Genomic DNA, 56,059 nt, shown 5'->3' on the forward strand with positions numbered 1-56,059 from the left:
AGATTTTGAGATAATTGATACGATGATTGAGTTGTGCAACAGGCACGTATGCTGACACCCGGGTGTCAGATATCTTATCTTTAAATAGAAGTAGTGGCTTTCTGTAACCAAGTTTTTTCTTCTTCGTTAAGATCTGGAGAGAGCTTTTCGTAAACAGTCTGATGATAATTATTCAGCCATTCGATTTCCTCCTTTGTCAACATCTCCTTGATGATCCCCTTTTTGCAGATAGGACATAAAGTGATAGTCTCAAATTTAAGATATTCTCCAAACATTCCCTCTCCATCTTTGCAGACTAACGTCAGATTTTCCGTACGTATCCCGTGACTGCCTGCCTTATAAACACCGGGTTCGTTGGATGTAACCATGCCGGGTTGAAGAATTACAGGGTTCTCATTCATACGAATGCTTTGTGGGCCTTCGTGTACACTCAAGAAATGCCCGACGCCGTGCCCTGTGCCATGGAGAAAGTTCATTCTGTGATTCCAGATAGGCATACGCGCCAGTACATCGAGTTGCGCGCCACGGGTTCCGGCTGGGAATTTGGCCATAGCCAATGCTATGTGTCCCTTTAATATTAAGGTATAATCCGTCTTTTCCTCTTCTGTCAGTTCGCCTAATGCGATGGTACGAGTGATGTCAGTGGTTCCGTCCAAATATTGTGCCCCTGAATCTAAGAGTAGGAATCCTTTAGGCTGAAGAGTTACATCGCTTTCCGGCGTTGCCGAATAATGCACGATTGCTCCGTGCTCTTTATATCCTGCAATGGTGTCGAAACTTTCTCCCATGTAGAGAGGCTGTGCTGCTCTGAATTCATGCAGCTTTTTATCTATACTTAATTCAGTTTCTTTTCCGGTGGAAACAGATTCTTCCAGCCACTTGAGAAATCTGACAAGTGCCACTCCATCCCGTTGCATGGCAGCATGGATGCCGGCTATTTCCTGTTCATTACGAATGGCTTTCAATAATGTGACGGGAGACTCGTCACGAATAATGGAACATTTCGGATTAATGGCCGAGTAAATCGCATAATTCGTTTTCCGTGGATCAATAAGAATATTTTCTCCGGGGAAAGAATTCAGGAATGCCTCTACCTCATCATATTTCTGTATTCCTATTTGTTGTTTCTTCAGATAAGCCTTGACCTCCGGCGTCACTTTTTCCGGTGAAATAAAGTAAGTTACCTCATCCTGTGTAATTAAAAGGTAGCTCACTATGACTGGATTGCAATGTACATCGTTTCCTCGTAGATTGAGAGTCCATGCTATTTCGTCCAGTGCAGATATGAATAAAGCATAGACGCCTTTCTTCTTCAACTCCGCACGGATGGCGGATATTTTTTCTTCGCAGCTTTTTCCTGCATATTTGATATCATAAATAAAGGCTGGAGAGTCAGGTATGGAGGGACGGTCTTTCCAGATGTTTTTTAATGGATCTCCAAATATATCTACCTGTAACTGATGTGCCGCTAGTTCTTCTTTCATTTGTTCTACCTGTTGCACGGAGAACATTTTCCCGTCGATGCTTACAGATTCTCCGGGTTTTAAGTGCTGGCAGAGAAACTCTGTTATGCTTGGAGTTTCCGGCAGCATTTCTTTGTAGAGTGTGATGCCGCTGCCTTCCAGTTCTTTCGCTGCCTGAAGGAAGTAACGTGAGTCGGTCCATAATCCCGCTTTGTCCTTCAGGATGACCGCTGTTCCTGCAGAACCTGTAAAACCGGAAATCCATTCGCGTGACATCCAGTGGGGAGCCACATACTCACTAAGATGAGGGTCGGTGCTGGGGATAATGAATGCTTTGATGTAGTTGGGATGGAATGTCATGCGCAGAGCATGTACTCGTTCTTTTATGTTCTGTTTCATACCTTATTATATTATTATAGACATGTAAGTGTTTCAAAGGTACTAACTTTCTGCATTTAATGACTTGTTTATGAATAGTTTTTGAGAAATATTTGCCGAAAGTTTTGTGAATAAAGAAAGTATGTGTAATTTTGCGGCGCAATTTGACTGCGGAATTTTTTTAATCATAACATATTAATAGTAACAAAATGATTGTAGTACCTGTAAAAGAAGGCGAAAACATTGAAAAAGCGCTGAAGAAGTTCAAAAGAAAATTTGAGAAAACTGGCATCGTAAAAGAATTGAGAAGCAGACAGCAGTTTGATAAACCGTCTGTAACTAAAAGACTTAAGAAAGAACGCGCAGTTTACGTACAACAACTTCAGCAAGTAGAAGATTAATAATTCGTAATTTCCTTTGAATTATTGAATTCTTTTCATACATTCGTTGCACGATTTTAGATGTAGCGATATTATGTTGATAGAATCTTTTCTTGATTATCTCCAGTATGAGCGGAACTATTCTGAAAAAACCGTTCTTGCGTACGGTGAAGATATAAAGCAACTGCAGGAGTTTGCTCAGGAAGAGTATGGAAAGTTTAATCCGTTAGAGGTCGAGGCGGAACTGATTCGTGAATGGATTGTTTCATTGATGGATAAAGGGTATACCTCAACTTCTGTAAATCGTAAGCTAAGTTCGCTCCGAACGTTTTACAAGTATCTCATAAGACAGGGAGAAACGACTATAGATCCTTTGCGTAAAATAAAAGGACCTAAAAACAAAAAGCCGTTGCCTGTGTTCTTAAAAGAGAACGAAATGAATCGGTTATTGGATGATACGGATTTTGGCGAAGGATTTAAAGGTTGTCGGGACCAGTTGGTGATTGAAGTGTTTTATGCTACTGGCATGAGACTTTCAGAATTAATAGGTTTGGATGATAGGGATGTGGATTTTTCGGCTTCTCTTCTGAAAGTGACCGGGAAAAGAAATAAGCAACGACTGATACCGTTTGGTGATGAACTGCGGGAGTTAATGCTTGAATATATTAATGTAAGAAACGAAACGATTCCGGAAAGGTCGGAGGCTTTCTTTATTAGAGAGAATGGCGAACGGCTTTATAAGAATCTGGTCTATAATTTAGTGAAACGGAACCTGTCAAAGGTGGCAACGCTGAAGAAAAGGAGTCCTCACGTGTTGAGGCATACTTTTGCTACCACAATGCTGAATAATGAAGCAGAGTTGGGCGCGGTAAAAGAACTTTTGGGTCACGAGAGCATTACGACTACCGAGATCTATACGCATGCCACATTTGAAGAACTTAAAAAAGTGTATAAACAAGCTCATCCAAGAGCTTAAAAAAAGGAGGTAAGTATGGATGTTAGAATTCAATCAATTCACTTTGATGCGTCAGAGCAATTGCAGGCATTTATTCAGAAGAAAGTGTCCAAGTTGGAAAAATATTACGAAGATATAAAGAAAGTAGAGGTGTCATTAAAGGTAGTAAAACCAGAAGTTGCTGAAAATAAAGAAGCAGGCATTAAAATATTAATCCCCAATGGAGAGTTTTATGCAAGCAAAGTATGCGATACATTTGAAGAGGCAATTGATTTAGATGTGGAAGCGCTCGTAAAACAGCTGGTTAAATACAAGGAAAAGCAACGTAGCAAATAAAAAAATCCCAAATATTTTGCGGGAAAGAAATAAATAACTAAATTTGCAGCCGTTTCGCTCGCGTTAGAACGTGACGGTTGCATTTTTTAGTAAGTTTGCCTCTTTAGCTCAGTTGGCCAGAGCACGTGATTTGTAATCTCGGGGTCGTTGGTTCGAATCCGACAAGAGGCTCAAAAAGAAACCGAAGAACAAAGATAGAACATCTGTCTTTATCATATTGTTTGAAAATAGTTCTTTTATTTCTTGATTTTGAAAAGGGCAAATACCAGAGTGGCCAAATGGGGCAGACTGTAAATCTGCTGGCTTACGCCTTCGGTGGTTCGAATCCATCTTTGCCCACAATCAGAGTGACAACTTTGGCAAGAATGCGGAAGTAGCTCAGTTGATAGAGCATTAGCCTTCCAAGCTGAGGGTCGCGGGTTTGAGCCCCGTCTTCCGCTCTCTTTTCTTGCTGTTATAGCTCAGTGGTAGAGCACTTCCTTGGTAAGGAAGAGGTCCCGGGTTCAAGTCCCGGTAACAGCTCATAAAGGATGTAAATGCTGATTATTAATCAAATAAATAACAAGTAAAGCTATGGCTAAAGAGAAATTTGAACGTACCAAACCGCATGTAAACATTGGTACAATCGGTCACGTAGACCACGGTAAGACAACGTTGACAGCTGCTATCACTACAGTGTTGGCAAAAAAAGGTCTTTCAGAATTGCGTTCTTTCGATTCTATCGACAACGCTCCTGAAGAAAAAGAAAGAGGTATTACTATCAATACTTCTCACGTTGAATATCAAACAGCTAACCGCCACTATGCACACGTAGACTGCCCGGGTCACGCCGACTACGTAAAGAACATGGTAACTGGTGCTGCTCAGATGGACGGTGCTATCATCGTTTGTGCTGCAACTGATGGTCCGATGCCTCAAACTCGCGAACACATTCTGTTGGCTCGTCAGGTAAACGTACCTCGTCTGGTTGTATTCTTGAACAAATGCGATATGGTAGACGACGAAGAAATGTTGGAACTCGTTGAAATGGAAATGAGAGAACTTCTTTCATTCTATGATTTCGACGGTGACAATACTCCTATCATCCGTGGTTCTGCTCTTGGCGCATTGAACGGTGTTGAAAAATGGGAAGATAAAGTTATGGAACTGATGGAAGCAGTTGATACTTGGATTCCACTTCCTCCGCGCGATGTTGATAAACCTTTCTTGATGCCGGTTGAAGACGTGTTCTCTATCACAGGTCGTGGTACTGTAGCAACAGGTCGTATCGAAACAGGTATCATCCACGTTGGTGATGAAATCGAAATCCTTGGTTTAGGTGAAGATAAGAAATCAGTTGTAACTGGTGTTGAAATGTTCCGTAAACTGTTGGATCAAGGTGAAGCTGGTGACAACGTAGGTCTTTTGCTTCGTGGTGTTGACAAGAACGAAATCAAACGTGGTATGGTTCTTTGTAAACCAGGTCAGATTAAACCGCACTCTAGATTCAAAGCTGAGGTTTATATCTTGAAGAAAGAAGAAGGTGGTCGTCACACTCCGTTCCACAACAAATACCGTCCTCAGTTCTACTTGCGTACTATGGACTGTACAGGTGAAATCACTTTGCCGGAAGGAACAGAAATGGTAATGCCGGGTGATAACGTAACTATTACAGTTGAGTTGATCTACCCAGTAGCATTGAACCCGGGTCTTCGTTTCGCTATCCGCGAAGGTGGACGTACGGTAGGTGCTGGTCAGATTACTGAAATTATCGACTAATACACAATAATTAATCAGTTCCCGGTTTTTCATCGGGAACTGATTATGTACACACGGGAGTAGCTCAGTTGGTAGAGCACCGGTCTCCAAAACCGGGTGTCGGGAGTTCGAGCCTCTCCTCCCGTGCTAATATTATTGAAATGAAAAAGGTAATAGCTTATATTAAAGAATCTTACGACGAACTTGTACATAAAGTATCGTGGCCTACGTATTCTGAACTTGCTAACAGTGCAGTAGTTGTTTTATATGCTTCCCTGCTTATTGCATTGGTAGTATGGGGTATGGATGTCTGTTTCCAGAACTTCATGGAAAAAATCGTTTATCCACATTAAAAAATTAGGAATTGAAAATGGCTGAGATTGAAAAGAAATGGTACGTTCTGCGTGCTATTAGTGGAAAAGAAGCTAAGGTAAAGGAATATCTTGAAGCTGATCTTAAGAACAGCGACCTTGGTGAATATGTATCTCAGGTATTGATTCCTACTGAAAAAGTTTACCAGGTTCGCAATGGCAAAAAAATTGTGAAGGAAAGAAGCTATCTTCCTGGTTACGTTTTGGTGGAGGCTGCTTTGGTTGGTGAGGTCGCTCATCACTTGCGCAACACTCCGAATGTGATAGGCTTTTTAGGTGGTTCCGAAAAACCGGTGCCTCTCAGACAATCAGAAGTGAATCGTATACTTGGTACAGTGGACGAACTGCAGGAAACGGGTGAAGAACTCAATATTCCGTACGTGGTGGGTGAAACTGTAAAAGTTACTTTTGGACCTTTTAGCGGATTCAGTGGCATCATTGAAGAAGTGAATAGCGAAAAAAAGAAACTAAAGGTCATGGTAAAGATATTCGGGCGCAAAACGCCGCTTGAATTGGGCTTTATGCAAGTGGAAAAGGAATAACACGGAATTGTTACGCTGTTGTTGTTCTTCGTTTAATGTTTATATATAAATCAATAAAAAAATGGCTAAAGAAGTTGCTGGACTAATCAAGTTACAGATTAAAGGAGGCGCTGCAAATCCATCACCTCCCGTTGGACCTGCTTTGGGTTCTAAGGGTATCAATATCATGGAATTTTGCAAGCAATTCAATGCCAGAACCCAAGACAAAGCAGGTAAAATTTTACCTGTTATCATTACTTACTACGCAGATAAGTCTTTCGATTTTGTAATCAAGACTCCTCCCGTTGCTATTCAATTACTTGAAGTAGCTAAGGTAAAGAGTGGTTCTGCTGAGCCTAACCGTAAGAAAGTTGCCGAGCTTACTTGGGAACAAGTTCGTACGATCGCTCAGGACAAAATGGTTGACTTGAACTGTTTTACTGTGGAAGCTGCCATGAGAATGGTTGCAGGTACAGCTAGAAGTATGGGTATCGCTGTAAAAGGGGAGTTCCCGGTTAATAACTAATAAACTTCAATTGTAATGGGTAAACTGACAAAAAATCAAAAGTTAGCTGCAGAAAAGATTGAAGCAGGGAAAGCATACTCACTGAAAGAAGCTGCATCTTTGGTAAAAGAAATCACTTTTTCCAAATTCGATGCTTCACTGGATATTGATGTACGTTTAGGGGTTGACCCGCGTAAAGCTAACCAGATGGTGAGAGGTGTTGTTTCACTTCCTCATGGTACTGGTAAAGAAGTGCGTGTGTTGGTACTTTGTACACCGGATGCTGAAGCTGCTGCAAAAGAAGCTGGTGCTGACTATGTTGGTCTTGACGAATATATTGAAAAGATCAAAGGTGGATGGACTGATATTGATGTAATCATCACTATGCCATCTATCATGGGTAAAATTGGTGCACTCGGTCGTGTACTCGGTCCTCGTGGATTGATGCCGAACCCTAAGAGTGGTACTGTAACTATGGATGTTGCTAAGGCTGTAAAAGAAGTAAAACAAGGTAAGATTGACTTTAAAGTTGATAAGAGCGGTATCGTTCACACTTCTATCGGTAAGGTATCATTCAGTCCTGATCAGATTCGCGACAACGCGAAAGAGTTCATCTCTACTCTGAACAAGCTGAAACCGACCGCAGCAAAGGGTACATATATTAAGAGTATTTATCTTTCTAGTACAATGAGTGCGGGTATTAAAATCGACCCGAAATCAGTGGATGAAATCTAATAAAACAGAGAAATAATGAGAAAGGAAGATAAAAGTACGATTATAGAGCAAATTGCTGCTACAGTAAAGGAATATGGTCACTTCTACTTGGTAGACGTTACAGCGATGAACGCTGCTGCTACCAGCGCATTGAGAAGAGATTGCTTTAAATCAGACATCAAATTGATGGTGGTTAAAAACACTCTGCTTCACAAAGCACTTGAAAGCCTGGAAGAAGACTTCTCACCTCTTTACGGTTCTTTGAAAGGTACTACTGCTGTTATGTTTACTAACACTGCAAACGTACCTGCTAAGTTAATCAAAGACAAAGCTAAAGATGGTATTCCCGGACTGAAAGCTGCATATGCAGAAGAAAGCTTCTATGTTGGTGCAGACCAATTGGATGCTCTCGTTGCAATCAAGAGTAAGAATGAAGTTATCGCCGATATCGTTGCACTGTTGCAATCTCCGGCCAAGAATGTTATTTCTGCTCTTCAATCAGGTGGTAACACCATTCACGGAGTTCTCAAGACTCTTGGTGAACGTACCGAAGCGTAAAAATGGAAAAAGGCGTCACAGCCTTGGGAATAACATCCCGAATAATTTTCAAAAATCAACAAGTATTTAAACATTAAAATCATACAAAAAATGGCAGATTTGAAAGCTTTTGCAGAACAATTAGTTAACTTGACAGTAAAAGAAGTTAATGAACTTGCAACTATCCTTAAAGAAGAATACGGTATTGAACCTGCTGCTGCAGCTGTAGCTGTTGCTGCTGGTCCTGCAGCTGGTGCTGCTGCTGTAGAAGAAAAAACTTCTTTCGACGTAGTATTGAAGAGCGCTGGTGCAGCTAAACTTCAGGTAGTTAAGGCCGTTAAGGAAGCTTGTGGTCTTGGTTTGAAAGAAGCTAAAGACTTGGTAGACGGTGCTCCTAGCACAGTAAAAGAAGGTTTGGCTAAAGACGAAGCAGAATCATTGAAGAAAACATTGGAAGAAGCTGGAGCTGAAGTTGAACTTAAATAACATTGGCCTGGTAATCAGGTAATTCGGTTAGGAATCCTTCACAAGAGGATTCTTAACCTTTTTGTGTATATATTTCAAATTAAGTTCTCCAAATTCATTGACAGATGTCTTCAAATACTGTAAATCAAAGAGTTAATTTTGCTTCGACTAAGAATCCGCTCGAATACCCGGATTTCCTGGAAGTACAATTGAAGTCATTCCAAGACTTTCTACAATTAGATACCCCACCTGAAAAGCGCAAGAATGAGGGATTGTATAAAGTATTTGCTGAAAACTTCCCTATTGCCGATACAAGAAACAATTTTGTTCTTGAGTTTCTGGACTATTATATTGATCCGCCGCGTTATACCATCGATGATTGTATAGAGCGTGGGCTTACTTATAGTGTTCCCTTAAAAGCGAAACTTAAGCTTTACTGTACGGACCCCGATCATGAGGATTTTGATACAGTGATTCAGGACGTATTCCTCGGCCCGATTCCTTATATGACTGATAAGGCTACTTTCGTCATTAACGGTGCCGAACGCGTAGTTGTGTCACAGCTTCACCGTTCTCCGGGTGTGTTCTTCGGTCAGAGTGTACATGCCAATGGTACGAAACTTTATTCGGCTCGTATTATTCCGTTTAAGGGTTCGTGGATTGAGTTTGCTACTGACATCAATAATGTGATGTACGCATACATCGACCGTAAGAAGAAATTGCCGGTAACGACTTTGTTGCGTGCAATTGGCTTCGAGAATGACAAAGATATTCTTGAGATTTTCAACCTTGCAGAAGATGTAAAGGTGAACAAGACAAATCTGAAGAAAGTGCTAGGTCGTAAATTGGCTGCACGTGTCTTGAAAACATGGATTGAAGATTTCGTTGATGAAGATACCGGTGAAGTGGTTTCTATTGAGCGTAACGAAGTTATTATCGATCGTGAAACCGTACTGGAAGAGGTGCATATTGATGAAATTTTGGAGTCGGGAGTTCAAAACATCCTTTTACATAAAGATGAACCGAACCAGTCCGATTTCTCTATTATATATAATACGCTGCAGAAGGACCCGAGTAACTCGGAAAAAGAAGCTGTGTTGTATATCTACCGTCAGTTGCGTAACGCCGATCCGGCTGATGACGCGAGTGCAAGGGAGGTTATCAACAACTTGTTCTTCTCTGAAAAACGATATGACCTTGGTGATGTAGGTCGTTACAGAATCAACAAAAAGTTGAATCTGACGACTGATATGGACGTGCGTGTCCTCACGAAGGAAGATATCATTGAAATCATCAAATATCTGATTGAGCTGATTAACTCAAAAGCAGATGTGGATGATATTGACCACTTGAGTAACCGTCGTGTACGTACAGTAGGTGAGCAGCTTTCTAATCAGTTTGCTGTTGGTCTGGCTCGTATGTCTCGTACGATTCGCGAACGTATGAACGTTCGTGACAATGAAGTGTTTACTCCGATTGATTTGATTAACGCGAAGACAATCTCTTCTGTAATCAACTCATTCTTCGGAACGAACGCATTGTCTCAGTTCATGGACCAGACAAACCCCTTGGCTGAAATCACGCACAAGCGTCGTATGTCTGCCCTTGGTCCTGGTGGTCTTTCCCGTGAACGTGCCGGATTTGAGGTTCGTGACGTTCACTACACACACTATGGTCGTCTTTGTCCGATTGAGACTCCTGAAGGTCCGAACATCGGTTTGATCTCTTCATTGTGTGTATTTGCTAAGATTAATGATCTGGGATTCATTGAAACTCCGTACCGTAAGGTGGAAAACGGAAAAGTGGATCTTTCTGATAACGGTCTGATTTATCTGACTGCTGAAGAAGAGGAAGAAAAGGTTATTGCACAGGGAAATGCTCCGTTGAATGATGACGGTACATTTGTGCGTAACAAAGTTAAATCTCGTCAGGATGCTGACTTCCCGGTTGTTGAACCGACAGAGGTTGATTTGATGGACGTTTCTCCTCAGCAGATTGCATCAATCGCGGCTTCATTGATTCCGTTCCTGGAACATGATGATGCTAACCGTGCATTGATGGGATCAAACATGATGCGCCAGGCGGTTCCTTTGTTGAGAAGTGAAGCGCCGATCGTAGGTACAGGTATCGAACGTCAGTTGGTAAGAGACTCTCGTACGCAGATTACTGCGGAAGGAGATGGTGTTGTTGACTACGTTGATGCTACTACTATCCGTATTTTGTATGACCGTACAGAAGACGAAGAATTCGTAAGTTTCGAACCTGCTTTGAAAGAATATAGAATACCTAAGTTCCGTAAGACTAACCAGAACATGACGATTGACTTGCGTCCGATTTGCGACAGAGGCCAACGTGTGAAGAAAGGTGACATCTTGACTGAAGGTTATTCTACTGAAAAGGGTGAATTGGCATTGGGTAAGAACCTGTTGGTTGCTTACATGCCTTGGAAAGGTTACAACTATGAGGATGCTATCGTATTGAACGAACGTGTGGTACGCGAAGACTTGTTGACTTCGGTTCACGTAGAGGAATATTCTCTGGAAGTTCGTGAAACAAAACGTGGTATGGAAGAGTTGACTTCTGATATCCCGAATGTAAGTGAAGAAGCTACTAAAGACCTGGATGAAAATGGTATCGTAAGAATCGGTGCTCGTATCGAGCCGGGTGATATCATGATTGGTAAGATTACACCGAAGGGTGAATCTGATCCTTCTCCGGAAGAAAAATTGCTTCGTGCCATCTTTGGTGATAAGGCAGGTGATGTGAAAGATGCTTCATTGAAAGCTTCTCCTTCTTTGAAAGGTGTTGTGATCGATAAGAAACTTTTCTCACGTGTGATTAAGAATCGTAGCTCAAAACTGGCCGATAAAGCATTGTTGCCTAAGATCGATGATGAATTTGAATCTAAGGTAGCTGATCTGAAACGTATCCTGGTTAAGAAACTGATGACTTTGACTGAAGGTAAGGTTTCTCAAGGTGTGAAGGATTATCTGGGTGCGGAAGTAATTGCGAAAGGTTCTAAGTTCAGTGCTTCTGATTTTGATTCACTTGACTTTACTTCTATTCAGTTAAGCAACTGGACCAGTGATGACCATATTAATGGTATGATTCGTGATCTGGTGATGAATTTCATTAAGAAATACAAAGAGCTGGATGCTGAATTGAAACGTAAGAAGTTTGCTATTACAATTGGTGATGAACTTCCAGCTGGTATTATCCAGATGGCAAAAGTATATATTGCTAAGAAGCGTAAGATTGGTGTGGGTGATAAGATGGCAGGTCGCCACGGTAACAAGGGTATTGTATCCCGCGTTGTTCGTCAGGAAGATATGCCGTTCTTGTCGGATGGTACTCCGGTTGACATCGTATTGAATCCGTTGGGTGTGCCTTCTCGTATGAACATTGGTCAGATTTTTGAAGCTGTATTAGGACGTGCCGGAAAAACATTGGGTGTGAAATTTGCAACTCCTATTTTCGATGGTGCTACAATGGAAGATCTGGATCAGTGGACAGACAAGGCAGGATTGCCTCGCTACTGTAAAACTTATCTTTGTGATGGTGGTACAGGTGAGCAATTTGACCAGGCAGCTACTGTGGGTGTGACTTACATGTTGAAGTTGGGCCACATGGTTGAAGACAAGATGCATGCTCGTTCTATCGGTCCGTACTCATTGATTACTCAGCAACCTCTTGGTGGTAAAGCACAGTTCGGTGGTCAGCGTTTTGGAGAAATGGAGGTTTGGGCACTCGAAGGTTTTGGTGCTGCTCATATCCTGCAGGAAATCCTTACTATCAAGTCTGACGACGTGGTAGGACGTTCGAAAGCTTATGAAGCAATTGTGAAAGGTGAACCGATGCCGCAACCTGGCATTCCGGAATCCTTGAACGTATTGTTACACGAGTTGAGAGGATTAGGTTTGAGTATCAACCTAGAATAATTAATAAATTGAGAATTGAGAATTGAAAATTGAGAATGGATTGTTTTTAGTTTTCAGTTTTCATTCTTTGGTTTCTTAATTTTTAATTTTTAATTTTCCATTTTCAATTAAATATAGAGTATGGCTTTTAGAAAAGAAAATAAGACGAAAAGTAATTTCTCGAAGATCTCAATTGGTCTGGCTTCTCCGGAAGAAATCCTTGAGAATTCGAGTGGTGAAGTTTTGAAGCCTGAAACCATTAATTACCGTACGTACAAACCCGAACGTGATGGTTTGTTCTGCGAGCGCATTTTTGGTCCTATCAAGGATTATGAATGTCATTGCGGTAAATACAAGCGTATCCGTTATAAAGGTATCGTCTGCGACCGTTGTGGTGTGGAAGTTACTGAAAAGAAAGTACGCCGTGAACGTATGGGACATATCCAGCTGGTTGTGCCGGTGGCTCACATCTGGTATTTCCGTTCGCTCCCTAATAAAATCGGTTATTTGCTCGGACTGCCGACTAAGAAACTGGATTCGATTATATACTACGAACGTTATGTTGTTATTCAGCCGGGTGTAAAAGCTGAAGACGGTGTAGCTGAATATGATTTGCTTTCGGAAGAAGAATATCTGGATATCCTGGATACGCTTCCAAAAGATAATCAATATCTTGAAGATAATGATCCGAACAAGTTTGTTGCAAAGATGGGTGCTGAAGCTATCTATGATTTGCTGGCTCGTCTGGATCTGGATGCTTTGTCTTACGAATTGCGTCACCGTGCAGGTAACGATGCTTCACAGCAACGTAAGAATGAGGCTTTGAAACGTCTTCAGGTAGTAGAATCGTTCCGTGCATCACGTGGACGCAACAAACCGGAATGGATGATTGTACGTATCGTACCGGTTATCCCGCCCGAACTTCGTCCGTTGGTTCCGTTGGATGGTGGCCGTTTTGCTACATCTGACTTGAACGATCTTTATCGTCGTGTGATTATCCGTAATAACCGTCTGAAACGACTGATTGAAATCAAGGCTCCGGAAGTGATCTTGCGTAATGAAAAACGTATGCTTCAGGAATCTGTCGATTCTTTGTTTGATAACTCACGTAAGTCAAGTGCTGTGAAGACAGACGCCAACCGCCCGTTGAAGTCATTGTCTGACAGCTTGAAAGGTAAACAAGGACGTTTCCGTCAGAACTTGCTGGGTAAACGTGTTGACTACTCTGCTCGTTCGGTAATCGTCGTAGGTCCGGAATTGAGAATGGGTGAATGCGGTATTCCTAAATTGATGGCTGCCGAATTGTACAAGCCGTTTATTATTCGTAAGCTCATCGAACGTGGTATCGTTAAGACTGTTAAGTCTGCCAAGAAGATTGTTGACCGCAAGGAACCGGTGATCTGGGATATTCTGGAACATGTAATGAAAGGACATCCGGTACTGTTGAACCGTGCTCCGACATTGCACCGTCTGGGTATTCAGGCTTTCCAGCCTAAGATGATCGAAGGTAAAGCTATTCAGTTGCACCCGTTGGCATGTACGGCATTCAATGCCGACTTTGACGGTGACCAGATGGCTGTTCACTTGCCTTTGAGTAATGAAGCAATTCTGGAAGCACAAATGTTGATGCTTCAATCACATAATATCTTGAATCCGGCAAACGGTGCGCCTATTACTGTGCCTGCACAGGATATGGTTCTTGGTTTGTATTATATTACTAAGTTGCGTGCTGGTGCGAAAGGGGAAGGTCTGACATTCTACGGACCGGAAGAGGCGTTGATCGCTTACAATGAAGGTAAGGTAGATATTCATGCTCCGGTGAAAGTTATCGTGAAAGACGTTGATGAAAATGGTAACATTGTAGACGTAATGCGCGAAACTTCGGTAGGACGTGTGATTGTTAATGAAATCGTTCCGCCTGAAGCTGGTTATATCAATACAATTATCTCTAAGAAATCTCTTCGTGATATTATTAGTGATGTAATTAAGGTATGTGGTGTGGCTAAGGCTGCCGACTTCCTGGACGGAATCAAGAACTTAGGTTATCAGATGGCGTTCAAGGGTGGTTTGTCATTCAACTTGGGTGATATTATCATTCCAAAGGAAAAAGAAACGTTGGTACAGAAAGGTTACGACGAAGTAGAACAAGTCGTAAACAACTATAACATGGGTTTCATTACCAACAATGAACGTTACAACCAGGTGATCGATATCTGGACACATGTAAACTCTGAGTTGTCTAATATCCTGATGAAGACAATTTCTTCGGATGATCAGGGATTCAACTCTGTATATATGATGCTTGACTCTGGTGCCCGTGGTTCTAAAGAACAGATTCGTCAGTTGTCAGGTATGCGTGGTTTGATGGCAAAACCGCAGAAAGCAGGTGCTGAAGGTGGTCAGATCATCGAGAACCCGATTTTGTCAAACTTTAAAGAAGGACTTTCGGTGTTGGAGTACTTTATCTCTACCCACGGTGCTCGTAAAGGTTTGGCGGATACCGCTTTGAAGACTGCCGATGCCGGTTATCTGACTCGTCGTCTGGTGGACGTATCACACGATGTGATTATTACAGAAGAAGACTGCGGTACACTTCGCGGATTGGTTTGTACAGACCTTAAGAATAACGATGAAGTTATTGCTACCCTGTACGAACGTATCTTAGGACGTGTTTCCGTACATGATATTATCCATCCTACAACAGGTGAATTGCTTGTTGCCGGTGGTGAAGAAATCACTGAAGAAGTTGGTAAGAAGATTCAGGATTCTCCGATTGAGAGTGTTGAAATCCGCTCGGTATTAACTTGTGAAGCGAAGAAAGGTGTTTGTGCTAAATGTTACGGACGTAACCTGGCAACAAGCCGTATGGTTCAGAGAGGTGAAGCTGTCGGTGTAATTGCAGCTCAGTCTATTGGTGAGCCGGGTACACAGTTGACATTGCGTACATTCCACGCCGGTGGTACTGCTGCGAATATTGCTGCTAATGCAAGTATCGTTGCTAAAAACAATGCACGTCTTGAATTTGAAGAGTTGCGTACGGTAGATATCGTTGACGAGATGGGTGAATCTGCTAAAGTGGTAGTAGGTCGTTTGGCTGAAGTGCGCTTTGTGGATGTGAACACAGGTATCGTTCTTTCTACTCATAACGTTCCTTATGGTTCAACACTGTATGTAGGTGACGGTGATTTGGTAGAGAAAGGCAAACTGATTGCTAAGTGGGACCCGTTCAACGCTGTAATTATCACAGAAGCAACTGGTAAGATCGAATTTGAGGGCGTAATTGAAAACGTTACTTATAAGGTTGAATCGGATGAAGCAACAGGTCTGCGTGAAATTATTATTATTGAATCCAAGGATAAAACCAAAGTTCCTACAGCTCATATCTTGACAGAGGACGGTGATTTGATCCGTACTTATAACTTACCGGTAGGTGGTCACGTAATCATCGAGAATGGTCAGAAGGTAAAAGCTGGTGAAGTAATCGTGAAGATTCCGCGTGCCGTTGGTAAAGCGGGTGATATCACGGGTGGTCTTCCTCGTGTTACTGAATTGTTTGAAGCTCGTAACCCGTCAAATCCGGCTGTCGTTTCTGAAATCGACGGTGAGGTAACAATGGGTAAGATCAAGCGTGGTAACCGTGAGATCATTGTAACTTCTAAGACTGGTGAGGTTAAGAAATATCTGGTTGCACTGTCTAAGCAGATTCTGGTACAGGAAAATGACTATGTACGTGCAGGTACTCCGTTGTCTGACGGTGCTACTACTCCAGCAGATATCTTGGCAATTAAAGGTCCTACAGCTGTACAAGAATATATTGTGAATGAAGTTCAGGATGTATACCGCTTGCAGGGTGTGAAGATCAATGATAAGCACTTCGAGATTATCGTTCGTCAGATGATGCGCAAGGTTCAGATTGATGAACCGGGAGATACTCGTTTCCTCGAACAGCAAGTCGTAGACAAGCTGGAATTCATGGAAGAAAATGATCGTATCTGGGGTAAGAAAGTCGTAGTGGATGCTGGTGATTCTCAAAATATGCAAGCTGGTCAGATTGTAACTGCCCGTAAGTTGCGTGATGAGAACAGTATGTTGAAACGTCGTGACTTGAAACCGGTTGAGGTTCGTGACGCTGTTGCTGCTACCTCTACTCAGATCCTTCAGGGTATCACACGTGCTGCTTTGCAGACTTCAAGCTTTATGTCGGCTGCTTCCTTCCAGGAAACAACGAAAGTCTTGAATGAGGCTGCTATCAACGGTAAGATCGATAAGTTGGAAGGTATGAAGGAAAATGTGATCTGTGGTCACTTGATTCCTGCAGGTACCGGTCAGCGCGAATTCGAAAAACTCATCGTTGGATCAAAAGAAGAGTATGACCGTATCTTGGCTAACAAGAAAACAGTACTTGACTACAATGAAGTAGAATAAATACAATTCAATTGACTATATGAGAAGGAGCGATTGCCAGATTGGGTAATTGCTCCTTTTTTTTATTTCTTTTTTACTTGTGTGTATTACCATTAGTCTCAGGAAAAATGTGTTATTTTGCAGGATAACTTTTTAATCATATAAAATATGGAAGAACAAAATAACAACGGACAATTACAGATTGAATTGAGAGAAGAGGTAGCGCAGGGAACTTATGCAAATCTAGCTATTATTACTCATTCTAGTTCTGAATTCATCCTTGACTTTGTGCGCGTAATGCCGGGTATACCGAAGGCTGGTGTGCAATCTCGCATTATTGTGGCTCCGGAACACGCAAAACGCCTGCTGCGGGCATTGGAAGACAATATAGCAAAGTATGAACGGGTATTCGGTCCGATTCGTACTTCAGATGAACCTTCTCTTCCTCCTTTGGCGGGTGTAAAAGGCGAAGCGTGAGGATGATATAAAAACATTAAAAAAGAAAAAAAAGTTGTAGCGCATTGAATATTCAAATATTATTCGTATTTTTGCAGCCCAAAATGTATAGTTACGAAATTAATATAACAATAATATAAATCAAAAAACAATTAAAATGCCTACAATTCAGCAATTAGTAAGAAAAGGACGCGAAGTGCTGGTGGAGAAAAGTAAATCTCCAGCCTTGGATTCATGTCCTCAAAGACGTGGCGTTTGCGTGAGAGTATATACTACTACTCCGAAGAAGCCGAACTCTGCAATGCGTAAAGTAGCTCGTGTACGTTTGACTAACCAAAAAGAGGTGAACTCATACATTCCGGGAGAAGGACACAACTTGCAGGAACACTCAATCGTTTTGGTACGTGGTGGTCGTGTAAAAGACCTTCCGGGTGTGCGTTATCACATCGTTCGTGGTACACTTGATACTGCAGGTGTTGCTGGCCGTACTCAAAGACGTTCTAAGTATGGTGCTAAGCGTCCGAAACCGGGACAAGCTGCTGCTCCTGCTAAAGGTAAGAAAAAATAAGGATTAAAATCTGATTAAAATTAAAGTAATAACTTACGTTTTAGTTTGTTGGAAATGCTAAAGGTTGAGTAAATTCTCCGGAGGGAGAATTGAAGAAGTCAAGAAGTAGACAACCAAGAACAAAAACATTATTTTTCAAACAAATGAGAAAAGCAAAACCAAAAAAACGCCTGATTCTTCCGGATCCCGTGTTTAATGACCAAAAGGTTTCCAAATTTGTGAATCACTTGATGTATGATGGAAAGAAAAATACATCTTATGAAATCTTTTATGCCGCTCTGGAAACTGTGAAAGCAAAACTTCCTAATGAAGAAAAATCTGCTCTCGAAATCTGGAAAAAGGCTTTGGATAATGTGACTCCGCAAGTGGAAGTAAAGTCTCGCCGTGTAGGTGGTGCTACCTTCCAAGTTCCTACTGAAATCCGTCCGGATCGTAAAGAATCGATTTCAATGAAGAATCTGATCTTGTTTGCTCGTAAAAGAGGCGGTAAATCAATGGCTGACAAGTTGGCTGCTGAAATTATGGATGCCTTCAATGAACAAGGCGGTGCATACAAACGTAAAGAAGATATGCATAGAATGGCAGAAGCTAACCGTGCATTTGCTCATTTTAGATTCTAATACTGTAAGAAACCAAATATAAACTTAAAGTAAAGGAATTAGAAGATGGCTAAACATGATTTACATTTAACTCGTAATATCGGTATCATGGCTCACATTGATGCCGGAAAAACAACTACTTCTGAACGTATCCTGTTCTACACCGGATTGACTCACAAAATTGGTGAAGTTCATGACGGTGCTGCTACTATGGACTGGATGGAACAGGAGCAAGAACGTGGTATTACTATTACATCTGCTGCTACAACAACAAGATGGCAATATGCTGGTGATACTTACAAAATTAACTTGATTGACACTCCGGGACACGTTGACTTTACCGCAGAGGTAGAACGTTCATTGCGTATCCTTGATGGAGCTGTGGCTGCTTACTGTGCAGTTGGTGGTGTTGAACCTCAATCTGAAACTGTATGGCGTCAGGCTGACAAATATAATGTTCCTCGTATTGCTTATGTAAATAAGATGGACCGTTCTGGTGCTGACTTCTTTGAAGTGGTTCGCCAGATGAAGGATGTTCTTGGTGCTAATCCATGTCCTATCGTTGTTCCTATCGGTGCGGAAGAGTCTTTTAAAGGTCTTGTTGATCTTATTAAGATGAAAGCTATCTACTGGCATGATGAAACAATGGGAGCTGACTATACTGTAGAAGAGATTCCGGCAAATCTTATCGATGAAGCTAACGAATGGAGAGATAAGATGCTTGAAAAAGTGGCTGAATTTGATGATGCTTTGATGGAGAAATATTTTGATGATCCTTCTACTATTACTGAAGAGGAAGTGTTGAGAGCTCTTCGCAATGCAACAGTTCAAATGGCTGTAGTTCCTATGCTTTGTGGGTCTTCTTTCAAGAATAAAGGTGTTCAAACTTTGCTTGACTACGTTTGCGCTTTCTTGCCTTCTCCGCTGGATACAGAAAATGTTATCGGTACCAATCCTAATACTGGAGCTGAAGAAGATCGTAAACCAAGTGATGATGAAAAAACATCAGCCTTGGCATTTAAGATTGCAACTGACCCATATGTAGGCCGTTTGACTTTCTTCCGTGTTTATTCAGGTAAAATTGAAGCAGGTTCTTATATTTACAACTCTCGCTCTGGTAAGAAAGAACGCGTTTCTCGTCTGTTCCAGATGCACTCTAACAAACAGAATCCGGTTGAAGTAATCGGTGCTGGTGATATTGGTGCAGGTGTAGGTTTCAAAGATATTCACACTGGTGATACTTTATGTGATGAAAACGCTCCGATCGTACTTGAATCTATGGATTTTCCGGAACCGGTTATCGGTATCGCTGTAGAGCCTAAGACTCAGAAGGATATGGATAAATTGTCTAACGGTTTGGCTAAATTGGCTGAAGAAGATCCGACGTTTACTGTGAAGACAGATGAACAGACTGGTCAGACGGTTATTTCTGGTATGGGTGAGCTCCACTTGGATATCATTATTGACCGTTTGAAACGTGAATTCAAAGTAGAATGTAATCAGGGTAAACCTCAGGTTAACTACAAAGAAGCTATCACGAAGACAGTTAACTTGCGTGAAGTATATAAGAAGCAGTCTGGTGGACGTGGTAAGTTTGCTGATATCATCGTGAATATTGGTCCGGCTGATGCGGATTTCACTTTGGGTGGTTTACAGTTTGTTGACGAAGTAAAAGGTGGTAATATTCCTAAGGAATTTATTCCTGCAGTTCAGAAAGGCTTTACAAATGCCATGAAGAGTGGTGTTTTGGCAGGTTATCCGCTGGATTCATTGAAAGTTACTTTGGTTGATGGTTCATTCCATCCGGTTGACTCTGACCAGTTGTCGTTCGAAATCTGTGCAATGCAAGCTTATAAGAATGCATGTGCTAAGGCAGGTCCTGTTTTGATGGAACCTATCATGAAACTGGAAGTTGTAACTCCGGAAGAAAACATGGGTGATGTTATCGGTGACTTGAACAAACGTCGTGGACAGGTTGAAGGTATGGAATCTAGTCGTTCAGGTGCTCGTATCGTGAAAGCGATGGTTCCGCTGGCGGAAATGTTTGGTTATGTAACAGCTTTACGTACTATCACTTCTGGTCGTGCAACTTCATCAATGACTTACTCTCATCACGCTCAGCTTTCTTCTTCTATTGCTAAGGCTGTATTGGAAGAAGTAAAAGGACGCGCTGATTTACTCTAAATATCTAAAGCAGCAGGCTAGCGAATGACTCTTAGCCTGCCGCTTTATCTTATTATAAATGTATTAATTAAAAAAAATAATGAGTCAGAAAATTAGAATTAAATTGAAATCTTACGACCACAACTTGGTTGACAAGTCAGCTGAGAAAATTGTAAGAACTGTAAAAGCTACAGGTGCTATTGTTAGCGGTCCGATACCTCTGCCTACGCACAAGCGTATCTTTACTGTGAACCGTTCGACTTTCGTAAACAAAAAGTCTCGTGAGCAATTTGAACTCTCTTCTTATAAGAGATTGATCGACATCTATAGCTCAACAGCTAAGACAGTAGATGCTCTGATGAAGTTGGAATTGCCAAGTGGTGTGGAAGTAGAAATTAAAGTTTGATAATTAAAAATTAGTGAAATGCCAGGATTATTAGGAAAAAAAATCGGAATGACATCCGTTTTCAGTGCCGATGGTAAAAATGTACCATGCACTGTTATCGAAGCAGGTCCTTGTGTTGTTACTCAAGTTAAAACTGTAGAAAAAGATGGCTATGCAGCTGTTCAGTTGGGTTTCCAGGATAAAAAGGAAAAACATACAACTAAACCGTTGATGGGGCACTTTAAAAGAGCAGGAGTAACACCGAAGAGACACTTGGCTGAGTTCAAAGAATTTGAGACAGAATTGAATCTGGGTGATACTGTTACCGTAGAAATGTTTAATGACGCTAGTTTTGTTGACGTTGTTGGAACTTCTAAAGGTAAAGGTTTCCAGGGTGTAGTAAAAAGACATGGTTTTGGTGGTGTAGGTCAGGCTACTCACGGACAGCATAACCGCGCTCGTAAACCGGGTTCTATTGGTGCTTGTTCTTACCCTGCAAAAGTATTCAAGGGAATGCGCATGGGTGGACAACTTGGTGGTGACAGAGTCACTGTACAAAACTTGCAGGTATTAAAAGTAATCGCGGATCATAACCTTCTTTTGGTTAAAGGTTCTATCCCGGGTTGCAAAGGTTCAATCGTATTAATTGAGAAATAATGGAAGTTAACGTATATAACATTAAAGGTGAAGACACTGGGAGAAAGGTTACGTTAAACGAATCTATCTTCGGAATTGAGCCCAACGACCACGCTATCTATTTGGACGTAAAACAATTTATGGCCAATCAGCGTCAGGGTACTCATAAGTCAAAAGAAAGAAGTGAAATCAGTGGTTCAACTCGTAAGATCGGTCGCCAGAAAGGTGGTGGCGGAGCTCGTCGTGGTGATATGAACTCACCGGTTCTTGTAGGTGGTGCCCGCGTTTTCGGTCCGAAACCAAGAGACTACTTCTTCAAGTTGAATAAAAAAGTTAAGACATTGGCTCGTAAGTCAGCTTTGTCTTATAAAGCTAAAAACGATGCAATCGTTGTCGTTGAGGATTTCACATTTGAAGCTCCTAAGACAAAAGATTTCGTTGCAATGACAAAAAATCTTAAAGTTTCCGATAAAAAGCTACTTGTGATTTTACCGGAAGCAAATAAAAACGTATATTTGTCAGCTCGTAACATTGAGGGTGCTAATGTGCAGACTATCTCGGGATTAAATACTTACAGAGTATTGAATGCTGGGGTTGTTGTGCTTACAGAAAACTCTCTGAAGGCTATTGACAATATCTTAATTTAAAAAGGAGGCTTAAATAATGGGAATTATTATTAAACCGTTGGTAACAGAGAAAATGACTGCAATCACAGATAAGCTGAATCGTTTCGGCTTTGTTGTACGTCCTGAAGCTAACAAACTGGAAATTAAGAAGGAAATTGAAGCTCTTTATAATGTTACAGTAGTTGATGTGAATACTGTGAAGTATGCTGGCAAAAATAAGAGCCGTTATACCAAAGCAGGTATCATCAATGGTCGTACGAATGCTTTCAAAAAAGCAATCGTGACATTGAAAGAAGGAGATACTATTGATTTTTATAGCAATATTTAATAAAAATGGCAGTACGTAAATTTAAGCCCACAACACCGGGGCAAAGACATAAAATTATTGGTACTTTCGAAGAAATTACTGCATCAGTACCAGAAAAGTCTCTTGTATATGGTAAGAAATCATCTGGAGGTCGTAACAACGAAGGTAAGATGACTATGCGCTACATTGGTGGCGGTCATAGAAAGGTGATTAGAATTGTTGATTTCAAGAGAAATAAGGACGGTGTTCCAGCAGTAGTTAAAACAATTGAATACGATCCGAATCGTTCGGCTCGTATCGCTCTGTTATTTTATGCTGATGGAGAAAAAAGATATATTATTGCTCCCAATGGATTGCAAGTTGGTGCGACTCTGATGTCAGGTGAAACAGCAGCGCCAGAGATTGGTAATGCTCTTCCTCTTCAAAACATTCCGGTGGGTACTGTGATTCACAATATCGAATTACGTCCGGGACAGGGTGCTGCTCTGGTTCGTTCAGCTGGTAACTTTGCACAGTTGACTTCTCGTGAGGGTAAGTATTGTGTAATTAAGTTGCCTTCAGGTGAAGTTAGACAGATTCTTAGCACTTGTAAAGCTACTGTCGGTAGTGTAGGTAACTCTGATCATGGATTGGAAAGTTCAGGTAAGGCTGGACGTTCTCGTTGGCAAGGACGTCGTCCTCGTAACCGTGGTGTTGTAATGAACCCGGTTGATCACCCGATGGGTGGTGGTGAAGGACGTGCTTCTGGAGGTCACCCAAGATCACGTAAGGGATTGTACGCTAAGGGACTTAAGACTAGAGCTCCTAAGAAACAGTCGTCTAAGTACATTATTGAGAGAAGAAAAAAGTAATCTGATTAATTGAGTAAACTATGAGTCGTTCATTAAAAAAAGGTCCATATATTAACGTTAAGCTTGAAAAGAGAATTCTTGCCATGAATGAATCAGGTAAGAAAGTCGTAGTAAAGACTTGGGCCAGAGCTTCAATGATTTCGCCTGATTTTGTAGGCCATACAGTTGCAGTTCACAATGGAAATAAATTTATTCCTGTTTATGTTACCGAGAATATGGTAGGACACAAGTTGGGCGAATTTGCTCCAACTCGTACATTCAGAGGACACGCTGGTAACAAGAAAAGATAACAGGATTTATTTGAAATAATAAAGTAATAAATAATAATGGGAGCAAGAAAAAAAATATCGGCTGAAAAGAGAAAAGAAGCCCTTAAGACCATGTATTTTGCAAAATTGCAAAATGTTCCTACTTCTCCGCGTAAGATGCGTCTGGTTGCAGACATGATCCGTGGTATGGAAGTGAACAGAGCACTTGGTGTTTTGAAATTTTCTTCAAAAGAAGCTGCTGCAAGAGTGGAAAAATTGCTTCGCTCTGCAATTGCTAACTGGGAACAGAAAAACGAACGTAAAGCGGAAAGTGGCGAGTTGTTCGTAACACAGATTTTTGTTGATGGTGGAGCTACACTCAAAAGAATGAGACCGGCACCACAGGGTAGAGGTTATAGAATTCGCAAACGTTCAAATCACGTAACATTGTTCGTTGGTGCTAAAAGTAATAACGAAGATCAAAATTAAGGTAGATGGGACAAAAAGTTAATCCAATAAGCAACCGTTTAGGAATTATCAGAGGATGGGATTCTAACTGGTATGGTGGAAATGATTACGGTGATTCTTTGCTGGAAGATAGCAAAATCCGTAAATATCTTAATGCAAGACTTGCAAAAGCAAGTGTATCAAGAATCGTAATTGAACGTACGCTGAAGCTCGTTACTATTACTGTTTGCACTGCTCGCCCGGGTATTATTATCGGTAAAGGTGGCCAAGAAGTTGATAAGTTAAAAGAGGAGTTGAAGAAGGTTACCGACAAAGATATTCAAATCAATATCTTTGAAGTGAAGAGACCGGAACTGGATGCTGTGATTGTTGCTAACAACATCGCTCGTCAGGTTGAAGGTAAAATTGCCTATCGCCGTGCCATCAAAATGGCTATCGCAAACACAATGCGTATGGGTGCTGAAGGTATCAAAATTCAGATTTCAGGACGTTTGAATGGAGCTGAAATGGCCCGTTCTGAAATGTATAAAGAAGGAAGAACTCCGTTGCACACTTTCAGAGCTGATATCGACTACTGTCATGCAGAAGCATTGACTAAAGTAGGTCTTTTAGGTATCAAAGTTTGGATTTGTAGAGGTGAAGTGTTTGGTAAGAAAGAATTGGCTCCGAACTTTACACAAAGCAAAGAAAGTGGTCGTGGAAACAATAGTGGAAACAACGGCGGAAAGAACTTCAAAAGAAAGAAAAATAATCGCTAAACGAATTTGAATTTTAGGAAACTATGTTACAACCGAAAAAGACAAAATTCAGAAGACAACAAAAAGGCCGTCAGAAAGGTAATGCCCAGAGAGGCAACCAGCTGGCCTTTGGTTCTTTTGGCATAAAGGCTTTGGAGACTAAGTGGATTACAGGCCGTCAGATCGAAGCTGCTCGTATTGCAGTAACAAGATATATGCAACGTCAAGGACAGATCTGGATCCGTATATTCCCGGATAAACCGATCACTAGAAAACCTGCCGATGTACGTATGGGTAAAGGTAAAGGTGCTCCAGAGGGATTTGTGGCTCCTGTGACTCCAGGTAGAATCATTATTGAAGCTGAAGGAGTATCTTACGAAATCGCGAAAGAAGCATTGCGCTTAGCTGCTCAAAAGCTTCCTATTACAACGAAGTTTGTCGTAAGACGTGATTATGATATTCAAAATCAAAATGCGTAAGTGTTATGAAAATTGCAGAAATAAAAGAAATGACTACTAATGATTTAGTAGAAAGAGTAGAGGCGGAAACAGCTAATTATAACCAAATGGTTATTAATCATTCTATTTCTCCTTTGGAAAATCCTGCTCAAATCAAACAATTACGCAGGACTATTGCGCGTATGAAAACAGAATTGCGCGAAAGAGAACTTAACAATAAATGATCAGCTTGATGGAAGCAAGAAATTTAAGAAAAGAAAGAACAGGGGTTGTGTTAAGCAATAAGATGGATAAGACCATCACAGTTGCTGCCAAATTTAAGGAAAAACACCCTATATATGGTAAGTTCGTTAGTAAAACGAAGAAGTACCATGCTCACGATGAAAAGAATGAATGCAATATCGGTGATACTGTAAGCATCATGGAAACTCGTCCTTTGAGCAAGACTAAAAGATGGAGATTAGTAGAAATAATTGAAAGAGCTAAGTAATTATGATACAAGTAGAATCCAGACTTACAGTATGTGATAACAGTGGAGCGAAAGAGGCGTTGTGTATCCGCGTTTTGGGTGGTACAGGTCGTCGTTATGCTTCAGTGGGGGATGTCATTGTAGTTTCAGTGAAGAGTGTTATCCCTTCTAGTGATGTTAAAAAAGGTGCAGTATCAAAGGCTTTGATTGTACGTACAAAGAAAGAAATCCGTCGTCCTGATGGTTCTTATATACGTTTTGATGATAATGCTTGCGTGTTGTTGAATAATGCAGGTGAAATTAGAGGTAGTCGTATTTTCGGTCCTGTAGCAAGAGAACTTCGTGCTACAAACATGAAAGTTGTGTCACTTGCGCCTGAGGTACTTTAATTTGTAAAAGATTTAAGTAATGAGTAAATTACATATTAAAAAAGGCGATACAGTTTACGTAAATGCTGGCGAAGATAAGGGCAAAACTGGTCGTGTATTGAAGGTTCTTGTTAAAGAAGGACGTGCATTTGTAGAAGGTATCAATATGGTATCTAAAAGCACAAAACCGAATGCTAAGAATCCGCAAGGTGGTATCGTGAAGCAGGAAGCTTCTATCCACATTTCAAACTTGAACCCGGTTGATCCAAAAACTGGTAAAGCAACGCGTATTGGGAGAAAAAAGAGTTCGGAAGGAACTTTAGTGCGTTATTCTAAAAAATCAGGAGAGGAGATTAAGTAATGAGTAATACTGCTAGTCTTAAGAAAGAATATGCAGAGCGTATAGCACCTGCATTGAAATCACAGTTCCAGTATTCTTCTACAATGCAGGTACCCGTACTTAAGAAGATTGTTATCAATCAAGGGTTAGGTATGGCTGTTGCTGATAAGAAGATTATCGAAGTTGCAATCAATGAAATGACAGCTATCACAGGTCAGAAAGCTGTAGCTACCATTTCTCGTAAAGATATCGCAAACTTTAAGTTGCGTAAAAAAATGCCGATTGGTGTTATGGTAACTTTACGTCGTGAAAGAATGTACGAATTCCTTGAAAAATTGGTTCGTGTAGCTCTTCCTCGTATTCGTGACTTCAAAGGTATCGAAAGTAAGTTTGATGGTAAAGGTAACTATACCCTTGGTATTCAGGAACAAATCATTTTCCCTGAAATAAATATCGATAGTATTACAAGAATTCTCGGAATGAATATTACCTTTGTAACCTCTGCGGAAACAGATGAAGAAGGTTATGCTTTGCTGAAGGAATTCGGTTTACCTTTTAAAAACGCTAAAAAAGACTAATAGATATGGCAAAGGAATCAATGAAAGCACGTGAAGTAAAACGTGCTAAATTAGTAGCCAAATACGCCGAAAGAAGAGCTGCTTTGAAGCAAATCGTAAGAACAGGTGATCCTGCTGATGCTTTTGAAGCTGCACAGAAGTTGCAAGAGTTGCCAAAGAATTCTAATCCGATTCGTATGCACAACCGTTGCAAACTGACTGGACGTCCTAAAGGTTATATTCGTCAATTCGGAATTTCGAGAATTCAATTCCGTGAGATGGCATCTAACGGACTGATCCCAGGCGTAAAAAAAGCAAGCTGGTAATTATTGTTTAAATATTGTCAGGGTAGTCCTGATTAATTTAATTTATTTTTATATGACTGATCCAATAGCAGATTATTTAACGAGGTTGCGGAACGCGATTGGTGCAAAGCACAGAGTTGTTGAAGTTCCCGCTTCGAACTTGAAAAAAGAAATCACTAAGATTCTTTTTGAAAAAGGCTACATTCTTAATTATAAGTTTGTAGAAGATGGTCCTCAAGGAACTATTAAGGTTGCCTTGAAGTATGATTCTGTTAACAAAGTTAACGCAATCAAAAAGTTAGAAAGAATATCTTCTCCGGGTATGCGTAAGTATACTGGTTACAAAGATATGCCGCGTGTTATTAATGGGCTGGGTATTGCTATAATATCTACTTCCAAAGGTGTAATGACTAACAAAGAGGCTGCAGAACTGAAGATCGGTGGTGAAGTCTTGTGTTATGTATATTAATTAGGAGGAATTAGAATGTCAAGAATAGGAAAATTACCCATTAGTATCCCTGCTGGAGTGACAGTCACTCTGAAGGATAATGTGGTTACCGTAAAGGGACCCAAAGGCGAAATGAGCCAATATGTGAATCCTGCTATCAATGTTGCCATTGAAGACGGACACGTAACTTTAACAGAAAACGATAAAGAAATGCTTGATAACCCAAAGCAAAAACATGCTTTCCACGGTTTGTATCGTTCTTTGGTTCACAACATGGTTGTGGGCGTATCTGAAGGATACAAGAAGGAACTGGAACTTGTTGGTGTAGGTTATCGTGCTTCTAACCAAGGTAACATCATTGAGCTTGCTTTAGGTTATACACACAATATTTTCATTCAATTACCTGCTGAGGTAAAAGTTGAAACTAAGTCTGAAAGAAATAAGAATCCTCTTATTATATTGGAATCGTGTGACAAACAATTGCTTGGTCAAGTTTGCTCTAAAATACGTTCTTTCCGTAAGCCTGAACCATACAAGGGTAAAGGTATTAAGTTTGTTGGCGAAGTAATTCGTAGAAAGTCTGGTAAATCAGCCGGCGCTAAGTAATTCATATAAAATTAGATTATTATGACAACAAAAATAGAAAGACGAGTTAAGATCAAATATAGAGTACGCAACAAAATTTCAGGTACTACTGAATGTCCGCGTATGAGTGTATTTAGAAGTAACAAGCAAATTTATGTCCAGATTATCGATGATCTTTCTGGTAAGACACTGGCTGCCGCTTCTTCTTTAGGTTTGACTGATAAAGTTGCTAAAAAAGAACAAGCTGCTAAAGTGGGTGAAATGATTGCTAAAAAGGCTCAGGAAGCAGGTATAACTACTGTTGTTTTCGACCGTAATGGTTACTTGTATCATGGGAGAGTAAAAGAAGTAGCTGATGCTGCTCGTAACGGTGGACTTAAATTTTAATCATTATGGCAGGAGTTAATAATAGAGTTAAGATTACTAACGATATAGAACTGAAAGATAGATTGGTTGCTATTAATCGTGTTACTAAAGTTACCAAAGGTGGTAGAACTTTTAGTTTCTCTGCAATCGTTGTTGTAGGTAACGAAGAAGGTGTCATTGGTTGGGGACTTGGTAAAGCAGGTGAAGTAACAGCTGCTATCGCTAAAGGTGTTGAATCAGCTAAAAAGAACCTGGTGAAAGTGCCTATTTTGAAAGGTACTGTTCCTCATGAACAATCAGCTAGATTTGGTGGTGCTGAAGTATTCATCAAACCTGCATCTCACGGAACCGGTGTTGTAGCTGGTGGTGCTATGCGTGCTGTATTGGAAAGTGTTGGTGTTACTGACGTTTTGGCTAAATCTAAAGGTTCTTCAAATCCGCACAACCTTGTTAAAGCTACAATCGAAGCTTTGAGTGAAATGCGTGATGCAAGAATGGTTGCTCAGAACAGAGGTATTAGTGTTGAAAAAGTATTTAGAGGATAAGGAGGAGATATGTCAACTATAAAGATTAAACAAGTTAAAAGTAGAATTGGTGCTCCAGCTGATCAGAAAAGAACTCTCGATGCACTGGGACTTCGTAAACTGAACCGTGTGGTTGAACACGAAAGCACTCCTTCAATTCTTGGGATGGTAGATAAAGTAAAACACTTGGTTGCCATTGTTAAGTAATTATTTGTTGAATAATAAAACGAAATTACAATATGAACTTAAGTAATTTAAAACCTGCAGAGGGATCTACTAAGACAAGAAAAAGAATTGGACGTGGAACTGGTTCTGGCTTAGGCGGTACTTCTACAAGAGGTCATAAGGGAGCTAAATCAAGATCTGGATACTCTAAGAAGATCGGTTTTGAAGGTGGTCAGATGCCTCTTCAACGTCGAGTTCCTAAATTTGGTTTCAAGAATATCAATCGTGTAGAATATAAAGCCATCAATCTGGATACTATCCAGAAACTTGCTGAAGCTAAGAGCTTGGCAAAAATTGGTGTAAACGACTTTATCGAAGCAGGATTTATATCTTCAAATCAGTTGGTAAAAGTATTGGGTAACGGAACTCTGACTAACAAGCTGGAAGTAGAAGCTCATGCATTCTCTAAGACTGCAACTGCTGCTATTGAAGCTGCTGGTGGAACTGTAGTAAAACTCTGATTCAATGAGAAAAGCTATTGAAACATTAAAGAATATATGGAAGATTGAGGATCTGAGACAGCGGATCCTCATCACCATATTGTTTGTGGCAATTTACCGTTTCGGATCATATGTCGTATTACCGGGTATCAATCCGGCAATGCTGGCAAAATTGCACGAACAAACAAGTGAAGGCCTTTTAGCCTTGTTAAATATGTTCTCTGGAGGAGCATTTTCTAATGCCTCTATTTTTGCATTAGGAATCATGCCTTATATCTCTGCATCTATCGTAATCCAGTTGTTGGGAATCGCTGTGCCGTATTTCCAGAAGTTGCAACGCGAAGGTGAGAGCGGCAGAAGAAAAATGAATCAATATACTCGTTATTTGACGATTGCTATATTGTTAGTTCAGGCCCCTTCTTATTTGCTCAATCTTAAAATGCAGGCTGGCCCTTCCTTAAATGCTTCATTAGATTGGACTCTGTTTATGGTTACCTCTACCATTATTTTGGCAGCAGGTAGTATGTTTATTTTGTGGCTTGGTGAAAGAATTACTGATAAAGGTATTGGTAACGGTATTTCATTTATTATCTTGATTGGTATTATCGCTCGTTTCCCTGATGCTTTGTTGCAAGAAGTTGTATCCAGAGTAGCAAATAAGAGTGGTGGTTTGATCATGTTTATAATTGAAATCGTATTCTTGTTATTAGTGATTGGTGCTGCTATTCTTTTGGTACAAGGTACAAGAAAGATTCCTGTACAGTATGCAAAAAGAATTGTTGGTAACAAGCAATATGGTGGTGCTAGACAGTACATTCCTTTGAAAGTGAATGCTGCTGGTGTTATGCCTATCATTTTTGCTCAGGCAATCATGTTTATTCCAATTACGTTTATCGGTTTTTCAAATGTAAATGATGCGGGCGGTTTCTTGCATGCGTTTACAGATCATACAAGTTTCTGGTATAATTTTGTTTTTGCGGTAATGATTATATTATTTACATATTTCTATACTGCAATTACAATTAATCCGACTCAGATGGCTGAGGATATGAAGAGAAATAATGGTTTCATCCCTGGTATTAAACCGGGAAAGAAAACAGCAGAGTATATTGATGATATAATGTCTCGTATTACTTTGCCGGGTTCTTTCTTCTTGGCTTTAGTTGCTATTATGCCTGCTTTTGCCGGTATATTCGGAGTGCAAGCAGGATTTGCTCAATTCTTCGGCGGTACATCTTTGTTAATTCTTGTAGGTGTTGTTCTTGATACACTGCAACAGGTTGAAAGTCATTTGTTGATGAGACATTATGATGGTCTGTTGAAATCAGGTCGTATTAAAGGACGCGCTGGTGTAGCGGCATATTAATTCTTTAGATTAGAAATGATATTTCTTAAAACAGAAGATGAAATAGAATTGCTCCGTCAGAGTAACCTGCTTGTTGGTAAAACTCTTGCAGAGGTTGCCAAACTGGTGAAGCCTGGTGTAACTACACGTGAGTTGGATAAGGTTGCTGAAGAGTTCATTAGAGATCATGGGGCAACTCCAACTTTCAAAGGATTTCCGAATCAATATGGAGAACCATTTCCCGCATCTCTTTGTACTTCTGTTAATGAGCAGGTTGTACATGGAATCCCAGGGGATATTGTACTGAAAGATGGCGATATCGTATCAGTGGATTGCGGAACTTACATGAATGGTTTTTGTGGTGATTCTGCTTATACTTTTTGTGTAGGAGAGGTGGACGAAGAAATTCGTAACTTGTTGAAGGTAACTAAAGAAGCGTTATATATTGGCATTCAGAACGCAGTGCAAGGCAAAAGAATCGGAGACATCGGGTATGCTATTCAGCAATATTGTGAGTCTCACTCTTATGGTGTAGTGCGTGAGTTTGTTGGTCATGGCATTGGTAAAGAGATGCACGAAGATCCTCAAGTGCCTAATTATGGTAAAAGAGGATATGGACCTTTGATGAAAAGAGGCCTTTGCATAGCGATAGAGCCGATGATAACATTGGGAGATCGACAAGTGATTATGGAACGTGACGGATGGACTGTGAGGACCAGAGATCGTAAATGTGCTGCACATTTTGAACATACGATAGCTGTTGGAGCTGGTGAAGCTGATATTTTGTCTTCATTCAAATTCATAGAAGAAGTTTTAGGAGATAAAGCAATATAATATGGCAAAGCAATCTGCAATAGAACAAGATGGAGTTATAGTTGAAGCATTGTCAAATGCAATGTTTCGTGTTGAATTAGAAAACGGACATGAGATTACTGCACATATTTCAGGTAAGATGCGGATGCATTACATCAAGATCTTGCCGGGAGATAAAGTGAGAGTCGAAATGTCTCCTTACGACTTATCGAAAGGAAGAATTGTGTTTAGATATAAATAAAATAAGATATGAAAGTAAGAGCATCATTAAAGAAACGCACGCCAGAATGTAAGATCGTTAGACGTAATGGCCGTTTGTATGTTATTAACAAGAAAAATCCTAAGTATAAACAACGTCAAGGATAATTTGTTATTTTTGCAAAAAAAATAATTAAGTATATGGCTATAAGAATAGTTGGTGTAGATTTACCTCAGAACAAAAGAGGTGAAATTGCGTTGACCTATGTATATGGAATAGGTCGCAGTAGTTCAGCAAAAATTTTAGATAAAGCTGGTGTAGATAAAGATCTGAAGGTTAAAGACTGGACAGATGATCAAGCTGCTAAGATTCGTGAGATTATCGGTGCAGAGTATAAAGTGGAAGGTGATCTTCGTTCTGAAATCCAATTGAACATTAAGCGATTAATGGATATTGGTTGCTATCGTGGTGTACGTCACCGTATTGGTCTGCCTGTTAGAGGTCAGAGCACTAAGAACAATGCACGTACTCGTAAAGGTAGAAAGAAAACCGTTGCTAATAAGAAAAAAGCTACTAAATAATAATTGTTGATATGGCAAAAAAAACAGTTGCAGCTAAAAAGAGAAATGTGAAAGTAGACGCTAATGGACAGTTGCATGTTCATTCATCTTTCAACAATATTATTGTTTCTCTTGCAAACAGTGAAGGGCAGATTATCTCTTGGTCATCTGCTGGTAAAATGGGATTTAGAGGTTCTAAAAAGAATACTCCTTATGCAGCTCAGATGGCTGCCCAGGATTGTGCAAAGATTGCATTTGATCTTGGCCTGAGAAAGGTAAAAGCATATGTGAAGGGTCCAGGTAACGGACGTGAGTCTGCTATTAGAACTATCCACGGTGCTGGTATCGAAGTTACTGAAATCATTGACGTGACTCCGCTTCCACATAATGGTTGTCGTCCTCCGAAAAGACGTAGAGTTTAATTTACCTTTAACTTACAATGATCTTGATTTTGTTTTTGGATTACATTTAATTTCTCTCTGTAATCGCGGCTGCAACAAATTAAGTTCATGAATAAACAATTAAATATTTAAAAGAAATGGCTAGATATACTGGACCAAAATCGAGAATCGCCCGTAAATTCGGTGAAGGAATCTTTGGAGCTGACAAAGTTTTGTCAAAGAAGAACTATCCTCCCGGACAACATGGTAATTCAAGAAAAAGAAAAACTTCTGAATATGGTGTGCAACTTCGTGAAAAGCAGAAAGCTAAATACACCTATGGAGTTTTAGAAAAACAATTCCGCAATTTGTTTGAAAAAGCAGCTACTGCTAAAGGTATTACCGGTGAGGTACTCCTTCAATTGCTGGAAGGCCGTCTTGACAACGTAGTATTCCGTTTGGGAATTGCTCCTACACGTGCTGCTGCTCGTCAGTTGGTTAGTCACAAGCACATTACTGTAGATGGTGAAGTGGTAAACATCCCTTCATTTGCAGTAAAACCTGGACAATTGATTGGTGTTCGTGAAAGATCTAAATCTTTGGAAGTAATTGCTAATTCCCTTGCAGGTTTCAATCATAGCAAGTATGCTTGGTTGGAATGGGACGAAGCTTCTAAGGTTGGTAAAATGTTGCACATACCTGAAAGAGCAGACATTCCTGAGAACATTAAAGAACATTTGATCGTTGAATTGTATTCTAAATAATAATTAATTTCATGGCGATATTAGCATTTCAAAAACCTGATAAAGTATTAATGTTGGAGGCGGACTCCAGATTCGGTAAATTCGAATTCCGTCCGTTGGAACCGGGTTTTGGTATTACTGTAGGTAATGCATTACGCCGAATCCTTCTTTCTTCATTAGAGGGTTTTGCTATCACTACTATCAGAATCGATGGTGTGGAGCATGAATTTTCTAGTGTACCTGGAGTAAAAGAGGATGTTACCAACATTATCTTGAATCTGAAACAAGTGAGATTCAAGCAAGTAGTTGAAGAGTTCGAGAGCGAAAAAGTGAGCATCACTGTCGAGAATTCCAGTGAATTTAAAGCAGGTGACATAGGTAAGTATTTGACTGGATTTGAAGTGTTAAATCCGGAATTAGTTATTTGTCATTTAGATTCTAAGTCAACTATGCAGATTGATATTACAATTAACAAAGGCCGTGGTTATGTACCTGCTGATGAGAATCGCGAGTATTGCACGGATGTTAATGTAATTCCAATCGACTCTATTTATACACCGATACGTAATGTCAAGTATGCTGTAGAAAACTTCCGTGTAGAACAGAAGACTGACTACGAAAAGCTAGTACTTGAAATTAGTACCGACGGTTCTATACATCCGAAAGAAGCGCTGAAAGAAGCTGCAAAAATTCTGATTTATCATTTCATGTTGTTCTCTGACGAGAAGATCACGCTTGAAAGTAATGATACTGATGGCAATGAAGAGTTTGATGAAGAAGTATTGCACATGCGTCAGCTGTTGAAAACTAAACTCGTTGATATGGACTTGTCAGTTCGTGCCCTCAATTGCTTGAAGGCTGCTGACGTAGAAACTCTCGGCGACTTGGTACAATTCAACAAAACTGACCTGCTGAAATTCAGAAACTTTGGAAAGAAATCGCTTACCGAGCTTGATGATTTGCTGGAAAGTCTGAATCTGTCGTTTGGAACCGACATTTCTAAATATAAATTAGATAAAGAATAAAAAATGAGACATAATAAAAAATTCAATCATTTAGGTCGTACTGCTTCTCATAGAAGCGCTATGTTATCTAACATGGCTTGCTCTTTGATCAAGCACAAAAGAATCACTACGACTGTTGCAAAGGCGAAAGCTTTGAAAAAGTTTGTTGAGCCTTTGATTACTAAGTCTAAAGAAGATACTACGAACTCTCGTCGTGTTGTATTTAGCAACTTGCAAGATAAGATTGCAGTAACAGAGTTGTTCAAAGAAATCTCTGTTAAGATTGCTGATCGTCCGGGTGGTTATACTCGTATTATCAAGACTGGTAACCGTTTGGGTGACAATGCAGAAATGTGCTTCATCGAGTTGGTTGACTACAATGAAAACATGGCTAAGGAAAAAGTTGCTAAGAAAGCTACTCGTACTCGTCGTTCGAAGAAAGCTGCTGTTGAAGCTCCTGCAACTGAAGCTCCTAAGGCTGAAGAACCAAAAGCTGAATCAGCTGAATAATTTTACAGTTATTCTTATAGATATAAAAAAGGCTACCTGTGAGGGTAGCCTTTTTTGTTTGTCTGCCGTTTACTAATACTAAGATACATTAAAATATATCTTAATAGAACTTTTCATAGAGAGAATCTGTTATATTTGCAGGTGATATGGCAAAATTTGTAAAGGTAATATTGTTTCTGTTGCTGACTGTTGCTTTTCATAGCATAGCAGGCAATGTTTCTACTGCGAAAGTGGTGGATGAGCAGGAGCGTGCTATTACATATGCAATGAGACAGCATGGGGAAATTAGCGCACCGGATCTTCCTGGTAAGCCAGTGGCTGAATTGAACAACTTGCAAAGCCATCAGATATCTGTAACACGTATTCAACGTGTGCAACTTGGAGAATATTTCTTTTCTTTAAAAAATGCGCTACAATGTTGTGCTGATCGTGATAACTCACTTTCACAACACTGGGGGCGGATTTATGGTACAACAACTTCCTATTATTGCCAGCCATCAAGTGAATACTATGTATATACTTTGAGGCGCATAATTATTTAGTAGTCTATTTATTAGTATTGTTTATTTTGTGGTTACTGGTATCTCTGTAATACCGGTGACTATATCCTTTTTATCTTTATATTTTTACTAATAATTTAAACTTTAAATATTATGGCAACTACTCAAACGATTGATGCTACTATCTTCGCATCTTCACACCCCGATATCGCAAAACGTACAAGTGTTTCAGGAGTTTTAATTTCTTCTGTAATGTTATTGGTCGGTATTTTAGCTTTTGCTTCCACTTTCGAATTGGAAGATAAGTCTTCTACGGTTAGTATGGCTTTGATGGTTCTGGGAACAGGTTTATTCCTTATGGGGATTTTCCGTCTCTTCTGGAAATCGAAAGAAGTTATTTATTTGCCAACCAAAAGTGTGGCTAAAGAGCATAGTATATTCTTTGATTTGAAACACATGGATGCTTTGAGGAATCTTGTGAATTCGGGTTCATTCTCTGCAGGTTCGAATATAAAGAGTGAGGCTAGTGGTAATATACGTATGGATGTGATACTTTCTGCTGATAAAAAGTTTGCAGCTGTACAGTTATTCCAGTTTATACCTTATACCTATCAGCCAATAACATCAGTGCAGTATTTCACTGATGAACAAGCTTCAGCGGTAATAGCATTTCTGGCAAAAAGTAAAATGCAGTAAAAGTATATCTACAAAACCTGTTTAACTTTGTTTTTTCCGACACATTAAAACAGGTAGCTTGAAATTTTATATTCAGTTTGCTGCTACTAAATAAAGCAGGTTTTGGATGTTACTGCAATAGAAAACTTTGATTTTCATACAAGGATGGGGATTAGTCGTTAATGACGGCGATCCCCATTTTCTTCATTAAAAAGCAGGCATTCATATTTTGCGCAACTCCGTTTCTCATTTGGTAAGAGAAGGTGAGTTCGTTGTTCGTGATGTCAGCTTCGAAACAGTAATTCCGGATATTTTGTGGGAAAGAGTCCACTAAAGTTCCTAGCAACAAGTCATGAGTGGCGATGATGCCATTGGTGTTCATGTGCATGAATTGTTTGATGAGGGCGAAAGAACCTTTCTGTTTATCCATAGAGTTTGTACCTTTCAATATTTCATCAAGGATGATGAAAAGTTCTTCTCCCGCTTCAAGCTTATCTATGATTAATTTAAGTCGCTTGAGTTCGGCAAAGAAATAAGATTCGTTGTCGGCTAAGGAGTCACTGGTCCGAAGACTGGTGACGAGGCGAGCCGGATATATTTCCATCTGCTTTGCCCAAACGGGAGCCCCTATGCACGCTAGTAGATAGTTTACTCCTACAGTACGTAAATACGTGCTTTTTCCTGCCATATTGGCGCCTGTGATAATAATAAAGAAAGGGCGTTTCTCAATGTCTATTCCGTTGCGTACACATTTGTTGCGATCCATTAAAGGATGGCCCAAAGCTTCAGCCTGTAGATGGAAAGATTGAGCAGCAATGGTGGGATAGATATAATCCGGATGATTGTATGCGAATGTTGCCAGAGAACAATAGGCGTCAATTTCTCCGATGGTTTCTATCCAGCGGGGAAGGTCGGATGCGTGGATTTCTTTCCATTTCTCGATTCGCATCACTTGGCGCAGCTCCCAGAATATCAGTCCGTTGAGTATCGTACTCATTAGTAGATTGCTTCGCTGATCGAGCGCGTTCATCAGTTTTGAAAGCTGGCGGACTGCTTGAGAAGCAGTTTGATTCTGGCTTGTAAGCTCCGCTTTTAACTCTTGCAGTATATGGCTTTGCATTTCTTTCTGTTCGGTGAGAAGAATCTGGTCAGCGTATGTCGAAAGAATTTGTAGCTTTTTTCCGTAGGTCGTTTGCAATTTAGTGATTCCTTTAGAAAAAATAGTGCTGAATAATACAAAGCTAACAAACACTCCTCCTGCAATATTGGCCGAGATAATACCTAAAATAGCCAGCCCTATACATAAGAAATTAATGATCGTTACCGCTGTCGGGAGGATGCGTAGAAGCGTACGCTTCCGATAATAACTTGGACTGTTTGCCCATTCTTTGATTTCGGTGGTATCGGCAGGTTTTCCTTTATAGAGTAAGCCGAGTAAGCGGATTTGTTGGCGATATTCTAAGTCTGTGGACAATTCATGGATAGCTTTCTGGCGATGTTCAATAGCTTCTTTGTTTTCCAGATGTGCATTGAACCAGTTTGCAAGATGCTGTTTGCCAATAGGCGTTGCAGTGCGGTTGATGTATTGGAAAAGAGAATGTTCACCAAATACGTCTAAATCAAGAGTGTAGAGATGAGATGGATTAACAAATTCTTTTCCATCATCAAAATCAGAAAAGTCATATTGCATGGCGCGTAGCTCCTGCTCATTGATTTCTATTTTCTTTTTCAGAAAGTCTTTTCGGTAGAACCAGAAATTATGGCGTTTTACCAGCCAGATGAATAAGATAAAAGGCAGAATAGAGAAAGCAGAGAGATATAGCCACCCATCAGACCAAAAGATAATGGCATTTGCTACAGCTCCTACAAATAAGATCAGGCGGAGAAGACTGATATAATAGATACGTTTCCGTGCATTCTGTAACTCCAGTTCTGTTTTCTGAATGATTTGCTGATATGTAGTAATGATCTGTTCTTGTTTTTCCATGACAAATTTAATTCTTTTCCACAAAGGTAATATAATTCATAACGGTCGGGATAAGAGCTTGTTTTTGTCGAGAGCAGATTTACTGTTTATTAACGGAAGATAGAAATGAATAACAAGCTCATATTGTAACTTACCTGGATAATGCCTTTGCTGGCTGTAAGGAATGGGGTATATAAGTTCTGTTCCCGTTTAACGAGAGTAGGGGACATTTCCTGATAGTAGCTTTTTTTCAATATTTCTTTTCTCATTCTTGCATTTATCCGCTAAAATTTATAACTTTCCACTCGAAAAGGCGTTAGACAGGAAAGGAGGATGCTTATGAAGAAAGGATGTATCTTATGTTTGCTGATAAGCGTGATTAGCCTTCCGTTAATTGCGCAGAATATTATTTATTCCAACCTGAAAGAGTTGCTGACTCAACATGGTGATACCACAACCGTGTTGCGTGTAGAAAAACGTTCCAGAAATCAGATTGTATTGACAGGAGGGGCTGATTACCGGATAACGGCCGGTGATGACGAGTCGATGTGCCGGCGCTTGAAGAAGCGTTGTTTTGCCGTGCGTGATGAAAAAGGAGATTTATATTTGAATTGCCGTAAGTTGCGCTATAAAAAGTTACGCTTTGGAGCATGGTATGCTCCTGCCGTTCAATTGGGTAAAAATATCTATTTTTGTGCCATGCCTCTAGGCTCGGTTATCGGAGGAAACTTTGTGGAAGAAGATGACGTAAAACTGGGAGGGAATATCGGCGATGCTCTTGCCGCTTCAAGCTTGGTTACGAAACGCGTCTGTTATGAGCTAAATGGTGAAACAGGAAAAGTCGATTTTCTAGGAAAAGATAAAATGCTTCAATTATTGAAGAATTATCCGGAACTGAAACAGGCATATTTGAAAGATGATAGTCAGGAGGCGAAGCATACCTTTAAATATTTGTTGGAGTTGCGGAATAAACAAAAAAAGTAATTTTGTCGATCTCTGTTGGTATAGCAGAGAAAGAGTATGTTCATAATACAATCATGGGCATAGTGATATGATTAGGGTGCGGATTATGCAAATAACACAGAACTCATAGCTTTGATTTAATGGAAAAATCCGCTATCCATTTTAATAAAAGCCCTATTAGTCCGTTTGGATAAAAGACCTGCATTTGTATCTGTATAAAAGCATAAGAGACTCTTGATATTGCTTGTATCTTACCATTCTATTGAACAGCAAATGTAATAATGCCTTTCTGATAATAAATCTGTTATTTTTCTTGTCTTTTATCTTCTTTTTTTCTATATTGCGAAGAGTTATAAGACTGTATTGCTTACAGTTTGTAATCCTTAATTCTGTTTATTATGAGAATAACTCTTGGCAACACGCTACCTCCTTATCCGGATTTTGTAGAAGGTATCCGGAGAGCTCCCGACCGTGGTTATACACTTACCCCGGCGCAGACCGTCACAGCATTAAAAAACGCTTTGCGTTATATTCCCTCCGAGTGGCACGAACAACTGGCTCCTGAATTTATGGAAGAACTACGCACTCGCGGGCGGATTTACGGATATCGTTTCCGCCCTGCCGGAGACTTGAAAGCAAAGCCGATTGATGAATATCAGGGACAATGTATTGAAGGCAAGGCCTTTCAGGTAATGATTGACAATAACCTTTGTTTCGATATAGCCTTATATCCCTATGAGCTTGTTACTTATGGTGAAACCGGGCAAGTTTGCCAAAATTGGATGCAATATCGACTGATTAAGCAATATCTGGAAGAACTTACCCAGGAACAAACACTGGTTATTGAATCCGGACATCCATTGGGGCTTTTCCGCTCCCGTCCCGATGCTCCTCGCGTTATAATTACCAATTCGATGATGATCGGACAATTCGACAATCAACATGATTGGCATATTGCCGCCCAGATGGGAGTTGCCAATTACGGACAGATGACAGCTGGTGGTTGGATGTATATCGGTCCTCAAGGCATTGTGCATGGCACTTTCAACACCCTTCTGAATGCCGGGCGATTAAAACTCGGCATTCCACAAGACCAAGATTTGCGGGGACACTTATTTATTTCTTCCGGTTTGGGAGGAATGAGTGGTGCACAACCTAAAGCAGCCGAAATAGCAGGAGCAGTCTCCATCATAGCCGAAGTAGATCGTTCACGCATTGAAACACGCTATCGCCAAGGATGGGTGGGGCATGTGACTGCGGATATCATAGAAGCATACCGGATGGCAGCTGAAGCAATGCGACGCCGTGAACCTTGTTCCATTGCCTACCATGGAAATATAGTAGACCTGCTTGAGTATGCCGAGCGCGAAAAGATTTTGATCGAACTATTATCCGATCAAACCTCCTGTCACGCCGTTTACGAAGGCGGATACTGCCCTGTCGGACTGACTTTCGAGGAACGCACACGCCTTCTTCACGAATCGCCGGAGGAATTCCGTCACTTGGTAGACATATCTTTGCACCGTCATTTCGAGGTCATCAAGAAATTGGTAGCCCGCGGAACTTATTTCTTTGATTATGGAAACTCTTTCATGAAAGCCATATACGATGCCGGAGTAAAAAAAATCTCCTATAATGGTGTTGATGAAAAAGACGGATTTATCTGGCCGAGTTATGTCGAAGATATTATGGGACCCCAACTCTTTGATTACGGCTACGGTCCGTTCAGGTGGGTCTGCTTGAGTGGTAAACACGAAGATCTGATAAAAACAGACCATGCGGCTATGGAGTGTATCGACGTCAATCGGCGCGGTCAGGATCTGGACAACTATAATTGGATACGGGATGCAGAAAAGAATCAACTCGTGGTGGGTACACAGGCACGTATTCTTTATCAGGATGCAGTTGGAAGAATGAAGATAGCCCTCCGTTTCAATGAGATGGTTCGTCGGGGTGAAGTAGGCCCTATTATGCTGGGACGAGACCACCACGATGTCAGCGGTACGGATTCTCCTTTCCGGGAGACGTCAAATATCAAAGACGGAAGTAATGTGATGGCAGATATGGCTGTGCAATGTTTTGCCGGAAATTGTGCCCGTGGAATGAGTCTGGTAGCCTTACACAATGGGGGCGGCGTCGGCATTGGCAAAGCAATCAATGGCGGTTTTGGTATGGTATGCGACGGTAGCGAACGGGTAGATGAAATACTCCGTTCGGCAATGCTTTGGGACGTAATGGGAGGAGTAGCCCGCCGTTCGTGGGCGCGTAATCCGCATGCGATGGAGACAAGTGAAGCATTTAATGAGTCCCATGCTGGAGATTATCAGATAACAATGCCGTATGTGGCGGACGAAGAATTAATAAAGAAGATAGTTCCATCTATTGTGGGAAAGTAGTCTCACAATATAAAAGAAAACATTCTCATAATATGAGGGGATAAATTCCCACAATATATGGAACAGTTTAAACATGTAGTTATTTCGGATAAACCATGTAGCTATTTGATGTAAAACATATAGTTATTCAGTAAAGTATAACCTCTATAATAATAGATATTTGATATGAGTTGGAATAAGATTATTGAATGCGTCCCCAATTTTAGCGAGGGACGTGATTTGGAGAAAATAGATCAGATAGTAGCCCCTTTCCGTGGTAAAGCCGGAGTAAAACTGCTTGATTATAGTAATGATGAAGACCATAACCGTCTGGTCGTTACACTTGTGGGAGAGCCGGAAGCTCTGTGTGAAGCAGTAGTTGAAGCCGTCGGTGTAGCTGTCCGTTTGATCGACCTGAATCAGCACACCGGGCAACATCCTCGCATGGGAGCGGTAGATGTGATCCCTTTCATCCCGATTAAGAACACCAGTATGGAAGAAGCCATCGAACTCTCCAAGAAAGTGGCAGCAAAAGTGGCGGAGCTATATAATCTTCCCGTCTTCCTGTATGAAAAGTCCGCTACTGCACCACACCGGGAAAATCTCGCCTCCATTCGTAAAGGCGAATTTGAAGGAATGGCCGAAAAGATCAAACTACCCGAATGGCAACCTGACTTCGGACTTGCTGAACGGCATCCGACCGCAGGTACCGTAGCAATCGGAGCCCGTATGCCACTTGTAGCTTACAATATTAATCTAAGTACAGATAATCTGGAGATAGCAACTAAGATAGCGAAAAATATCCGCCATATCAATGGAGGACTTCGTTATGTAAAAGCAATGGGAGTGGAACTGAAAGAGCGAAACATTACCCAAGTGTCCATTAACATGACCGACTATACCCGTACCGCACTCTACCGTGCCTTCGAATTAGTACGTATCGAAGCCCGTCGTTACGGCGTTACGATTGTAGGTAGCGAAATAATCGGTCTTGTACCGATGGAAGCTCTGATTGATACCGCTTCCTACTATCTCGGACTCGAAAACTTTACCATGCAGCAAGTTCTCGAAGCTCGTATCATGGAATAGACAATAAGAAAATAGAATGAATCACAATTGCTTTATGGCAAACATCATTCTAAAAGAACGTGCCATTCATATCTCCATTTATTATATGAACTAATTATGATGAACTATTTATGAGTGAAAACCTAATCATATTTAACGCCCGTATCGTAACCCCCATCGGCTTTTCCGCCCGTAAAGGAGAGGAAATGTCTCAACTGCAAATCATAGAAAACGGAACCGTGGAAGTGACCAAAGGAATCATTACCTACGTTGGTGAAAACCGTGGTGAAGACCGGGATGGTTACTACCAGCACTATTGGCATTATAACGCTCGCGGACATTGCCTTTTACCCGGTTTTGTCGACTCCCATACCCATTTTGTATTTGGCGGAGAACGTTCCGAAGAATTCTCCTGGCGTCTGAAAGGCGAAAGTTATATGTCAATCATGGAGCGGGGAGGGGGAATTGCAAGTACCGTAAAAGCCACCCGGCAAATGAACTACCTTAAACTTCGTTCAGCCGCCGAGAGCTTCCTGAAGAAGATGAGCACCATGGGAGTAACCACCGTAGAAGGTAAAAGTGGCTACGGCCTGGACCGGGACACAGAATTACTACAACTAAAAGTAATGCGCAGCCTGAATAACGCCGAGCATAAACGCGTCGATATAGTCTCCACTTTCCTCGGCGCCCACGCCCTTCCCGAAGAATATGCAGGGAGAAGCGACGAATACATCGATTTCCTGATTCGTGAAATGCTTCCCCTTATCCATTCCGGTAAGTGGGCAGAATGTTGTGATGTCTTTTGCGAACAAGGCGTTTTCTCTGTCGAACAATCCCGTCGCCTGCTTCAGGCGGCCAAAGAGCACGGTTTCTTGTTGAAACTTCATGCCGACGAAATCGTCTCTCTCGGCGGTGCCGAACTGGCCGCCGAACTCGGAGCACTATCTGCCGACCATCTCCTGCACGCTTCCGATGCCGGCATCCGTGCAATGGCCGATGCCGGAGTAGTAGCTACGCTGTTACCTCTGACAGCTTTCGCCTTGAAAGAACCCTATGCGCGAGGTCGTGAAATGATTGACGCCGGTTGTGCTGTGGCACTTGCCACCGACCTGAATCCCGGCAGTTGTTTCTCCGGTTCCATCCCGCTGACCATTGCTCTGGCCTGCATCTATATGCAAATGAGCATCGAAGAAACCATCACCGCTCTCACCCTGAACGGAGCCGCCGCTCTTCAACGAGCCGACCGGATTGGAAGCATTGAAGTAGGCAAACAAGGCGATTTCATCATCCTCAATTCCGACAACTATCATATTCTACCTTACTATATAGGCATGAATTGCGTAATTATGACTATTAAAGGCGGCATACTTTATCCCGTCACTTAATAGTTGAAAAACTCTCATTCATTAATCACTTAAAAAAAATAGAATACCATGTTAGCAGATTTAACCGTAAAAGATTTCTTAGATAAAGTAGCTTGCAGTGACCCTGTGCCCGGCGGTGGTAGTATTGCCGCTTTGAATGGAGCGCTGGCTTCCTCCCTTTCCACGATGGTGGCACGGCTGACCGTAGGAAAAAAAGGATACGAAGTCAGTGAAGAAGTAATGCAGCACGCACAAACCATCACCCTCCGTTTGCTGGACGAATTTATGGCACTTATTGACAAAGATTCGGCTGCCTACAACGAAGTATTTGCCTGTTTTAAACTACCAAAAACAACCGACGAAGAGAAAGCCGCCCGAAGTACCGCTATCCAGAAGGCAACCAAACAAGCCGCCCTCGTTCCGTTGGAAGTAGCCCGCAAAGCACTGGATATGATGTCCATTATAGCCGATGTTGCCCGCCTCGGCAACCGGAATGCCGTCACAGATGCCTGTGTAGCAATGATGTCCGCCCGTACCGCCGTATTGGGAGCCTTGCTGAATGTCCGTATCAACCTCGGTTCGCTCAAAGACAGAGATTTTGTCCTCCAACTGCAAACCGAAGCCGATGCCATCGAGCAAACCGCTTGCCAGAAAGAAAAAGAATTGTTGGATGCCGTAAATCAAGACCTGCGCGTATGAGTAAGAATGTATACCATATCGGTTCCGGAGCACTGACCTTCGAAATCATCGAACGGATTATAAACGAAAACCTGAAACTCGAACTAGCTCCCGAAGCCAAGTTGCGCATCCAGAAATGTCGCGACTACCTCGACCAAAAAATAGCTTCTTCCGAAGAACCGTTATACGGCATAACAACAGGTTTCGGCTCTCTATGCACTAAAAATATATCTCCCGATGAACTGGGGACCCTTCAAGAAAACCTGATAAAAAGCCATGCTTGCAGCGTAGGCGAAGAAATTCGCCCTGTCATCATCAAACTGATGATGCTTCTCAAAGCCCATGCCCTTTCATTAGGACATAGCGGCGTACAAGTTATCACCGTGCAGCGCATCCTCGATTTCTTCAATAATGACGTCATGCCTATCGTCTACGACCGCGGTTCCCTTGGAGCCTCCGGCGACCTGGCACCGCTCGCCAATCTTTTCCTTCCTCTGATAGGTGTCGGTGATGTCTACTATAAAGGAAAAAAGTGCGAAGCCATCAGCGTACTCGACGAATTTGGCTGGGAACCGGTCAAACTAATGAGCAAAGAAGGACTAGCCCTGCTGAACGGCACCCAATTTATGAGTGCCAACGGTGTGTTTGCTATGCTCAAAGCCTTCCGCCTCTCGAAAAAGGCCGACCTGATAGCCGCCCTTTCCCTCGAAGCCTTTGACGGCCGTATCGACCCGTTTATGGACTGCATCCAGCAAATCCGTCCCCATCAGGGACAGATTGAGACAGGCGAAGCCTTCCGCAAACTACTGGCAGGCAGCGAACTAATCGAACGCCACAAGGAACATGTGCAAGATCCCTATTCCTTCCGCTGCATCCCGCAAGTACATGGCGCCACCAAAGATGCCATCCGCTACGTTGCCTCCGTACTGCTGACCGAAATCAATTCCGTCACGGACAACCCCACCATCTTCCCCGATGAAGACCGGATCATCTCCGGCGGAAACTTTCACGGGCAACCGCTTGCCATCTCTTATGACTTCCTCGCCATCGCCCTGGCCGAATTGGGAAATATCTCCGAACGCCGTGTCTCCCAACTGATTATGGGACTCCGTGGACTACCTGAATTTCTCGTAGCCAACCCCGGTCTGAACTCCGGCTTCATGATTCCCCAGTATGCCGCCGCCTCCATGGTCAGCCAGAATAAAATGTACTGCTATGCAGCTTCGAGCGACTCCATCGTCTCCTCCAACGGACAGGAAGACCATGTAAGCATGGGTGCCAATGCCGCCACCAAACTCTATAAAGTGATGGACAACCTGGAACATATCCTTGCCATCGAACTGATGAACGCCGCACAAGGCATCGACTTCCGCCGCCCGCAGAAAACCTCTCCCGTTCTTGAGCGTTTCCTCCATGCCTATCGGAAAGAAGTGCCTTTTGTAAAAGATGACATCGTGATGTACAAGGAAATACATAAAACAGTCGCCTTCCTGAAGAGGACACAGATTGAATACTGACAATAAATTGACCCTTTTTCGCTTTTCGTTAATAATGGTGACTGTTATTGCCGGGTAAGTGTCGATTCTTATCGATATTTATCCGGCATTTATTGGCTCCCATCTCTTCTATTAGCGATAAAACTTTACTTCCTATATTCCCTCCTTTTACCTTTCCTTTGTGTTTGTTCCAAATTTCCTATTAACACTTGTTTTCATTTCACTCTATTGAATGATAATAAATCCCAAATGGACTATAAATAGCTGGAAACTTAATTTGTTAATTGAGTTTTCTGTATATCTTTGTTCCGTTTTTCCTTTGGAAATGAAGAGAAAACGAAAACTGCATTTTAATAAAATAGAAAAACGGATGATGACAGAGCATGGAAAGGACGCTTCCCAACGGGTAGAGTTAAGAGAACGGATCATAACGGCGGCAACAGAAGCTTTTACTTCGAAAGGCATCAAGAGTATTACAATGGATGACATTGCAGCAGCATTAGGAATTTCCAAACGTACGCTCTACGAAGTCTTTTCGGATAAAGAATCGTTGTTGAAAGAATGCATACTGAAGGCACAGGCAGACAGAGACAAGTATTTGCAGAAAGTCTTTGAACAGTCGCACAATGTGTTGGAAGTGATACTTGCAGTCTTTCAGAAAAGCATTGAGATGTTTCATCAGACGAACAAACGCTTTTTTGAAGACATTAAGAAATATCCCAAAGTATATGAGATGATGAAGAATCGGCAGGACAGCGATTCGATGAAAACCATGTCCTTCTTCAAAACAGGAGTAGAGCAGGGCATCTTTCGTTCGGATGTAAACTTCGCTATTGTCAATTTGCTGGTACGTGAGCAATTTGATGTGCTTTTGAATACGGACATCTGTAATGAATACCCTTTCATTGAAGTATACGAATCCATCATGTTTACTTATATACGCGGTATCTCCACCGAAAAAGGAGCAAGGGTACTGGAAGACTTTATACAAGAATATCGCAAGAACCGTATCGAAGACTAGAGTAAAAGTGAGGTTCTATTGACAAACAATTAAGATTAAATTAGAAATTCAGTTTATGAACAAGATGAAAAGATTGACAGGTCGGAAGATCCTTCTGGTAGCTGTGGCATTCTGTGCATTTGGTTTTGCAAAGGCGCAGGACACGCAGACGGAGAAGAATACCCTAACCTTAACCTTAGACAAAGCCTTGGAAATTGCATTGGATGAGAATCCGACAATGAAAGTGGCAGCGGAAGAAATCGCCTTAAAGAAAGTTGCCAGCAAGGAAGCCTGGCAAAGTCTGTTGCCGGAGGCCAGCATTGCCGGTTCCTTAGACCATACAATTAAAGCGGCTGAAATGAAATTGAACGATATGTCGTTCAAGATGGGGCAAGACGGTTCGAACACAGCCAATGCCGGGTTGAGTATTAACCTGCCACTCTTTGTGCCGGGTGTTTACCGTGCTATGTCGATGACAAAGACGGACATTGAACTGGCAGTAGAGAAGTCACGTGCTTCCAAACTGGATCTGGTGAATCAGGTAAGCAAGGCTTATTATCAGTTAATGCTTGCACAGGATAGCTATGAAGTGCTTCAAGGCAGCTATAAACTGGCAGAAGATAATTACAATGTAGTGAATGCCAAATATCAGCAGGGAACTGTGAGCGAATATGACAAGATCAGTGCGGAAGTACAGATGCGCAGCATTAAGCCGAACCTGATTGCGGCAGCCAATGCGGTGACTTTGGCTAAATTACAGTTAAAAGTTCTGATGGGCATCACTGCCGATGTGGAGATAAAGATTAATGATAATCTGACCAACTATGAGACGACCATGTTTGCCAATCAGTTGAAAGAAGAGAATGTGAATCTGAACAACAATACCACCATGAAGCAGTTGGACTTGAACATGAAGTTGCTCGAAAAGAATGTAAAGTCTTTAAAGACGAACTTTATGCCGACTCTTTCCATGAGCTTCTCCTATCAATATCAGTCATTGTATAATCCGAATATCAATTTCTTCGATTATAACTGGAGCAACAGTTCCAGCCTGATGTTCAATATCAGCATACCTTTATATAAGGCAAGCAATTTTACGAAAGTGAAATCTGCCCGTATCCAGATGCGCCAGCTCGATTGGAATCGTATCGATACGGAAAGACAGTTGAATATGCAGATTGTCAGTTGTCGCAATAATATGAGTGCCAGCACAGAGCAGGTAGTCAGCAACAAGGAAAATGTGATGCAGGCAAAGAAAGCGGTGGTGATTGCCGAAAAACGTTATGATGTAGGTAAGGGCACGGTGCTCGAACTGAACAGTTCCCAAGTGTCACTGACACAGGCGCAACTCACCTACAATCAGTCCATATACGATTACCTGGTTGCTAAGGCAGACCTCGATCAGGTTCTGGGAAAAGAATAAAGATAGACAACTAAAAAATTACAAGTAAGGAATATGAAAAGAAGTATCCAATTGGTAGCCCTGCTGTTAACTGTGTTTATGGGCTCATGTACAGGTGGAAAAGACAAAGCTGCTGCGGAACATGTGGACGCAAAGCCTATTGTGAAGCTGGCAGACGTAAAAGCCCGCCCCGTAGATCAAATACAGGATTACACAGCAACGGTGGAAGCCGAAGTAAAGAATAATATTGCGCCTTCGTCTCCCGTACGTATCGATCAGATTTTCGTAGAAGTGGGCGACCGCGTATCCAAAGGACAGAAACTTGTGCAGATGGATGCAGCCAATCTGAAACAGACGAAGTTGCAACTCGACAATCAGGAAATAGAGTTCAGCCGTATCGACGAACTATATAAAGTGGGCGGTGCGTCCAAATCAGAATGGGATGCTTCGAAGATGCAACTCGATGTGAAGAAAACCGCTTATAAGAATTTGCTGGAGAATACCTCTTTGCAAAGCCCTATCAATGGTGTAGTGACTGCACGCAACTATGATAACGGCGATATGTACAGTGGTGGAGAACCGGTTCTGGTAGTAGAGCAGATCACTCCCGTGAAACTCCTGATTAATGTGTCCGAAACCTACTTTACGAAAGTGAAGAAAGGTACGCCTGTCGACGTGAAACTCGATGTATATGGTGATGAAGTCTTTACAGGAACCATCAACCTGATTTACCCGACTATAGATGCTACTACCCGTACATTCCAGGTAGAGATCAGACTGGACAATAAAGACCAGCGCGTACGTCCGGGCATGTTTGCCCGTGCCACATTAAACTTCAGAACGGCAGAAAACGTTGTTGTTCCCGATTTGGCAATCGTTAAGCAGGCAGGTTCAGGTGATCGTTATGTATTCGTTTATAAAGACGGCAAAGTGTCTTATAATAAAGTCGAATTAGGTAGACGCATGGGTACAGAGTACGAGTTAAAATCCGGTGTACCTGATAATTCACAGGTTGTAGTTGCCGGACAGTCGCGTTTGGTGAACGGTATGGAAGTAGAGGTAGAAGCTTCTTCTAAATAGAAGGTGCAAACTACCTTTCACCTAATGCTTTAATTAATTAACCAGATTTATAAAACAACATGAGTTTATACGAAGGTGCGGTTAAGAAACCGATTATGACCTCCCTCTGCTTCCTGGCAGTGGTGATTTTTGGTCTTTTCTCTTTGTCCAAGTTACCTATCGACTTGTATCCGGATATTGACACGAATACAATCATGGTGATGACCGCTTATCCCGGCGCAAGTGCCTCGGATATAGAAAATAATGTGACTCGTCCGCTCGAAAATACATTGAATGCGGTGAGTAACCTGAAACATATTACCTCCCGTTCTTCCGAGAATATGTCATTGATTACATTGGAGTTCGAGTTTGGTAACGATATTGACGTGCTGACCAATGATGTGCGCGATAAACTCGACATGGTAAGCTCACAGCTTCCCGATGATGTCGAGAATCCGATCATCTTCAAATTTAGTACGGACATGATTCCGATCGTGTTACTTTCCGTACAGGCCAATGAAAGCCAGTCGGCACTTTATAAGATATTGGACGACCGTGTGGTAAACCCGCTGGCACGTATTCCGGGAGTCGGAACCGTGTCTATCAGTGGTGCGCCGCAACGTGAGATTCAGGTATATTGCGACCCTAACAAACTGGAAGCCTATCATCTGACTATCGAAACAATCAGTTCCATTATCGGAGCCGAGAACAAGAACATTCCCGGTGGTAACTTCGATATTGGTAGCGAAACCTATGCACTGCGTGTAGAAGGTGAGTTTGATGATTCCCGTCAGTTGGCAGATGTAGTGGTGGGTACACATAATGGGGCGAATGTCTTTTTGCGTGATGTAGCCCGTATTGTCGATACCGTGGAAGAACGTGCACAGGAAACCTATAATAATGGGGTGCAAGGTGCTATGATTGTAGTTCAGAAACAGTCGGGAGCCAATTCGGTAGAAATCTCCAAGAAAGTGGCCGACGCGCTGCCGAGGCTTCAGAAGAACCTGCCGAGCGACGTGAAGATTGGTGTCATTGTCGATACTTCGGACAACATTTTGAACACCATCGACAGTTTGACGGAAACCGTTGTTTATGCCTTGCTTTTCGTTGTCATCGTCGTGTTCCTCTTCCTGGGACGTTGGCGTGCGACGCTGATTATCTGTATCACCATCCCGCTTTCATTGATTGCCTCGTTCATTTACCTGGCGGTTAGTGGAAATACAATTAATATCATCTCGCTTTCGTCACTTTCTATCGCTATCGGTATGGTGGTGGATGATGCGATTGTGGTACTTGAAAATGTAACGACTCATATCGAGCGGGGTTCCGATCCGAAACAGGCAGCCGTGCACGGAACCAATGAGGTGGCAATCTCTGTAATCGCTTCTACATTGACCATGATTGCCGTGTTCTTCCCGTTAACGATGGTAAGCGGTATGTCCGGTGTACTTTTCAAACAGTTGGGTTGGATGATGTGTGCCATCATGTTTATTTCTACGGTCGCCGCCCTATCCTTGACTCCGATGCTCTGTTCCCAGTTGCTTCGTTTACAGAAGAAGCCGTCGAAGATGTTCAAGCTCTTCTTTACTCCGATTGAGAAAGCGCTCGACGGACTCGATACCTGGTATGCGAAGATGTTGAACTGGGCTGTGCGTCATCGTCCGATTGTGATTGTGGGCTGTATCGTTTTCTTTGTTATCAGTTTGCTGTGTGCAAAGGGTATCGGTACAGAGTTCTTCCCGGCACAGGATAATGCCCGTATTGCCGTACAGTTGGAACTTCCGATCGGTACGCGAAAAGAAATAGCGCAGGAACTTTCTGAAAAGTTGACCAACCAGTGGCTGACAAAGTATAAAGACATTATGAAAGTCTGTAACTATACAGTCGGTCAGGCTGATTCCGACAATACCTGGGCATCCATGCAGGACAATGGCTCACATATAATCTCGTTTAACATCAGTTTGGTAGATCCGGGCGATCGTAACGTTTCTTTAGAAACGGTCTGTGATGAGATGCGTGAAGATTTGAAAGCCTATCCCGAATTCAGTAAGGCGCAAGTAATCCTCGGAGGTAGTAACACAGGTATGTCCGCACAGGCAAGTGCCGACTTTGAGGTTTACGGATACGATATGACAATGACCGATAGTGTGGCAGCCCGCCTGAAACGTGAGTTGTTGAAAGTGAAAGGCGTGACCGAGGTAAATATCAGCCGTAGTGACTACCAGCCTGAATATCAGGTAGACTTCGACCGTGAGAAACTGGCCATGCATGGTTTGAATCTTTCAACTGCCGGTAACTACCTGCGCAACCGTGTCAATGGTGCGGTAGCATCTAAATATCGTGAAGACGGAGATGAATATGATATTAAAGTGCGTTACGCACCCGAATTCCGTACAAGTCTTGAAAGTCTGGAAAATATCCTCATTTACAATGCGCAAGGACAATCCGTTCGTGTGAAAGATGTCGGAAAGGTAGTCGAACGTTTTGCACCTCCTACTATCGAACGTAAAGACCGTGAACGTATCGTGACCGTTTCCGCTGTAATCTCCGGAGCTCCGCTGGGTGACGTGGTGGCTGCCGGAAATAAGGTGATAGATAAAATGGATCTTCCGGGAGAAGTCACTATCCAGATTTCCGGTTCGTACGAAGACCAGCAGGATTCATTCCGTGATTTGGGAACACTTGCTATCCTGATTGTCATTCTCGTATTTATCGTGATGGCAGCACAGTTCGAGTCACTGACTTATCCGTTCATTATCATGTTCTCCCTACCGTTTGCATTTAGCGGTGTTTTGATGGCACTATTCTTCACAAACAGCACATTGAGCGTCATGAGTTTGTTGGGAGGTATCATGTTGATCGGTATTGTGGTGAAGAATGGTATCGTACTTATCGACTACATCACCCTCTGTCGAGAGCGTGGACTCGCAGTGCTGAACTCTGTGGTAACAGCAGGTAAGAGCCGTCTTCGCCCCGTATTAATGACTACGGCTACCACTGTTCTCGGTATGATTCCGATGGCTATCGGTGGCGGTCAGGGTTCCGAAATGTGGAGTCCGATGGCGATTGCAGTAATTGGTGGTCTGACGGTATCTACTATCTTGACATTGATTTTGATTCCTACTCTGTACTGTGTATTTGCAGGAACAGGAATCAAGAACCGTCGTCGTAAACTTCGTCGTCAACGTGAATTGGATGTTTACTTCCAGGAGAATAAAGACAGCATTATTAAGAAATAACAGAAAAGAAATATGAAATCAGTATTGATAACATTCGACCAGGCTTATTACGAACGAATCATGGCATTGCTCGACCGTTTGGGTTGTCGTGGTTTTACCTACCTCGAAAAAGTACAGGGACGTGGCTCGAAGACAGGCGATCCGCATTTCGGAAGCCATGCCTGGCCAAGTATGTGCTCGGCTATCCTGACAGTAGTAGACGACAGCAAAGTCGATCCGTTGTTGGACACCTTGCATAAAATGGACCTGGAAACACAACAATTAGGCTTGCGCGCATTTGTGTGGAACATTGAACGGACCATTTAAAAACGATCCGGTAGATAGATAAAAAGGAAAGGAGAATCTAATAAATAATGTAGATTCTCCTTTCTTTTTGTGGCTTTTGTCTATCTTTGCGGTCGTTTTGGATTTTAGGAACATTATGGAGATAATAAAGAATTATTTGAAATATTCGTTGTGGTTCGTACTGATTGTATTTGCAGCCTTACTCGGGCTTCATTGGCTTCCAGTATTGACTATTGACGGACACACGATGAGGCGTGTAGACCTTTTGAGCGATCTTCGTTACCCCGAATCGGAGACTGCTGCAGCTGATTCGGACAGCATCCCTTTGCCTCCTGTTGTAAAGCCGGCTTTTGTAGATACCTGCCGCGCAGGCATGACCTGCATTGAAGATTACAGCGATTCCACCCTCCGGGGAATGACTCCTTTCTACGAAGCACTCAACCGTGTCTCTTCCACTGACTCTGATGACAAACAGGTACGCATTGCCGTATTCGGAGATTCCTTTATCGAAGCGGATATATTTACAGCCGACTTGCGCGAAATGCTTCAGAAACAATTCGGCGGTTGCGGTGTAGGTTTTGTTACCATCACTTCCATGACAAGCGGTTACCGTCCTACGGTACGGCATACATTTGGCGGATGGTCCAGCCATGCAGTAACAGACAGTATCTATTTCGATAAGAAGAAACAAGGCATTTCCGGACACTATTTTGTCCCCCGGAACGGAGCTTATGTAGAACTACGCGGACAAAATAAATACGCCTCCCTGCTCGATACTTGCCAACGTGCTTCTATCTTCTTCTATAATAAAGATTCCGTTCTTCTTTCTGCCCGTGTGAACAAAGGAGAAAACAAGAATTACTCTTTAGGTCCTTCTGATGAATTACAACAAGTTCAGGTGGACGGACGCATCGGTTCTATTCGTTGGACAGTAGATCGTGCAGACTCTACCCTGTTCTATGGCTTGGCAATGGATGGAAAGAAAGGAATCATTCTCGATAACTTCTCGTTGCGTGGTAGTTCCGGTCTTTCCCTGCGTGGTATTCCGGTACAAATGTTGAAGCAGTTTAACCGCCAACGTCCTTATGACCTGATTATCCTCGAATATGGATTGAATGTAGCTACCGAACGGGGACGTAATTATGATAATTACCAGAAGGGATTGATTACAGCTATCGAGCATCTGAAAGAATGTTTCCCACAAGCGGGAATCCTGTTGTTGAGCGTTGGCGACCGTGATTATAAAAATGAAAACGGCGAACTCCGTACCATGCCCGGTGTCAAGAATCTGATTCGTTATCAGCAGAACATTGCTGCTGAAAGCGGCATTGCATTCTGGAATATGTTTGAAGCAATGGGCGGAGAGGGCAGTATGGCAAAACTCGTCCATGCCAAACCCTCTATGGCAAACTACGATTATACGCATATAAACTTCCGTGGCGGTAAGCATTTGGCAGGATTGCTTTATGAAACCATGATCTATGGTAAGGAACAATACGACAGGAGGCGTGCTTATGAGAAAGAGTAACCTGCTGTCCATCTTTATTCTCATTCTCGCCGGTATGTTGAGTGTCCCTTGTTTTCTTACAGAAACCATCGCGCAAGACCGTATGCCTGTATGCTCTCCATTGGGAAAGACTGCAAAGCGGATAAAGCCTTTACGGGAAATGAACTGGGCGAATGATACGATCAACGTACAAGTAGCCTTCCCTGCTGCTTTTCGCGAAACCGGACGGAATGAGATTATTGACAGCATTGCTCTGCTGGCTCCCGTCTTTGAACATCTCCGCCAGGTACGTGCCGGACTCTCCGAAGATACAGTCCGCATCGTTCATATTGGCGATAGCCACGTGCGTGGACATATCTATCCCCAAACCACCGGTGCCCGTTTGGCAGAAACCTTTGGTGCCATTTCTTATATTGATAAAGGCGTCAACGGAGCTACTTGCCTAACATTTACCCATCCGGATCGTATTGCCGAAATCGCTGCCTTGAAACCCGAATTGCTGATTCTCTCTTTCGGAACCAATGAAAGCCATAACCGGCGTTATAATATAAATGTGCACTACAATCAGATGGATGAACTTGTGAAACTGTTGCGCGACAGTCTTCCTAACATCCCCATTCTTCTGACTACCCCTCCCGGTTCCTATGAAAGTTTCCGGCAACGGAGGCGTAGACGCACGTATGCCATCAATCCCCGTACGGCAACAGCAGCGGAAACCATCCGCCGTTATGCAAAAGACCATCGCCTGCTCGTGTGGGATATGTATGATGTAGTCGGAGGGAAGCGTCGTGCCTGCACCAACTGGACGGAGGCAAACCTGATGCGTCCCGATCATGTACATTATTTACCTGAAGGATACATCCTGCAAGGAAATTTATTATACCAAGCACTTATACAAGCATATAATGACTATGTTTCCCATTGATATAGATTTCAGTAGACTAAAAGAGGTACTTACCTACGATCCGCAAGCCCCGATGATATTCAGCAGCGGTATCTTCCTTTGGCTGTTCGCTGCTTTCATGGTAGTGTATGTGTTGTTACAACGTAAATACACTGCCCGTATCTTGTTTGTCACCCTCTTTTCCTATTATTTCTACTACAAGAGTAGCGGCA

65 protein-coding genes and 5 tRNA genes (1 of these 70 cut by a window edge) are annotated in these 56,059 nt (G+C 41.9%); 67 read left to right on the forward strand and 3 right to left on the reverse strand.

Going from position 1 to position 56,059, the window contains the following annotated elements:
• Positions 1–80 precede the first annotated feature (80 nt).
• Entirely contained in the window at positions 81–1,862 is a 1,782-nt protein-coding gene (locus DXB58_RS21760; protein ID WP_122138250.1) for an aminopeptidase P family protein, read from the reverse strand.
• A gap of 188 nt (positions 1,863–2,050) precedes the next feature.
• Between DXB58_RS21760 and rpsU the strand changes: the two genes are divergently transcribed.
• From rpsU to DXB58_RS22030, 53 genes are all read left to right on the forward strand, one after another.
• A complete protein-coding gene (gene rpsU / locus DXB58_RS21770) occupies positions 2,051–2,242 on the forward strand; it encodes a 30S ribosomal protein S21 (protein ID WP_002558090.1) in 192 nt (63 codons plus the stop codon).
• 73 nt (positions 2,243–2,315) lie between these two features.
• Entirely contained in the window at positions 2,316–3,197 is an 882-nt protein-coding gene (xerC, locus tag DXB58_RS21775; RefSeq protein ID WP_122138251.1) for a tyrosine recombinase XerC, read from the forward strand.
• A 15-nt stretch (positions 3,198–3,212) separates the two neighbouring features.
• Complete coding sequence (gene hpf / locus DXB58_RS21780) at positions 3,213–3,512, forward strand: ribosome hibernation-promoting factor, HPF/YfiA family (RefSeq protein ID WP_004296365.1); 300 nt, start codon at positions 3,213–3,215, stop codon at positions 3,510–3,512.
• A gap of 97 nt (positions 3,513–3,609) precedes the next feature.
• Positions 3,610–3,683 (forward strand) — tRNA-Thr (locus DXB58_RS21785).
• Positions 3,684–3,768: 85 nt separating this feature from the next.
• Positions 3,769–3,851: transfer RNA gene (locus DXB58_RS21790), tRNA-Tyr, on the forward strand.
• 28 nt (positions 3,852–3,879) lie between these two features.
• A tRNA-Gly gene (locus tag DXB58_RS21795) sits at positions 3,880–3,952 on the forward strand.
• Between the two features lie 10 nt (positions 3,953–3,962).
• Positions 3,963–4,034, forward strand: a tRNA-Thr gene (locus DXB58_RS21800).
• A 51-nt stretch (positions 4,035–4,085) separates the two neighbouring features.
• Positions 4,086–5,270, forward strand: a complete 1,185-nt coding sequence (gene tuf, locus DXB58_RS21805; RefSeq protein WP_122138252.1) for an elongation factor Tu — start codon at positions 4,086–4,088, stop codon at positions 5,268–5,270.
• Positions 5,271–5,323: 53 nt separating this feature from the next.
• Positions 5,324–5,396 (forward strand) — tRNA-Trp (locus DXB58_RS21810).
• A 14-nt stretch (positions 5,397–5,410) separates the two neighbouring features.
• Entirely contained in the window at positions 5,411–5,602 is a 192-nt protein-coding gene (gene secE, locus DXB58_RS21815) for a preprotein translocase subunit SecE (protein ID WP_004296363.1), read from the forward strand.
• Between the two features lie 17 nt (positions 5,603–5,619).
• Complete coding sequence (nusG, locus tag DXB58_RS21820) at positions 5,620–6,162, forward strand: transcription termination/antitermination protein NusG (protein WP_004296362.1); 543 nt, start codon at positions 5,620–5,622, stop codon at positions 6,160–6,162.
• Positions 6,163–6,223: 61 nt separating this feature from the next.
• A complete protein-coding gene (gene rplK, locus DXB58_RS21825; RefSeq protein ID WP_004296361.1) occupies positions 6,224–6,667 on the forward strand; it encodes a 50S ribosomal protein L11 in 444 nt (147 codons plus the stop codon).
• Positions 6,668–6,682: 15 nt separating this feature from the next.
• Entirely contained in the window at positions 6,683–7,381 is a 699-nt protein-coding gene (rplA, locus tag DXB58_RS21830) for a 50S ribosomal protein L1 (protein ID WP_004296360.1), read from the forward strand.
• Positions 7,382–7,396: 15 nt separating this feature from the next.
• Positions 7,397–7,918, forward strand: a complete 522-nt coding sequence (rplJ, locus tag DXB58_RS21835; protein ID WP_122138253.1) for a 50S ribosomal protein L10 — start codon at positions 7,397–7,399, stop codon at positions 7,916–7,918.
• A gap of 90 nt (positions 7,919–8,008) precedes the next feature.
• Entirely contained in the window at positions 8,009–8,383 is a 375-nt protein-coding gene (gene rplL, locus DXB58_RS21840) for a 50S ribosomal protein L7/L12 (protein ID WP_072529622.1), read from the forward strand.
• Between the two features lie 104 nt (positions 8,384–8,487).
• Complete coding sequence (gene rpoB / locus DXB58_RS21845; protein WP_004307544.1) at positions 8,488–12,300, forward strand: DNA-directed RNA polymerase subunit beta; 3,813 nt, start codon at positions 8,488–8,490, stop codon at positions 12,298–12,300.
• A 120-nt stretch (positions 12,301–12,420) separates the two neighbouring features.
• Entirely contained in the window at positions 12,421–16,704 is a 4,284-nt protein-coding gene (rpoC, locus tag DXB58_RS21850) for a DNA-directed RNA polymerase subunit beta' (protein WP_122138254.1), read from the forward strand.
• A gap of 147 nt (positions 16,705–16,851) precedes the next feature.
• Positions 16,852–17,160, forward strand: a complete 309-nt coding sequence (locus tag DXB58_RS21855) for a DUF3467 domain-containing protein (protein WP_122138255.1) — start codon at positions 16,852–16,854, stop codon at positions 17,158–17,160.
• A 136-nt stretch (positions 17,161–17,296) separates the two neighbouring features.
• A complete protein-coding gene (gene rpsL, locus DXB58_RS21860) occupies positions 17,297–17,707 on the forward strand; it encodes a 30S ribosomal protein S12 (RefSeq protein WP_002558078.1) in 411 nt (136 codons plus the stop codon).
• A 143-nt stretch (positions 17,708–17,850) separates the two neighbouring features.
• Positions 17,851–18,327 (forward strand): 30S ribosomal protein S7, encoded by a 477-nt coding sequence (gene rpsG, locus DXB58_RS21865; RefSeq protein WP_004296352.1) that lies wholly within the window; start codon positions 17,851–17,853, stop codon positions 18,325–18,327.
• Between the two features lie 45 nt (positions 18,328–18,372).
• Positions 18,373–20,490: an elongation factor G gene (fusA, locus tag DXB58_RS21870; RefSeq protein ID WP_122138256.1), complete on the forward strand. Its 2,118-nt coding sequence runs from the start codon at positions 18,373–18,375 to the stop codon at positions 20,488–20,490.
• 79 nt (positions 20,491–20,569) lie between these two features.
• Positions 20,570–20,875 carry a 30S ribosomal protein S10 gene (rpsJ, locus tag DXB58_RS21875; RefSeq protein ID WP_002558075.1) on the forward strand — a complete coding sequence of 102 codons (306 nt, stop codon included), beginning with the start codon at positions 20,570–20,572 and terminating at the stop codon, positions 20,873–20,875.
• A gap of 18 nt (positions 20,876–20,893) precedes the next feature.
• The gene (gene rplC, locus DXB58_RS21880; RefSeq protein WP_122138257.1) at positions 20,894–21,511 is read left to right on the forward strand and encodes a 50S ribosomal protein L3; all 618 of its coding nucleotides are present in this window, start codon (positions 20,894–20,896) and stop codon (positions 21,509–21,511) included.
• The gene (rplD, locus tag DXB58_RS21885) at positions 21,511–22,137 is read left to right on the forward strand and encodes a 50S ribosomal protein L4 (RefSeq protein WP_117936383.1); all 627 of its coding nucleotides are present in this window, start codon (positions 21,511–21,513) and stop codon (positions 22,135–22,137) included. Before rplC ends, rplD begins: the two co-directional genes overlap by 1 nt.
• 16 nt (positions 22,138–22,153) lie before the next feature.
• Positions 22,154–22,444, forward strand: coding sequence for a 50S ribosomal protein L23 (gene rplW, locus DXB58_RS21890; protein ID WP_004296347.1), 291 nt, complete (start codon positions 22,154–22,156; stop codon positions 22,442–22,444).
• A gap of 5 nt (positions 22,445–22,449) precedes the next feature.
• Positions 22,450–23,274 carry a 50S ribosomal protein L2 gene (gene rplB / locus DXB58_RS21895; protein WP_117936385.1) on the forward strand — a complete coding sequence of 275 codons (825 nt, stop codon included), beginning with the start codon at positions 22,450–22,452 and terminating at the stop codon, positions 23,272–23,274.
• A 20-nt stretch (positions 23,275–23,294) separates the two neighbouring features.
• Positions 23,295–23,564: a 30S ribosomal protein S19 gene (gene rpsS, locus DXB58_RS21900; RefSeq protein WP_004296345.1), complete on the forward strand. Its 270-nt coding sequence runs from the start codon at positions 23,295–23,297 to the stop codon at positions 23,562–23,564.
• A gap of 36 nt (positions 23,565–23,600) precedes the next feature.
• Entirely contained in the window at positions 23,601–24,011 is a 411-nt protein-coding gene (gene rplV / locus DXB58_RS21905) for a 50S ribosomal protein L22 (RefSeq protein WP_004296344.1), read from the forward strand.
• A 5-nt stretch (positions 24,012–24,016) separates the two neighbouring features.
• Positions 24,017–24,748, forward strand: a complete 732-nt coding sequence (rpsC, locus tag DXB58_RS21910) for a 30S ribosomal protein S3 (protein ID WP_004296343.1) — start codon at positions 24,017–24,019, stop codon at positions 24,746–24,748.
• A gap of 23 nt (positions 24,749–24,771) precedes the next feature.
• Positions 24,772–25,206, forward strand: coding sequence for a 50S ribosomal protein L16 (gene rplP, locus DXB58_RS21915; RefSeq protein ID WP_004291234.1), 435 nt, complete (start codon positions 24,772–24,774; stop codon positions 25,204–25,206).
• 5 nt (positions 25,207–25,211) lie between these two features.
• Complete coding sequence (gene rpmC / locus DXB58_RS21920) at positions 25,212–25,409, forward strand: 50S ribosomal protein L29 (RefSeq protein WP_004296342.1); 198 nt, start codon at positions 25,212–25,214, stop codon at positions 25,407–25,409.
• On the forward strand, positions 25,406–25,675 hold the full coding sequence (gene rpsQ / locus DXB58_RS21925) for a 30S ribosomal protein S17 (RefSeq protein WP_004296341.1): 270 nt from the start codon (positions 25,406–25,408) through the stop codon (positions 25,673–25,675). Before rpmC ends, rpsQ begins: the two co-directional genes overlap by 4 nt.
• Positions 25,676–25,677: 2 nt before the next feature.
• Entirely contained in the window at positions 25,678–26,043 is a 366-nt protein-coding gene (rplN, locus tag DXB58_RS21930) for a 50S ribosomal protein L14 (protein WP_004296340.1), read from the forward strand.
• A gap of 19 nt (positions 26,044–26,062) precedes the next feature.
• On the forward strand, positions 26,063–26,383 hold the full coding sequence (rplX, locus tag DXB58_RS21935) for a 50S ribosomal protein L24 (RefSeq protein WP_004296339.1): 321 nt from the start codon (positions 26,063–26,065) through the stop codon (positions 26,381–26,383).
• The gene (gene rplE, locus DXB58_RS21940; protein WP_004296338.1) at positions 26,383–26,940 is read left to right on the forward strand and encodes a 50S ribosomal protein L5; all 558 of its coding nucleotides are present in this window, start codon (positions 26,383–26,385) and stop codon (positions 26,938–26,940) included. Before rplX ends, rplE begins: the two co-directional genes overlap by 1 nt.
• A 5-nt stretch (positions 26,941–26,945) precedes the next feature.
• On the forward strand, positions 26,946–27,245 hold the full coding sequence (gene rpsN / locus DXB58_RS21945; RefSeq protein WP_004296337.1) for a 30S ribosomal protein S14: 300 nt from the start codon (positions 26,946–26,948) through the stop codon (positions 27,243–27,245).
• A 52-nt stretch (positions 27,246–27,297) separates the two neighbouring features.
• Positions 27,298–27,693: a 30S ribosomal protein S8 gene (gene rpsH / locus DXB58_RS21950; protein ID WP_004296336.1), complete on the forward strand. Its 396-nt coding sequence runs from the start codon at positions 27,298–27,300 to the stop codon at positions 27,691–27,693.
• 15 nt (positions 27,694–27,708) lie between these two features.
• A complete protein-coding gene (gene rplF, locus DXB58_RS21955) occupies positions 27,709–28,278 on the forward strand; it encodes a 50S ribosomal protein L6 (protein WP_004296335.1) in 570 nt (189 codons plus the stop codon).
• A 21-nt stretch (positions 28,279–28,299) separates the two neighbouring features.
• On the forward strand, positions 28,300–28,644 hold the full coding sequence (gene rplR / locus DXB58_RS21960; protein ID WP_004296334.1) for a 50S ribosomal protein L18: 345 nt from the start codon (positions 28,300–28,302) through the stop codon (positions 28,642–28,644).
• Positions 28,645–28,649: 5 nt separating this feature from the next.
• Positions 28,650–29,168, forward strand: a complete 519-nt coding sequence (rpsE, locus tag DXB58_RS21965; RefSeq protein WP_122138258.1) for a 30S ribosomal protein S5 — start codon at positions 28,650–28,652, stop codon at positions 29,166–29,168.
• A 9-nt stretch (positions 29,169–29,177) separates the two neighbouring features.
• The gene (gene rpmD / locus DXB58_RS21970; RefSeq protein WP_004296332.1) at positions 29,178–29,354 is read left to right on the forward strand and encodes a 50S ribosomal protein L30; all 177 of its coding nucleotides are present in this window, start codon (positions 29,178–29,180) and stop codon (positions 29,352–29,354) included.
• A gap of 32 nt (positions 29,355–29,386) precedes the next feature.
• Complete coding sequence (gene rplO, locus DXB58_RS21975; protein WP_004296331.1) at positions 29,387–29,833, forward strand: 50S ribosomal protein L15; 447 nt, start codon at positions 29,387–29,389, stop codon at positions 29,831–29,833.
• A 4-nt stretch (positions 29,834–29,837) separates the two neighbouring features.
• Positions 29,838–31,178 (forward strand): preprotein translocase subunit SecY, encoded by a 1,341-nt coding sequence (gene secY / locus DXB58_RS21980; protein WP_004296330.1) that lies wholly within the window; start codon positions 29,838–29,840, stop codon positions 31,176–31,178.
• 15 nt (positions 31,179–31,193) lie between these two features.
• Positions 31,194–31,991, forward strand: a complete 798-nt coding sequence (map, locus tag DXB58_RS21985; protein ID WP_004296329.1) for a type I methionyl aminopeptidase — start codon at positions 31,194–31,196, stop codon at positions 31,989–31,991.
• 1 nt (position 31,992) lies between these two features.
• Positions 31,993–32,211 (forward strand): translation initiation factor IF-1, encoded by a 219-nt coding sequence (infA, locus tag DXB58_RS21990; protein ID WP_002558052.1) that lies wholly within the window; start codon positions 31,993–31,995, stop codon positions 32,209–32,211.
• A gap of 8 nt (positions 32,212–32,219) precedes the next feature.
• Positions 32,220–32,336 (forward strand): type B 50S ribosomal protein L36, encoded by a 117-nt coding sequence (ykgO, locus tag DXB58_RS21995; protein WP_002558051.1) that lies wholly within the window; start codon positions 32,220–32,222, stop codon positions 32,334–32,336.
• Positions 32,337–32,369: 33 nt separating this feature from the next.
• Positions 32,370–32,750: a 30S ribosomal protein S13 gene (gene rpsM, locus DXB58_RS22000; protein WP_004296328.1), complete on the forward strand. Its 381-nt coding sequence runs from the start codon at positions 32,370–32,372 to the stop codon at positions 32,748–32,750.
• Positions 32,751–32,761: 11 nt separating this feature from the next.
• Positions 32,762–33,151, forward strand: a complete 390-nt coding sequence (rpsK, locus tag DXB58_RS22005; RefSeq protein ID WP_004296327.1) for a 30S ribosomal protein S11 — start codon at positions 32,762–32,764, stop codon at positions 33,149–33,151.
• A 116-nt stretch (positions 33,152–33,267) separates the two neighbouring features.
• Positions 33,268–33,873, forward strand: a complete 606-nt coding sequence (rpsD, locus tag DXB58_RS22010) for a 30S ribosomal protein S4 (RefSeq protein ID WP_004296326.1) — start codon at positions 33,268–33,270, stop codon at positions 33,871–33,873.
• 11 nt (positions 33,874–33,884) lie between these two features.
• Positions 33,885–34,877, forward strand: coding sequence for a DNA-directed RNA polymerase subunit alpha (locus DXB58_RS22015; RefSeq protein WP_004296325.1), 993 nt, complete (start codon positions 33,885–33,887; stop codon positions 34,875–34,877).
• Between the two features lie 3 nt (positions 34,878–34,880).
• Positions 34,881–35,366, forward strand: coding sequence for a 50S ribosomal protein L17 (gene rplQ / locus DXB58_RS22020; protein ID WP_122138259.1), 486 nt, complete (start codon positions 34,881–34,883; stop codon positions 35,364–35,366).
• A 146-nt stretch (positions 35,367–35,512) separates the two neighbouring features.
• Positions 35,513–35,908: a hypothetical protein gene (locus tag DXB58_RS22025; RefSeq protein WP_004296323.1), complete on the forward strand. Its 396-nt coding sequence runs from the start codon at positions 35,513–35,515 to the stop codon at positions 35,906–35,908.
• Positions 35,909–36,019: 111 nt separating this feature from the next.
• Positions 36,020–36,562, forward strand: a complete 543-nt coding sequence (locus DXB58_RS22030) for a hypothetical protein (RefSeq protein ID WP_004310879.1) — start codon at positions 36,020–36,022, stop codon at positions 36,560–36,562.
• 151 nt (positions 36,563–36,713) lie between these two features.
• Here the strand turns inward: DXB58_RS22030 and DXB58_RS22035 are convergent, their stop codons facing one another.
• Positions 36,714–38,528, reverse strand: a complete 1,815-nt coding sequence (locus tag DXB58_RS22035; RefSeq protein ID WP_122138260.1) for a MutS family DNA mismatch repair protein — start codon at positions 38,526–38,528, stop codon at positions 36,714–36,716.
• 89 nt (positions 38,529–38,617) lie between these two features.
• The gene (locus tag DXB58_RS27745) at positions 38,618–38,776 is read right to left on the reverse strand and encodes a hypothetical protein (RefSeq protein ID WP_158571579.1); all 159 of its coding nucleotides are present in this window, start codon (positions 38,774–38,776) and stop codon (positions 38,618–38,620) included.
• Between the two features lie 70 nt (positions 38,777–38,846).
• Here DXB58_RS27745 and DXB58_RS22040 point away from each other — a divergent pair, with 70 nt between their 5' ends.
• The 14 genes from DXB58_RS22040 to DXB58_RS22105 all read left to right on the forward strand — a co-directional run.
• Positions 38,847–39,491, forward strand: a complete 645-nt coding sequence (locus DXB58_RS22040) for a DUF6563 family protein (protein WP_199488005.1) — start codon at positions 38,847–38,849, stop codon at positions 39,489–39,491.
• Between the two features lie 377 nt (positions 39,492–39,868).
• A complete protein-coding gene (locus tag DXB58_RS22045; RefSeq protein WP_122138262.1) occupies positions 39,869–41,866 on the forward strand; it encodes a urocanate hydratase in 1,998 nt (665 codons plus the stop codon).
• Positions 41,867–42,031: 165 nt separating this feature from the next.
• Complete coding sequence (gene ftcD, locus DXB58_RS22050; RefSeq protein WP_122138263.1) at positions 42,032–42,934, forward strand: glutamate formimidoyltransferase; 903 nt, start codon at positions 42,032–42,034, stop codon at positions 42,932–42,934.
• 110 nt (positions 42,935–43,044) lie between these two features.
• On the forward strand, positions 43,045–44,298 hold the full coding sequence (gene hutI / locus DXB58_RS22055; RefSeq protein WP_122138264.1) for an imidazolonepropionase: 1,254 nt from the start codon (positions 43,045–43,047) through the stop codon (positions 44,296–44,298).
• Between the two features lie 48 nt (positions 44,299–44,346).
• Positions 44,347–44,976 (forward strand): cyclodeaminase/cyclohydrolase family protein, encoded by a 630-nt coding sequence (locus DXB58_RS22060; RefSeq protein WP_122138265.1) that lies wholly within the window; start codon positions 44,347–44,349, stop codon positions 44,974–44,976.
• The gene (gene hutH, locus DXB58_RS22065) at positions 44,973–46,472 is read left to right on the forward strand and encodes a histidine ammonia-lyase (protein ID WP_004296315.1); all 1,500 of its coding nucleotides are present in this window, start codon (positions 44,973–44,975) and stop codon (positions 46,470–46,472) included. Before DXB58_RS22060 ends, hutH begins: the two co-directional genes overlap by 4 nt.
• 349 nt (positions 46,473–46,821) lie before the next feature.
• Positions 46,822–47,472 carry a TetR/AcrR family transcriptional regulator gene (locus DXB58_RS22070; protein ID WP_004323670.1) on the forward strand — a complete coding sequence of 217 codons (651 nt, stop codon included), beginning with the start codon at positions 46,822–46,824 and terminating at the stop codon, positions 47,470–47,472.
• Positions 47,473–47,527: 55 nt separating this feature from the next.
• Positions 47,528–48,874 (forward strand): TolC family protein, encoded by a 1,347-nt coding sequence (locus DXB58_RS22075; RefSeq protein ID WP_004296312.1) that lies wholly within the window; start codon positions 47,528–47,530, stop codon positions 48,872–48,874.
• 33 nt (positions 48,875–48,907) lie between these two features.
• The gene (locus tag DXB58_RS22080; RefSeq protein WP_122138266.1) at positions 48,908–49,933 is read left to right on the forward strand and encodes an efflux RND transporter periplasmic adaptor subunit; all 1,026 of its coding nucleotides are present in this window, start codon (positions 48,908–48,910) and stop codon (positions 49,931–49,933) included.
• A 59-nt stretch (positions 49,934–49,992) separates the two neighbouring features.
• Entirely contained in the window at positions 49,993–53,151 is a 3,159-nt protein-coding gene (locus DXB58_RS22085; protein ID WP_122138267.1) for an efflux RND transporter permease subunit, read from the forward strand.
• Positions 53,152–53,163: 12 nt separating this feature from the next.
• Positions 53,164–53,457: a PG0541 family transporter-associated protein gene (locus DXB58_RS22090; RefSeq protein ID WP_004296309.1), complete on the forward strand. Its 294-nt coding sequence runs from the start codon at positions 53,164–53,166 to the stop codon at positions 53,455–53,457.
• Between the two features lie 115 nt (positions 53,458–53,572).
• Entirely contained in the window at positions 53,573–54,964 is a 1,392-nt protein-coding gene (locus tag DXB58_RS22095) for an SGNH/GDSL hydrolase family protein (RefSeq protein ID WP_122138268.1), read from the forward strand.
• Entirely contained in the window at positions 54,951–55,868 is a 918-nt protein-coding gene (locus tag DXB58_RS22100; RefSeq protein WP_199488006.1) for an SGNH/GDSL hydrolase family protein, read from the forward strand. Before DXB58_RS22095 ends, DXB58_RS22100 begins: the two co-directional genes overlap by 14 nt.
• Positions 55,855–56,059 carry the 5' end (the start) of an MBOAT family protein gene (locus DXB58_RS22105; RefSeq protein WP_122138269.1) on the forward strand. The gene runs 1,283 nt beyond the window's last position, so only the first 205 of its 1,488 coding nucleotides appear in the window; it begins with the start codon at positions 55,855–55,857; the stop codon falls past the right edge of the window. The genes DXB58_RS22100 and DXB58_RS22105 overlap by 14 nt, the downstream gene beginning before the upstream one ends.

Source organism: Bacteroides sp. OM05-10AA (assembly GCF_003439055.1).
Classification (GTDB): domain Bacteria; phylum Bacteroidota; class Bacteroidia; order Bacteroidales; family Bacteroidaceae; genus Bacteroides; species Bacteroides intestinigallinarum.

What these genes read in the sequence shown, in the direction of transcription:
- DXB58_RS21760 (WP_122138250.1), bottom strand. Translation starts at nt 1,862, where the DNA reads ATGAAACAGAACATAAAAGAACGAGTACATGCTCTGCGCATGACATTC.
- rpsU (WP_002558090.1), top strand. Translation starts at nt 2,051, where the DNA reads ATGATTGTAGTACCTGTAAAAGAAGGCGAAAACATTGAAAAAGCGCTG.
- xerC (WP_122138251.1), top strand. Translation starts at nt 2,316, where the DNA reads ATGTTGATAGAATCTTTTCTTGATTATCTCCAGTATGAGCGGAACTAT.
- hpf (WP_004296365.1), top strand. Translation starts at nt 3,213, where the DNA reads ATGGATGTTAGAATTCAATCAATTCACTTTGATGCGTCAGAGCAATTG.
- tuf (WP_122138252.1), top strand. Translation starts at nt 4,086, where the DNA reads ATGGCTAAAGAGAAATTTGAACGTACCAAACCGCATGTAAACATTGGT.
- secE (WP_004296363.1), top strand. Translation starts at nt 5,411, where the DNA reads ATGAAAAAGGTAATAGCTTATATTAAAGAATCTTACGACGAACTTGTA.
- nusG (WP_004296362.1), top strand. Translation starts at nt 5,620, where the DNA reads ATGGCTGAGATTGAAAAGAAATGGTACGTTCTGCGTGCTATTAGTGGA.
- rplK (WP_004296361.1), top strand. Translation starts at nt 6,224, where the DNA reads ATGGCTAAAGAAGTTGCTGGACTAATCAAGTTACAGATTAAAGGAGGC.
- rplA (WP_004296360.1), top strand. Translation starts at nt 6,683, where the DNA reads ATGGGTAAACTGACAAAAAATCAAAAGTTAGCTGCAGAAAAGATTGAA.
- rplJ (WP_122138253.1), top strand. Translation starts at nt 7,397, where the DNA reads ATGAGAAAGGAAGATAAAAGTACGATTATAGAGCAAATTGCTGCTACA.
- rplL (WP_072529622.1), top strand. Translation starts at nt 8,009, where the DNA reads ATGGCAGATTTGAAAGCTTTTGCAGAACAATTAGTTAACTTGACAGTA.
- rpoB (WP_004307544.1), top strand. Translation starts at nt 8,488, where the DNA reads ATGTCTTCAAATACTGTAAATCAAAGAGTTAATTTTGCTTCGACTAAG.
- rpoC (WP_122138254.1), top strand. Translation starts at nt 12,421, where the DNA reads ATGGCTTTTAGAAAAGAAAATAAGACGAAAAGTAATTTCTCGAAGATC.
- DXB58_RS21855 (WP_122138255.1), top strand. Translation starts at nt 16,852, where the DNA reads ATGGAAGAACAAAATAACAACGGACAATTACAGATTGAATTGAGAGAA.
- rpsL (WP_002558078.1), top strand. Translation starts at nt 17,297, where the DNA reads ATGCCTACAATTCAGCAATTAGTAAGAAAAGGACGCGAAGTGCTGGTG.
- rpsG (WP_004296352.1), top strand. Translation starts at nt 17,851, where the DNA reads ATGAGAAAAGCAAAACCAAAAAAACGCCTGATTCTTCCGGATCCCGTG.
- fusA (WP_122138256.1), top strand. Translation starts at nt 18,373, where the DNA reads ATGGCTAAACATGATTTACATTTAACTCGTAATATCGGTATCATGGCT.
- rpsJ (WP_002558075.1), top strand. Translation starts at nt 20,570, where the DNA reads ATGAGTCAGAAAATTAGAATTAAATTGAAATCTTACGACCACAACTTG.
- rplC (WP_122138257.1), top strand. Translation starts at nt 20,894, where the DNA reads ATGCCAGGATTATTAGGAAAAAAAATCGGAATGACATCCGTTTTCAGT.
- rplD (WP_117936383.1), top strand. Translation starts at nt 21,511, where the DNA reads ATGGAAGTTAACGTATATAACATTAAAGGTGAAGACACTGGGAGAAAG.
- rplW (WP_004296347.1), top strand. Translation starts at nt 22,154, where the DNA reads ATGGGAATTATTATTAAACCGTTGGTAACAGAGAAAATGACTGCAATC.
- rplB (WP_117936385.1), top strand. Translation starts at nt 22,450, where the DNA reads ATGGCAGTACGTAAATTTAAGCCCACAACACCGGGGCAAAGACATAAA.
- rpsS (WP_004296345.1), top strand. Translation starts at nt 23,295, where the DNA reads ATGAGTCGTTCATTAAAAAAAGGTCCATATATTAACGTTAAGCTTGAA.
- rplV (WP_004296344.1), top strand. Translation starts at nt 23,601, where the DNA reads ATGGGAGCAAGAAAAAAAATATCGGCTGAAAAGAGAAAAGAAGCCCTT.
- rpsC (WP_004296343.1), top strand. Translation starts at nt 24,017, where the DNA reads ATGGGACAAAAAGTTAATCCAATAAGCAACCGTTTAGGAATTATCAGA.
- rplP (WP_004291234.1), top strand. Translation starts at nt 24,772, where the DNA reads ATGTTACAACCGAAAAAGACAAAATTCAGAAGACAACAAAAAGGCCGT.
- rpmC (WP_004296342.1), top strand. Translation starts at nt 25,212, where the DNA reads ATGAAAATTGCAGAAATAAAAGAAATGACTACTAATGATTTAGTAGAA.
- rpsQ (WP_004296341.1), top strand. Translation starts at nt 25,406, where the DNA reads ATGATCAGCTTGATGGAAGCAAGAAATTTAAGAAAAGAAAGAACAGGG.
- rplN (WP_004296340.1), top strand. Translation starts at nt 25,678, where the DNA reads ATGATACAAGTAGAATCCAGACTTACAGTATGTGATAACAGTGGAGCG.
- rplX (WP_004296339.1), top strand. Translation starts at nt 26,063, where the DNA reads ATGAGTAAATTACATATTAAAAAAGGCGATACAGTTTACGTAAATGCT.
- rplE (WP_004296338.1), top strand. Translation starts at nt 26,383, where the DNA reads ATGAGTAATACTGCTAGTCTTAAGAAAGAATATGCAGAGCGTATAGCA.
- rpsN (WP_004296337.1), top strand. Translation starts at nt 26,946, where the DNA reads ATGGCAAAGGAATCAATGAAAGCACGTGAAGTAAAACGTGCTAAATTA.
- rpsH (WP_004296336.1), top strand. Translation starts at nt 27,298, where the DNA reads ATGACTGATCCAATAGCAGATTATTTAACGAGGTTGCGGAACGCGATT.
- rplF (WP_004296335.1), top strand. Translation starts at nt 27,709, where the DNA reads ATGTCAAGAATAGGAAAATTACCCATTAGTATCCCTGCTGGAGTGACA.
- rplR (WP_004296334.1), top strand. Translation starts at nt 28,300, where the DNA reads ATGACAACAAAAATAGAAAGACGAGTTAAGATCAAATATAGAGTACGC.
- rpsE (WP_122138258.1), top strand. Translation starts at nt 28,650, where the DNA reads ATGGCAGGAGTTAATAATAGAGTTAAGATTACTAACGATATAGAACTG.
- rpmD (WP_004296332.1), top strand. Translation starts at nt 29,178, where the DNA reads ATGTCAACTATAAAGATTAAACAAGTTAAAAGTAGAATTGGTGCTCCA.
- rplO (WP_004296331.1), top strand. Translation starts at nt 29,387, where the DNA reads ATGAACTTAAGTAATTTAAAACCTGCAGAGGGATCTACTAAGACAAGA.
- secY (WP_004296330.1), top strand. Translation starts at nt 29,838, where the DNA reads ATGAGAAAAGCTATTGAAACATTAAAGAATATATGGAAGATTGAGGAT.
- map (WP_004296329.1), top strand. Translation starts at nt 31,194, where the DNA reads ATGATATTTCTTAAAACAGAAGATGAAATAGAATTGCTCCGTCAGAGT.
- infA (WP_002558052.1), top strand. Translation starts at nt 31,993, where the DNA reads ATGGCAAAGCAATCTGCAATAGAACAAGATGGAGTTATAGTTGAAGCA.
- ykgO (WP_002558051.1), top strand. Translation starts at nt 32,220, where the DNA reads ATGAAAGTAAGAGCATCATTAAAGAAACGCACGCCAGAATGTAAGATC.
- rpsM (WP_004296328.1), top strand. Translation starts at nt 32,370, where the DNA reads ATGGCTATAAGAATAGTTGGTGTAGATTTACCTCAGAACAAAAGAGGT.
- rpsK (WP_004296327.1), top strand. Translation starts at nt 32,762, where the DNA reads ATGGCAAAAAAAACAGTTGCAGCTAAAAAGAGAAATGTGAAAGTAGAC.
- rpsD (WP_004296326.1), top strand. Translation starts at nt 33,268, where the DNA reads ATGGCTAGATATACTGGACCAAAATCGAGAATCGCCCGTAAATTCGGT.
- DXB58_RS22015 (WP_004296325.1), top strand. Translation starts at nt 33,885, where the DNA reads ATGGCGATATTAGCATTTCAAAAACCTGATAAAGTATTAATGTTGGAG.
- rplQ (WP_122138259.1), top strand. Translation starts at nt 34,881, where the DNA reads ATGAGACATAATAAAAAATTCAATCATTTAGGTCGTACTGCTTCTCAT.
- DXB58_RS22025 (WP_004296323.1), top strand. Translation starts at nt 35,513, where the DNA reads ATGGCAAAATTTGTAAAGGTAATATTGTTTCTGTTGCTGACTGTTGCT.
- DXB58_RS22030 (WP_004310879.1), top strand. Translation starts at nt 36,020, where the DNA reads ATGGCAACTACTCAAACGATTGATGCTACTATCTTCGCATCTTCACAC.
- DXB58_RS22035 (WP_122138260.1), bottom strand. Translation starts at nt 38,528, where the DNA reads ATGGAAAAACAAGAACAGATCATTACTACATATCAGCAAATCATTCAG.
- DXB58_RS27745 (WP_158571579.1), bottom strand. Translation starts at nt 38,776, where the DNA reads ATGAGAAAAGAAATATTGAAAAAAAGCTACTATCAGGAAATGTCCCCT.
- DXB58_RS22040 (WP_199488005.1), top strand. Translation starts at nt 38,847, where the DNA reads ATGAAGAAAGGATGTATCTTATGTTTGCTGATAAGCGTGATTAGCCTT.
- DXB58_RS22045 (WP_122138262.1), top strand. Translation starts at nt 39,869, where the DNA reads ATGAGAATAACTCTTGGCAACACGCTACCTCCTTATCCGGATTTTGTA.
- ftcD (WP_122138263.1), top strand. Translation starts at nt 42,032, where the DNA reads ATGAGTTGGAATAAGATTATTGAATGCGTCCCCAATTTTAGCGAGGGA.
- hutI (WP_122138264.1), top strand. Translation starts at nt 43,045, where the DNA reads ATGAGTGAAAACCTAATCATATTTAACGCCCGTATCGTAACCCCCATC.
- DXB58_RS22060 (WP_122138265.1), top strand. Translation starts at nt 44,347, where the DNA reads ATGTTAGCAGATTTAACCGTAAAAGATTTCTTAGATAAAGTAGCTTGC.
- hutH (WP_004296315.1), top strand. Translation starts at nt 44,973, where the DNA reads ATGAGTAAGAATGTATACCATATCGGTTCCGGAGCACTGACCTTCGAA.
- DXB58_RS22070 (WP_004323670.1), top strand. Translation starts at nt 46,822, where the DNA reads ATGATGACAGAGCATGGAAAGGACGCTTCCCAACGGGTAGAGTTAAGA.
- DXB58_RS22075 (WP_004296312.1), top strand. Translation starts at nt 47,528, where the DNA reads ATGAACAAGATGAAAAGATTGACAGGTCGGAAGATCCTTCTGGTAGCT.
- DXB58_RS22080 (WP_122138266.1), top strand. Translation starts at nt 48,908, where the DNA reads ATGAAAAGAAGTATCCAATTGGTAGCCCTGCTGTTAACTGTGTTTATG.
- DXB58_RS22085 (WP_122138267.1), top strand. Translation starts at nt 49,993, where the DNA reads ATGAGTTTATACGAAGGTGCGGTTAAGAAACCGATTATGACCTCCCTC.
- DXB58_RS22090 (WP_004296309.1), top strand. Translation starts at nt 53,164, where the DNA reads ATGAAATCAGTATTGATAACATTCGACCAGGCTTATTACGAACGAATC.
- DXB58_RS22095 (WP_122138268.1), top strand. Translation starts at nt 53,573, where the DNA reads ATGGAGATAATAAAGAATTATTTGAAATATTCGTTGTGGTTCGTACTG.
- DXB58_RS22100 (WP_199488006.1), top strand. Translation starts at nt 54,951, where the DNA reads ATGAGAAAGAGTAACCTGCTGTCCATCTTTATTCTCATTCTCGCCGGT.